Source organism: Streptomyces sp. NPDC001717 (assembly GCF_042892775.1).
GTDB lineage: Bacteria > Actinomycetota > Actinomycetes > Streptomycetales > Streptomycetaceae > Streptomyces.
Genome location: NZ_JBIAUK010000018.1, coordinates 6,933 through 64,603, shown reverse-complemented (window position 1 = coordinate 64,603; position 57,671 = coordinate 6,933). Strand labels below are relative to the sequence as shown.

Here is a 57,671-nt window from a genome sequence, read left to right as displayed (position 1 = left end):
TCGGGTGATGAGGACGGCGCGGGAGTTGTCGCCGAGGCGCATGCCGGTGGCCAGGCCGACGGCCAGCGCGATGACGTTCTTGACGGCGCCGCCGAGCTCGCATCCGATGACGTCAGTGGTGGTGTAGGGCCGGAAGTACGGGGTTTGGGTGAGGGCCTGGAGCCGGCTGGCCACGGATTCACTGGTGCAGGCGATCGCGGACGCGGCGGGCTGCCGTACGGCAATCTCCCGGGCCAGGTTCGGCCCGGACAGGACGGCCACGCGGTCGGACGGGATCCCGGTCACGTCGGTGATCACCTGGCTCATGCGCAATCCGGTGCCGGTCTCGATGCCCTTCATCAGGCTCACGACCACGGTGTCGTCGGTGAACAGCGGCGCCCAGCGGGTCAGGTTCTCGCGCAGGGTCTGCGCCGGGATGGACACCGCGACGACCTCGGCGTCGCGGACGGCCTCGGCCTCGTCGGTCGTCGCGGTGACCGCTTCCGGGAGGCTGATGCCCGGGAGGTAGTAGGGGTTCTCGCGGCGGGAGTTGATCGCGGCGGCGAGGTCGGGACGGCGGGCGTGGAGGATCACCTGGTTCCCGGCGTCCGCGAGGACGGCACCCATGCTGGTGCCCCATGATCCGGCTGAGAGGACCGCGATACGAGTCATCGGCTCTCCAAGGTGGTAGGCGCGTCGGTGCAGCGTAGTGGGCGGCGCAGAGTGAGAGCGGCTGCCCGGCGGCCGTCGAGGGTGGGCCGGCGGCGGGCGGCTTCGGCGAGCATGGCGCAGGCCTGGTCTTGGCCCAGGTGATGTTCGAGGTCTTTGGCCCGGGTCTGCCAGAGGTGGTAGAGGCGGCGCCACATCGCAGGTTCGTCGGGGCGGTCCTGGACGTGCTCGACGTGGAGTCCGGCTGCCTCGGCTTGGTGGTACCACGCGGGCTCGGTGTCATGGCGCACGGCGCGGGTGATGACGGCCCGAGCCCCGGGGGTCAGGATGCGGCGGATCTCGGCCAGCGCGGCGACGGGGTCGTCGGCATGGCCGAGAGCGTCCACGCACACCAGGCCGCCGGCGCTCGAATCCGGCAGGCCGGTCCGCTCGACCGTACCCACCTTGAACGCGGCACGGCCGGGTGGGAGAAAGTCGTGGACCCGGGCGGCGGCGAGTTCGACGGCGCGCGGTGAGATGTCGATGCCGACCACGGGGACGTTCAGGGCGCGGGCGAGCCACAGTCCGATGCCGCCCGTGCCGCATCCGAGGTCGACGAGAGCGCTGCCGGCGGGCATGCGGAGGTTGGCGACCATCGTTGCGATCAGGGGCCAGTCGCATGAGCCGGCGGCGTTGATCTCGGCGGGGTAGGCGTCGCCCATCGCCGCGGCGTACATGTAGGCGGGCAGGGGGCTGGTGGCGCGGGCGGTGTGGAGGGCGTCGTACCCGACCTGGCGCGCCCGTTCCGCCGGGGTGAGGGTGGCGGAGGGGTCGGCGGTGTTCATCGGGGGATGGCCCTTCGGGTGCGTGAGTGTGTGCCGGGGCAGATGACCTTGACGGCGTGGATCTGCTCTTCGGGCTGGGTCAGGTCCACGCACAGCGGCTCGTGCCCGGTGACGGCCTCGATCCGTGTGGCGACGACGCGGGCGTGCTCGGAGAACGTGCCCTGCCAGGGCGGTACGTCGGCCGGCACGTCCCACGGGGTCAGTTCTGCGGGGTCGCGGGGGTGGGGTGCGGGGGCCGGGTGCCGCAGGAGTTCCTCGTCGACGGGCAGGTCGTCGCGGGTTCCGGCGATGCAGGTGAGGCGGCTCTGCGCGGCCTCGGTGATCGCCCGGGCCAGCGCGATGTGCGGGTCGGTGTGGCAGCCGCCTCCGGCGGCCCAGAGCGGGTAGTCCTCCGACCACAGGTAGGCCGTGCATACGGGCACGCCGTACGTGTTGGCGACGTGGACGAGCTCCAAGGCTGCGCCGGCCCTCAGGACGCGGGCGATCAGGTCTGCGCAGTACGGGTCTTTGACCGAGGCGGGGTCGATGAGCGTGCGGTGGCGTCCGTCGGCGAGGTCGTCGGTGTGCAGGGTGTCGCGTTCGATGACCTCGTACATTCCGTGCAGGGCGGCCTCGTCGAGCGTGTTGCCCGCGGCGAGACCGGTGCTGGTGGCACGGAGGATGTCCGGCTGCCAGGGCAGCCGCTCGGCGCGGCGGCGGACGGTGTCGCAGGGTACGAGGGTGCGGACGCCGCGGATCAGGCCAGTAGCGGCCGTCCACTCCAGCCGTACCCGCTCCAGCCCCGCGGCGTCCGTCCTCAGGGGCAGCGCCGAGAACGGGTATCCCGGGACGATCTCGCGGTAGGACCCGAACTCGTCGGCGGGGAGAGGCTGCTCGGTGTGCCACAGCTCGATCGCCTCCATGACGGCGGAGATCCGGGACAGCAGGTCCGTCGCTCCCTTGCCCTGGGTCGCGGTGAGGGTGTGGGAGGCGGGCCGGATCGCGGTGTGGACGGGCAGGCCGAGGGAGTCGAGAGCGGTGAGCCGGGCGACGCGGCTGATTCCGTAGCGGGGGGCGAGGTCCCGGGCGAGGGCCTGCCAGGTCTCCTGTGGGATCCGGGTGCGCACGGTGCCGTCCAGCTGGACGCGGTCACTGATCATCACGCGGTCCTCTCGGGGGTGTCGGCGAGGAACCCGGCCAGGAAGACCTTCATGTGGTCGATGGCATCGGCGGTGTTGCGGAAGCCTCGGGCGGCGGCTGCGTCCTCTGCGACGGGCACATCGGTCCGCCACAGCCGCATGAGGGTCCGCCGGGCCACCCCGTCGTCGATGGCCTCAGGAGAGAAGCCAGGCATCCGGTCGCGCGTGGTGCTGTTGACGGCGGCGTAGCGGGCGACCGCCTCCCGGTCGGCGGCCGTCTCCCGGCCCAGGAGGAGGGCGACGGTTTCCGGGTCGCGCAGGTCCGGGACGGGCCGGAACACAAGATACGGCTCCGGGGCCGGGGCCGGGTCGTCGTCCAGCACGTCTGCCAGGCGCCGGGCAAGAGGCACCCCGTCGGGCTCGTCGGCCAGCCGGGCCAGCCACTGCTGCCACACCTGCGGGAACTGGGGATCGAAGATCTGCTGGTAGGCAAGACGAAGCGCGGTGGACAGGGACCGGCCGTCCACCTCCTGGGCGGCTCGGCGATTGGCCCATGCCCGGGTGTAGCCGGTGGACGTGGGCACGCACGAGTCGATGCGAGGGACTGCCGAATGGAACTCGCGGGCCAGGACCAGTGCGCCGAGCGCGTCGGTGCGCTTCACATCACCCCAGTGCGCATCCAGCAGCCGGCGGCCGACCAGCCACCGGAGGAATTCGGCACCGCCAATGCGCCGCCCGACGGCATGCACGGCCGGTTCGGTGCGCTGCTGGTAGGGGATGTCGGCCAGCGCGTGCAGCAGCACGCTCGCGGCCCGGCCGTTCAGGGCGTGGTCACGCTCGGCTGCCTGCAGGATGTGACGGATGTTCACCAGTGGCCAGGTCTACGCGTTCAGGTCGCCATCAGGAGCCTGGCCCACGGCGACCTCGTCGTCCCCGGTCAGTACGCCGCGCCGGTAGGCACCGTAGATCCGGCCCGACCCGATCATGCCGTGGCCGTGCAATTCCGCGGCCCGCAGGGCGCCGATGCTGGCGGCACCGATGACGCGCACGCCCCGTGCGATCGCGGCAAGAATCTCCTTGTGCCGCAGTGCGGGAGCCTGGTGGTACACCCCGTCGATGAGGACGACCGTGTGACCGGCCTCGATCGCGGCGTCGTCGAAATCTCCATGCCGGGCGGGCGGCAGGGCCCGCAAGTGCCCGGTGCTGAGTGCGGGCTCCGAAGGTGCCAGCGTGGGACCCGTGAACACATGGATCACGGCTGCCTCCAAAGGATGGGTGGGAATTGGACAGGAAAGAGGGGCTCGGGGTGAGCTCTCGCCCCGAGCCCCTCTGGTCACGGCCGCGGGCGGCGGCTGGAACCCGCCCTATCGCGGCTGTTCACAACCGGTGCGGTGCGGTCTACCACTCGTCCTCGACGTCCTCGATCCGCACGACGCCGAACGGGACCAGCTCTTCCGGGGCCTCCGGCAGCTCCAGCTCGCGGGCGGCAACGGTGGACTTCGCTTCCATCTCGTAACTCCTTCATGTGCGGTCTACGTCCGACCGGTCGACCGGGCGCTTCTTGCTGCCGACCGCCGTACGTCGGGTCCGGTGGGCCCGGGGTATGGGTCGGGTTCTGGGGCGGCCGTGGCGGCCGTGGTTGTCAGCCGGGCTTGTGTCGGTCACCGGCCAGGACGGAAGGGGCGGTGGTTGGTTGTGGGGCACCCCATTCGCCGGCGAGGCGGTATCCACCGCGAGGAGTGCCTTCTCGTGTGCTCTCAACGGGTGGGCGGAAGGCCAGGGGACAGCCCGCGGTCGTCGGTGCGCCGAGGCACCTCGGGCGCGACGATCCACTCCCGGCCGCCGCCCTCGGGGCGCAGGAACACGGCGTTCTGCATGAAGCGACGCGTCGCCGGGTCCTCGAAGTCGCCGATGAACTGCACGATCCCTTCCGTTTCCCGGCCAGGGTCGTAGACGCGGGCACCCTCGTGGAGCCAGGACGGGAGACCCTGATGGGACACGGGCCGGGGTGTCGGGTTCATTCGTCCGCCTCCCGCCAGGCGTCGATGTCGGCGCCGCGCATGAACTTCGCCCAGCCGCCAGCGGCGCGGACCCTCAAGGCCCGACTCGGTGAGCCGGGGCCCGGCTCCTGTATCGGGCGGATGCGTCCGCCGGTGCCGGACGTGCGGCGGGAAAGGGGGTTGTCCATGGCTTCGCTCCTGCGGTCGAAGTCGGACACAGCGGGCCGTGGACGGGCGTGGATGGCCCGCGGGGACGGGGCCACGGCCCGCTGCGAGGGGATGCGCATCCCGGCGTGCTCCGGAACGCGATGACCAGTCAACGGCCACGGCGCGCTCACGAACAGGAAGGGTTGCTGTCGAGCCACACCCGCCCAACCGGAAAACTTTGCGTTCGGATTACCCGATGGGTGGATCGGAACGCAGGGGGATGGCTACTTTCTGTTGCATGGGAGCGAACGCCATCCTCAAGGGCCGGATGAGTGAACTCGGCTTCACCCAGGAAGAATTGGCACGTCAGATGAACGCCGCGCTCCAGCAACTCTGTGGGAGACCGGGCGAGGTGTCCGCACGCTCGGTGCGCAACCTCCTCAACGGCACGACCCGGCGGCCGATCGGACGTACATGTGTAGCGCTGGAAGCAGTGTTCGGGTGCCCCATCTCGGCTTTAGGGTTCGACCCACCACGTACCGCCGTACCACCGGAGGACCCCGTGCGCCGCCGAACCTTCCTTGCCGCAGCGACCGGAACCGCCGTCGCCGCCGCCACTCCGGCGCGACGCTCACGGCTGGGACTGGTCGACGCCGACAGGTTCCACCGGGAGTACACCGACCTGCTGAGCGACGACTCCCGGCTCGGTGGAGCGCGGAGGATCGAGAACAGGGCCGCCGAACTCGCGGCACGCATCCAGTCGTCACTCGCCTCGGGTGGCGCCTCGGAGCACATCCGGCGTCGGATGTACCGGCTCGCATCCGACGTCACCTGCCTGGCCGCCTTCGGAGCGATCGACGCGAGCGCCCCGCAGCGCGCACGCCTCCACCTGGACAAGGCCCTCACCCTCGCGGGTCTCGCACGCGACGGCGAAAGCATGTACCGGGTTTGGGACCACCTGATGCTCACCTCCAGCCAGCGGGAGAACCACGCCGAGGCGGCGGCCGGCGCGGAGGTGATGAAGCGCTCGTCGGCGGCACGGCGGGACCCGTTGTACGCATCGCTGGGGCACATGCGGCACGCCAACGCTCTGGCCAGGCTGGAGCAGCCCGCCGAGTCGTTGCGGGCGCTGGCCCTCGCGGAGAAGGCATTCGGAAGGGCCGGGGGCGAGCAGCCGCCATCGTGGATCGCGTTCTACGACCGGGCCGAGTTCGACGCCCTCTCGTCGTACGTCTGGACGGCGCTCGGCGAGCACGAGCGTGCCGAGTTCTGCCTCCACCGCACGCTCGCCGCCATCCCCGGCGACATGGTCCGCAACAAGGCGCTGTATACGGCGCACCTGTCGCTCTGTCAGGCGAGGCAGGGCGAAGTGGAACTGGCCTGTGCGACCGGAAGGCAGGCGTACGGAATGCTGCTGTCGGCGTCGGGGTCGCAGCGTACGACGAACACGCTTGTCAGGACTCGCCAAGTCATCGAGGCCACGGGGACGAATGCGCCCGAGGTCGTGAGCTGGATCGAGGAGTCACGCCGATGGACCTGAAGTGGTACACCCACAGCGACGCGAGCGACGTCCGCTCCTTGCTCCTGGACATCCACGACGACGTGTACGCGAGCGACCTCGACCCGTTCCACTCACGGGAGCGGTTCTCGTACTTCGTCGACCTGTGGTCGGGGCGCGAGGACTGGCTGTGCACCTCCGGGTGGGAGAACGGCGGCCCGGTCGGATACGCGTACGGTTCGAAGTTCAAGCCCGGTGGGTGGTGGAAGGGGACGGAACGCCCCAAGGACGTGCGCGGCCGGATCTTCGCCCTGTCCGAGCTGATGGTGGTGCCCCAGTGGCAGGGCACCGGCCGGGCCCGGCAGATACATGACGCGCTGATCCATTCGGTATCGGACGACGTCGACTTCGCCACGCTCCTCGTCGACTCCGCACATCCCAGGGTCCAGGCCCTGTACGAGAAGTGGGGCTACGAGAAGCGGGCCGAGACCCAGCCCTCCGACGATTCGCCCGTCTACGCGGTGATGGTGCGCAACCTCTAGCAGCCCGACCGTGTCGTCATGGGCCCTGCGCCGTCGGCCCGGTCCCGCCTCCACAGGGTGGCCGAAGGTCACGGGGCCCACGCATCCGCCCTGGCCCCTCCGCACGTGCTATCGCATCGAGGCCGTGGGATTCTTGCCGCTCAGCGTCTGCTGAACCCGCTCCGTCACCATGCGCGTGGCCCCCTCCAGACGACCGGGGACCTCCTGGCCGTCCCACGCGTACTCGACCTTTGTGATCACCGCACCCTGTCGTAGGACGACACCGCGCCCTTCCCAGCCTTGCGACGGGGGAAGCGCATACTCGGCGCGGCCGTCCACGCCGCCGTCGGGCTTCGCCGTCTTCGCCGTTGCGGTGCTCCATGCCCGGAAGTGGCCGGCCGCCGTCGGCTCATCCGCGAACGCGATCATCCGGACCAGAAAGTTCTCCGTGTGCATGTCGCCCGCGCTGCTGACTCCCAGCGCGACCGCATCAGCGCACAAGGCGTCCTCCCAGTACTCGGACTGACAGATCGCCGGGTTGGACAGGTCCCAGGCATGAGCGCTCCTGTCCTCCATCCCCCGCGGAAAATGAATCACCCTGGGAAGCGCTGCCTCCAGTCGCTCCACGGACAGGATCCGGGCGGCCGGACTCGACGACGGCTCGACCATCGCTCCGGGTCCCAACCCACGACCGTCCGGCCCGCTGCCGCCGCCCGACCCACAGCCGACGAGGAGAGCGCACATCGCGGCCACCGCGACCAAGAACCCGACCCGCGCCTCACGACGCCCCCACCGTGCAATCACCACGTGTAACACCCCAACCGCGAAGAGAGAAACTGATTGATCATAAGCAGCTGCGCCCGCAGCAACTGACGCTCCGGGTCGTCACCGCCCGCATCGTCCACAAGAGCGCTGCCGTCCACAGCCCGGTCCGGGCTTCCCGCGCCGGCCGGCACGATCGACATCACCGACGAAGGAGGGAATGCCGATGACGACTTTGACGGCGCTCGACGAGCGGCTCGACTCCGAGGAAACGGCCGTGGTGCTCGCCGCGGTGTGGGATGTGTTCGGCCTGACCGTCGAGCTGTGCGACCGCATCGCCTTCGACGAGGGCGTCGACGAGTTCCAGGCCCTGCTCGCGGGCCAGAAGGCCGATGCAGGCCGTGACCTGCTTCCGCTGCCGGAGCTCGGTGAGCCGGTCACGGCTCCGTCGGCTCCCGGCACAACTGGTCTGGAGCCGTACGTACGCATGCTCACGCATGCGGGGGAGTCCCTGGAGCGGCTCCTCGCCACGGCGGACAGTGTGGGCGAAGGCGCGGAGCGCGTCCTGAGTGAGGCCGTGGAGTTGGCCCGCGGCGCGGCAGTCGCGCTCACTCGGGTGCGGAGCGGTGACGTGAAGTGACCACTTTGGGTGAACTCTTCGACGTCGCGGTCGGCCGTCTCCAGGAGGCCTCCGCGCAGCCCGTCGCGACGACCCCGCAGGCTCGGGCTGCGTTGGCGGGCGGGGTCGTCGACGTTCTGGAGCAGATCAGGAAGGGGCTCGGGCCACGGGCCTACACGCCCGTTCCCACCACGGAGGAGCGGGCCCTGACAACCGGTGAGCGCAATCTGGAGGGCGGCTTAGGGCAGGCGGGTGCGTGGCTGGGCACCGCTCAGAGCTACCTCCGGCCCCTGGGCATGGGTGAGGCCGGTCGTCTCGTCGATGCGCGGATCACAGCCGCCGTCCAAGCGTTGGCGGCGGTCAGGGACACGATCAGCAGCCACCTCGATCCCGACCGCAGGGCGCTGACACCGTACGCGTATCTGCTGCGTCACCAGGCCGCGTTCGACTACCTCACCCACCGGTACTCCGAAGTGGCCTGGGCCGGCGGCCAGGTCGTTCACCAGCTGGCCCAGGGCGCCGAGCATCCCGGTGCGGCCGAGGCCCTCGAGGCGGCCCGGACCTCGCTGGCCGAGGCCTCCGTCCGTGCACGGGCTGCCGCCCGGACGGCCGATCACTCCATCGGCGCCTTTCCCCTGGCGCTGGCCGTCGAGCCCGTCCAGGCCCTGCCCGACGAGCCGCTCAGTATGGTCACGGCCCGCTTGGAGCAGGACAGCGAACGGCTGTCGCGCGCAGCGTACGGCGCCCTGCACGGCCGGGGCGAGCAGCAGCTGAGCGGGTCGGACCTCAAGCAGCTCTCCCGCTGGACGGCGCTGACGCGCATCCTCTCGGGGCAGGTACTGCGCCGCATCGCCGCCGATGCCCCGGAGGACGCCCTACGGGCCCGCCTCAACGAGACTGCGGGTGCGCTGCGTACGTCGTCCCAGGCTTGGAAGGCGGCCGCCGAGGCCTGGAAAAGCATCGTGGACATCACGGACCCCCGCGAGCGCCCCCTGCTCCCGCCGCCGGGCTACGACCTCGTCCGCAAGGGCCAGACCTCACAGATCCCGTCGACGGAGCCGCACCCGGCCGTGGTCATCTCCCACACCGCCTGCGTCCGGGTCGGGCACCTGCTGTTCGGGCCGACCTGGACGCCAGAACAGCCACCCGGAGACCCCCGGCCCGTGGCGGACATCCTCGCCGACGCGGGAGGCGTGGGCCCGCTGACGGCATCGCTCTACCGGCTGCCCGCCGCCGGATGGCAGATGGCCGTGGCCGCCCCATGGACCGTCCGGCGGGCCGGAGCCGGGCTGGTGACCGACTCGCCCCACTACCGTCCCCCGAGCCTGGAGCGGGGGCAACACTTCTACCCGATCCACACTCGCCAGGTTGAAGCTCTGACCAATGCCCACGTGGCGGTGATGGGCGCGGAACAGGCTTCTGCAGGCGCGCTCCTCGATGCCGCGCGGCAGGCCGGGACCACCGTCCCCCGTGCGCTGCTGGACGCCTCCGCGCACCGGGCGATCGCCGAGGAGCAGAAGTGGGTCGCCGCGAAACCGGTGCAGGCTCCGGCCGCCCGGGCCCTGCCCCGGGCGCATGTCCCGACCGACCTCGTGCTCGGGCGCCGCGCAGGACTGCGCCGACGGGACGGCGCCCTATGAATCCGCGAAATCCGCTGCACAGGTCACGGTCCCGGTCCGGAGGGACCGACTCACACCCCTTGCGCGGCCCGAAGCCGCTCGATCTGCCGGAGAACGGGAGCCTCTGCGAGGGGCGGGTGCGGCTCGGGGCCCATGCTCACCACATCGACGATGCACACGCCGACCCGGGCCACGATGCGGTCGAAAACGTCGGCGGGCTGGTCGGATCCTTCTTCGGCGAAGGTCATCCGGATGCGGATCGTGCCCTCGGGGAATCCGCCTCTGTCGAGGTCCTCGTACCGCACGGTCCCCTTGCGGCCGTCGGAGTCGTCCGAGGGGCAGGCGGCGACGGCCGAGCGCAGCTCGGCGAAGGTCGTCGCAGCCCCGGTGCCCGCGTAGGACGCGAGGAAGGTCACCTGGGGGTTCTCGGTTGCGCCGGACTGGAATGTCTGCGTGATGGCGGCTTGGGCGCCGGTCTGCTGCCTGAGTATGGCCCACATGGTGGCGCACGGGGACGATCCCGTTCGGGGCAGCGGCTTCAGCTCGGACGGGTGCACGTCCCGAATTCCCATCTGGGGGTTCGGAACCCCAGCGGCCTCGCCCGGCTGTAGCACGAGCTCCCGCAACCGTGCGGTGTCCGGTACTTCGCCGACCGCGCCGCGCGTCGGCAGGGGAATGTGCGAGGACGGCGTCGAGGAAGGCTGTGGCGTCGAGGAGGTCTGTTCCGTCCCCGCCGGCGCGTGGTCGGCAGTCACGGATGCCTGACCGCCGGAACAGGCAGAGAGAACAAGGCAGCCGGCGGCCACCAGCACAACAGGGACATGGCGCGTGAACATGAGAGAAGCCCCCCCCGGCAACAAGTCGATCAAGATGATCCGCCCCGAAGAGTAGCCGTGCCCCACGCCGTGTCTCCGAGCCCCGTCCGGTTCTGGACCCCTGACCGGCCGGACATCCCTCATCTCCGCTCAAGCGTGACGCCAAGCAGCGTGACGCCGCACTCTTGGACCTGATCGTCTAGGCCGATGCCCGTGGAGTGCGGGCGGTCGGCGGGGCGGGCGCGGCGACCCGGGGTGCGGGCGGAACCGCCCTCCGGGGTGGCGTGGATGTGCCGGGTGGCAGGGTTACCGACAGGCGGGCGGCGTGGGTGTCGGCTGCCGTGGCCAGGGCCTGGAGGGTCTGGAGGTCGGCCGGGGCGAAGCGGGCTGCTTTGGTGGCGGCGGTGAGGAGGGCCTTGGCGGTCTCGGTCACGTCACCGTACGGGCCCGCGGCTCGGCCGGGCGCGGTGTCGTGGGGCGGGAGTTGCTGCCAGGCGTCGCGGAACGCGTTGACCCTGCGGTGGCCGGAGCCGACGAGGTCCTGGCCCATGGGGGTGGCGGTCCAGGCCTGGAAGCGTGTCGTCACTTCCCGCGCGGCCCGTACGGCGTCGTCGCGGGTGGCGTACGGGAGGGGTGGGCTTGCCGCGGCGGATGGGGGCGACGGTGTGGGTTCGGCTGCTGTGACGGTGCTGTACGTGAGGGCGGCGTCCGAGAGTTTCAGGAGGGCGGCCGCCGTGGGGAGGTCGCCTTGGAGGCGGTGCGCCAGTGTCGCCGCGTATGCGGAGATCGCCTCGCAGGCCCGGATGGACGCCGTCTTCCAGAGGCCCTGGAAACGGAAGTCGGCGCGCAGGGCCTCCCAGTGGGAGTTGGCTTGCTCCTTCGTCAGGTCCCAGAGGTGTCTCAGTGCGCCGCGGATGGTCTGGATGTGCTGCCATTCCGGGTGGTCGGCGAGCTTGCTCGTGTGGGTGTCCGCCTCGGCCGCGGCGATGTCGAGCGCTGTCGCCGCCGCCTCCGGCGCGATTGGTGAGGAAGCCGGCGTTGGCGCGTCCGGGGGTTCGGGGGCGGCGGCCACCGCTGCGCGGACTTCGTCGGCGCCGATACCGAGGCTCATTTGTTCGAAGAATGCCCAGGGGTCTTCGTCGTACGGGGGTACGGCGGGGGCGGGTGGGGTGGCTGGGGGCTTCTGTTGGGGCTGCGGAGTCGGTGCGGGCGGGTCGTCCGGTGGTGTGGCCATCGTGGGTGCCTTCTTGGGGCCGGGGGCGGTGGTTTCCAGTACGGCTTCGAGGACCGAGGGGTCCACGGGCTCGTGGATGCCCGGGGTCGGTGTGGCGGGTTCGGCGGGCTGCATCGGTGGCTTCGGGAAGGGCGCCGGCTAGAGCGGCGCGTTCAGTTCGGCTTCGCGGCGGGCGAGCTCTGCGGCCGCCGGGTGGGCGGGCGGTGCCGTCATCGCGTCGGAGAGTTTCAGGTAGCGGTCGAAGGCCTTGTCGGCGCCCTGCGGCGGGGGGATGCGGGGCGGCGGTTCCTGGTGGGTGCCGGTCGCGCAGGCGGGCAGTTGGAGGCGGGGGACGAGGGCGTGGAGGGTGTTGATCCAGTCGGCTTCGGCGAGTTCGCGGCCGGGGGCTTCGTCGCCGGCGTACGTACGCGTCCAGCCCGCGTAGAGGGCGGTGAGGTGCTCGACGACCGCCGAGTGCCGGTACCAGCAGTGGGTGACGGTGTTGTGGAGCTCGAAGGTGGTGCGGAGCCAGTCGACCCAAGTGGCGAGTTCACGCATCCGGATGCGGCGCTCGGCCGGGTCCATGGCCGCCCACACCCAGCGATGGGGTTCCGGTTGGCGCGCGGTGGTGGGCGGGGCGGGCCACAGGTCGGCAGGGTTGAGGGGGATGGTCATCGTCCGGTGCCCTTCTTGCCGGCGAGGAGGTTCTTGAGGTCCTTGTCGCGGAAGGTGAGGCGCATCCGCACCTTGATGGGCGGCAGGTTCGTGTACTGGGCGATCGCCGTGAAGTCCGGGAGCTGCTGGAGGGAGTGGACGGGGGCGAGGTCGGTCTCCGTGGCCTGCGTGTTGGTGGAGTGCTCGCCGCGGGAGCGGCCGTGGCTGGTCTTCATGACCTCGGTACGGCCGTAGAGGCCGGAGAAGTAGCGCAGGGTCTCCAGGTCTCCGCAGCCGGGGAGCAGCATGCGCAGGCCGGAGGCGGAGAGGACGGTGTTGGCCTTCTGCACGCCCAGGGATTCGCGGAGCTGGGACAGATCGTGCCAGACGGTGAGGAGGGTGATGCCCATGCCGCGGCCGGTGGTGAGGATGTTGGGCAGGCGGGGGTAGCGCAGCATGTTGCTGGCCTCGTCTACGAGGATGCCGACGGCCGGGTCGATGGGTTTGCCGTACGTGTTGTAGCGGGTCTCGGCGGCGTGGACCGCTCCGGCGATCAGGGAGCTGATGAGCGGGGCGAAGCGGTCCGCGTCGGCCTCGGAGGCGATGACACAGATGGTGCCGCGCTTGTCGAGCCACTCCTCGAAGGTGAAGTCGGAGCGGGAGCAGGTCTCCCGTACTTCCTCGTCGGCGAAGACCCTGGCCAGGACGTTGAGGGTGAACTGGATCGAGCCGATGCCGTCCTCGTGCAGGCGCAGCCACGGGGAGGCGTAGTCGTCGGCGACGTCGGTGAAGCCGTGGGCGAGGAGTACGGCGCGGACGTGGTCGACGGCGTCCTTGCCGAGGGAGATCCAGCGCCGCATGTCGGTGATGCCACCGCCGGAGAGGTGGGCGGCGAGCAGGATCCCTTTGAGGACGCTCTTGGCCTGGTCGACCCAGGGGGCCGCCCGCTTGCTGTCGCCGGACGGGGAGGCCTCGGCGAGCCAGGCCGCCATGCGGTCGGCGGCCTTGGCGTCGGTGCAGTAGGCGATGGGGGACCAGTGGTCGGCGGCGCGGCCGGGGATGCCGGCCGGGGCGATGACCCAGACGGGGCCGAACCAGCGGCGGCGGGCGTAGATGACGTCGAGGTCGGCGGCCTTGGTGGTGGTGACCACCAGCGGGCCTTCCCATTCGGCGGCGTTGGGCAGGACCAGGCCGGTCGTCTTCGACGACCCGGGTACGCCGAAGACGGTCGCGGAGATGTTGGGCTGCGCGGCCACGACCTTCTTCGTCCGCAGGCCACGGCCGGCGGTGATGCGGTTGACGCGTTTGCGCGGATCGTCGGCGGCGGACATCTTCCGCTCGGTCCTCGGCCCGCCCCACTGGGCGCCGCCTGTCTTCCCGCCGAAGGAGAGCGCGCTCGCGGCCTTGACGATGGCCGCGCCGAAGGTGAGTACGAGGGCGGCGGTGAGCCCGTAGAACAGCCAGGGCGGCGGGGCCGGCCGGTAGACCGAGCCGGGGCCCTTGGCGAGCGCCGAGAGGACGGTGACCGGGACGCTGTCGTGGCTGGCGACCCAGCCGTTGCCGGAGAGCAGTCCGGCGAGCGGGCCCGCGAGGAGCACGGCGGCGCCGATCGTGACGACGAGGCCCGCTCCGTAGGCGGCGAGGAGGGTGTTGTCGTCGAGGCCGGCGGTGGACGGGGCGGAGGTGCGGTCGGCCATGTCAGGCCGCCGCCGACTTGGGATCGCCAAGCCCTGCTTCTTCAGCCGTCAGGCGGAGGCGGGCAGGAGTTGGACCAGGCCCACCAAGGTGTCCTCGTTCACCCTGGCGTCGGCCGCGCGGACTGTCCAGCGACCGGGCGGTATCGGCACGGGAGCCTGCTCCGGCATCCTGCCGGTGAGCGGATAGGGGACGTTCAGGTCGGCTCCTTCGGTGGTGGAGTCCATCAGCACCGCGTGCCCGTCCGTCTCCCAGAGCCCGCACTCCTCCCAGTCGGTGGCGGGGTCCGTGAGGGCGGTTCCAGCCGCATCGATCAGTTCGGCTTCGGAGGACGCCCCGAGCCAGCGAACGAAGACACGCTGTTCCGGCAGATAGCAGGTTCTGGCAGGCATGTCCGCCAGCACGAGCCCCCGCGCAGCCTGCCCGTCGACGGCCACCACTCCGGCCAGGCCCTCGACCTCGCAGGCCCGGTCGTAGTCGTCCGGGGCGTCCCCGTCGCCCACCATGATCCCCGACATCGTGCAGCCGCCCCATCCCTCCACCACGGAAACGGGGATGGCTATCAGCGGGCCGCCCAACGACTCCACCCAAGTGGGAGCGGTCCGGGCCGAACCGGATGAGGCGTACGACGAAGTCTCCATGGCGCCAGTGTCTCCCCGCCCACTGACAACGGACGCTCACCCCATCGGCTCCACTCACAGGGCGCTCCGGACACGGACATGACGACGTCACGGCTCAGATCACCATCCTCTCGTCCGTCTCGAAGAGCCGTTCCTCCGTGCGCGAGAGCATCAGCTGGACGGCATGCGAACCGCCCCCACGGCCCACCTTCCACAGCGCCCGGCCACGCTGCCCCGCACCCCAGGAGCCGATGAGAGCGCATTCGGAGTCGGTGAGTCCGATGGCCTCACGGGTGATCTGGAGCGGCCGGGTGTCCTGGGCGAGCTGGATGCGGGTCTCGCAGGACGCGATGAGGTCACGGGCGATCGCGACGGCCTCGGAGCCGGCCGCGCCCACCGACTCGAAGTCCGAGAGCCGGTGCGTGGCCAGCACCTGGATGGTGCCGGTCGCGCGCGACAACCGCAGGTCTGCGTCGATCTTCTTGACCATCGTCGCGCCGCCCGAGCGCATCTGCCGCCACAGCTCGTCCCGTACGACGATCCAAGGCCGCTGGCCGGGCTGGTCGATGGCCGACTGCGCCCAGCTCGAAACGCACGACAGCACCATGGCGATGGTCTCGTCCCCGTACTCCGCCAGCGAGGAGATGTCGACCGACTGGATCGGCGCCTCCCAGTCCAGGTCGATGGAGGTCGCCTCGTCGAAGAGCCCGCCGAGGTGGCCTGTCACCATGCCGCCCAGCGCGGAGCGGATGGAGGCCATCTGCTCGCGGGCCCGCTGCACTTCGCCGTCGCGGATGCGCAGCTCGCGGGCCATCGCGTCGGTCGGGTCGCGCAGCCGGTCGTAGACGAGGGGGAGGGTGGGCACCGCGAAGCGGGTCGTGCCGTGGAGCTCGCCGGTGACCTCGCGTACGGCGACGTCGAGGGCTTCCTCCTCCTGCGGCTGGAGGGTGCGGCGCAACTGGAGTTCGAGGAGGGCCTTGAGGAGGGTGAGACGGCGGCGGTGGATCTCGGTAAGGCGGGACTTCAGCTCGGCCGGGTCCTTGATGAGGTCGAGGCAGGCGCCGAGCGGTCCCGCGTCCAGGGGGTTGAGGCGGCCGGGCAGACCGGGGCCGAGACGTACGGGTTCCACGCCGAGGTGGCGGCACAGGGCCTGGTACTCGCCTTTCACGTCCCCGGCGATCAGGGTGCGGTGCCCGAAGGCCATCAGGCGCAGGGACAGGGCCTTGACGTGCGCGGACTTACCCGAGCCCGGGATCCCGGTGATCATGAGGTTGGGGTTGGTGCAGAGCCCTTCCCTGACCCAGACCGCGGGGTGGGCGCTGAAGGCCTCCGTGGTCAGGACGTTGCGGCCGATGTACGCGCCGATGGGCGGCAGGCTCGCGGCGTGGAGGTACGGGTACATCCCGGCGGCGTTCGCGGTGTCCGCGCGTACGACCTCCGTACGGGGCGCAGCCGCGGCCCGGCCCGCGAACGGCTGCGACCAGCCCTTCCTCGGGGCGACCCGCATGGAGGTCGCCGGGTCCTCGAGGAGGCGGGCGCGGCGCAGTTCGCGGGCGGTGGGCTGCGGCGGGACGGGTACGGGCGGCCGGTCGGCGACGCCCGCGGCCTCGTCGAGGCTGATGGCGTGCAGCAGGGTGTCGCCGGCGGGGCGGCGTGAGAAGAGATCCGTCAACAGGCCCACGTCAGAACCCCATCCGCCGGTCGGGCAGCCCCTGGCCGAGCGGGAGCGCGCCGGCCGCGAAGCCGGTGTCCTGGGCGCCCCACATGCGGCGTACCTCCAGCCCGGAGGCGGCGGCGTCCGCCTGGAGTTCGGCGCAGGCGGTCTCCAGCTCGTCGAGGTCCGTGACGGTCACCGTCAGGACGGCGGTCATCCGCAGGACGCCCTGCCCGGACGCGCGGGCGGCGTCCTGCCGGCGGGCGATGGCCTCCTCGCGGCGCTCGTCCTCGCTCTCGTCCCGGCCGGACTTGGCGCGCAGGTGGCGGGCGGAGCTGCGCTTGGCCTTGTCGCGGGCCAGTTCCTGGCGGGCGCGGCGCGGGCCGATGGGCTCGTAGAGGAGGGTCATGGCGCGGCGGGCGTTCTGCCGGGGCCACAGCAGGGGCTGGAGGATCGTCGCGTACACGGCGGCCTGGGGCCAGGTGCGGACCTGGTACGAGACGGACCAGGCGCCGTCGTGCCGGTAGACGCCCCAGGCGGTCTCGGCCGCGGCCGGACCGGCGAGGTCGGGGTCAACGCCGGGCGGGGTGCCGGCCCATCCGGGCGCCTGGGCGGCCGCATTGCGGGCGGCGAGGGACTGCTGGGCCTCGGGGTCGTAGGCGGTGCGTACGGTCTGGGCCACCTTGCGGGGCGGGAGCCACTCGACGACCTGGAGGCTCGCCGTCGACAGCCCCTGCCCCATCGCGTGCAGCTCGCGTACGAGGACCGCCGCGGCCCCGATCTGCCCGCCGCCCGCACCCTTGATGGCGAGGCGGGCACGGGCGGCGGACAGCGTCACGGTCAGGTACGTCTCACGGGCGGCGGCCGCCGGACCTGCGCCGTCCATCAGCTCGGTCAGCGCGGTGACGGCGGCGGCCGGGGCGTCGGCGGTGATGTGGCGGGCGGTCCAGGAGGCGAGGGCCGCGCCGTCGTCGGGCAGGCACCGCTGGTGCACGGCGAGGCGGGTGACGGGGGAGTCCTCGGTGCAGTACCCGCGCAGGAACTGGGCCCAGGCGGCCACGCGTGCGGCCTGCTTGTCGGTGTCGACGAGGGCGAGGCCGGGGAAGGTGATGCGGGCGATCGCGCCGTACGTACCGGCGACGGGGTCGTGGACGACGCCGAGCTGCCCGCCGAGCCCGTCGGGGGCGTCGAGGATCCGTACGCGGGCCAGGACACCGGGCAGGTCCATGGGCTGGCGGCCGGTGGCGGCGGAGCGCGGGGCGAAGGCGCCGGAGAAGAAGAGGTTGCGTCGGGTGGCCACGGAGATCTGGTGCCTTACTGCGAGGGAGATCCATTCATCGGCGCTGAGCCCCGTGACCCGCCCGAAGGCCAGGGCCAGGAGGAGCAGGGCGAGCGGCACGCACACGAAGCTCGCCTGCCAGCCGACGTTGAACGGGAGGAGCGCGAGGAGGGAGGCGGCGGCGACCATCGCGAAGCCGGGGCCGGACAGACGGCCCATGAAGCCGGTCGTCTCGGACTGCCAGCCGCCGTAGGAAACGGGCTGCGAGGACACGTCATACCCCCTTCGGGGAGGCGGGGGCGGAGTTGGGGGCGGAGTTGGAACCGGCGGCGGCTTCAGGGTCCAGGTAGTGCGGCACCTCGGCCGGCGCCCCGACCGGCACGGGCGCCGAGGGCTGTCGGCGCGGCGGGATCAGGACGTGCCGTCCGCCCGCGACGCCCTGGTCGAGCCCGGCGTGGGCGGCCGTACTGGAGAGGCCGGACTCCAAGGTGTCCTTCCCGACGGCCACGACCTGGAGGCCGAACGCCGCCATTCCCAGGGCCTTGCCGCCGAACCGGGCCGCGGACTGCGCCGCTCCGGCGACCCCGCCGCCCCCGCCCGCGGAAGCGACTCCCGGGCCGCCGGCGTTCTCGGACTCCAGCGCCTTCGTATAGGCCGGGCCGCCACCGACCGATCCGGCGCCGCCGGGGTCGGGCCGGTAGCCGCCGGTCATCGAGGAGGCGGAGGAGCCGATCGAGCTGATCCAGCCGGAGGCCATGGAGGTGCCCGCGCCATTCGTCGTGAACACCATGAACTTGGCCAGGACCGGCCAGCACAGGCTCGCCGCGAGGAACATGACGAATCCGACGAGCATGTTCTGTACGCCCTTGCCCTCTGCCATGGCGAAGTGGCCGATCGAGAAGCAGACGACGATCGCGGGCTTCATCAGGATCAGTGAGATGAGCGCGTTGCGGGCCTTGGGCCACCACTCGGAGGTGGTGTCGGAGAGCTGCCCGGCGAGGGTGATGGGCATCGTCGCGATGATCACCATGATGCCGACCTGCCGCATCAGGACCTCCACCCACAGGGCGGCGATGGCCAGGATGCAGACGATCCCCATGACGATGACGACCCCGACGGCGGAGGCGGCCACGCCCTCACCGGCGATGAGGGCGCCGCCGATGGTGGCGGTGCCTCCGCCTCCGGTGACCAGTCCGCCGAAGAGGGTGCCGAGCTGCTGCTGCATGGCCTTCGTGGCCGCGGCCTCGCCGCTGCCACCGCCGTGGAAGGTCTTGTTGACGATCCAGATCGACACCTCGTCGGACCACCGCAGGGCGGTCTGTGCCACGACCCAGTAGACGGAGGAGATGACCGCCCACTTGGCCAGGCCGATCAGGGCGGTCGCGGCCGGGGCTCCGTTGTGGCTGACGGCGACCTTTCCGAACTGGATGAGCAGGAGGAAGGCGGCGAGGACGGCGGCGAGCGAGGTCATCATCAGGTTGACCTTCGCGATGCCCGTCTCGTGCAGGTTGACGGAGGAGGTCTCGTTGAACAGCGACGCGAACTGCGACAGCAGCCAGACGACCGATTCCCCGATGTAGGAGGCGGCTTCCTTCAGCGCGTTGGAGGCGAACTCGGAGAACTTGGCCTCGGCCCACTCCATCGGCCCCTTGGCGGGGACGCCGTACTCGTCCTCGCCTTCCTTCTTGCAGACGGTGAACGGCCGCCGGTCCTTCGCCACGCAGTCGGTGATGAGCCGGTTGAGCGGCTCGTAGTTCTTCCACTTCTTGTCGGGATAGTCCCTGCGCCACTGTTCGACGCGGCGGAGTTCGGCCTCTGTCTGGTCCTCGGGAGCGCAGTTCCTGGCGCCGTTGCCGTCCGCGCCTTCGCAGATGGGGATCCTGCCGGGGATGTTCGGGTCACCCGGTCCCGGAGTGTGGCACCTTTTGACGTTCTTGACCTCATCGACCAGGCAGTACTTCCCCTGCGAGTCGAGGCCGATGGGCTCCGCTTGCCACTGCTCGGGAATGGGGTCGGGCGGACCGACCTTGGAGTAGTGGCTCGAATCGTCAGCTGCGACGGCGAGGGACAGGCTGGCGCCTGCGCTCAAAAAGGCAAACAAGGTCCAGAGCAGTACGAGAACGCGGGAGGCACGCTGGAGGTACTCAGGAGGCATGCCGCACCTGGACCCATTGGTCCTTCCAGGCGTACGGGCTGTCGGGTTCGTAGGCGACGGGGAACGAGCGCAGGGATTCGAACTCGTCGGTGAACTTCCACGCCCCGTCCTGCCACTTCACGACGAAGTCGACCATGTCGCCGCGCAGGGGGTTCTCGTCACGGCCGCCCTTCGGGCCGGTGGCGTAGCGGTCGTACGACACCCAGACCTGCATGACCTCGCCGACAGGCAAGCCAGGGGCATGGACGGTGGTGGCCCGCGCTGCATTCACCGTGGTGGTGAAGTTGATGTCGGCCGAGATTCCCCCTGAGGGCGGCAGGCCAAGCACCTCACGCATCCGACGGATCTCCGAGACCCGCTTGTCCACGTAGCCGGGTGAGTCCTTGGACGCGACTGCGGTGAGCTGCTGAGCGGCCTTCTCGTCATCGAGCCAGGCGTACTCCTCCCAGAAGTAGACGACGGCAGAGATCCCGCCTCCAGGGGAGGCCGGGAAACCGACGGCCACACCGTCCTTGTGGCCCGTGGGTTTGTCCAGCTTCCACTTCTTCCCCTTCTCCGGGGTCATGAGACCGCCGGAAGACGCCTGCGTGCTCTGTGGCGCGGGCACGCCGGCGGAGGCGCCAGGACCGGCATCCACCCGGCTCTTGCTGTCGTCCCGCATCAGCGTGGCCGCGGCGAACCCACCCGCAACGAGCAGCGCCGCCACCGCAACCACGACCGCCGCGAGGACAAAACGAGCCCTGCGGGCCTTCAGCCCAGCGGAGGAGTCCATGGCTCAGCCGCTCGTCATGGTGAAGACGGCCAGCACCAGCGAAGACGTCAGCCCGATGCCACCCGCCCCGATCAGGCTCCACAACACACTCTGCTTGCCCCGGGCGGCCAACGCCGCCCGCTCGGTGTTGTGGCCCACCGCGACCAGCGCCCAGCCGGCGAGACCGCCGAGAATCGCGAGGGTGAGGCCGCCACCGGCGGTCCAGCTGAGCATCGTCTTGACGGGCTTGTTCACCTCCTTCGGCAGCGCCGGATCGAAGTCGGGTACGGGTCCGACGCTGTCTGCCAGGGCAACCACTCCGGGGTCGCTCGCAAGGGTGTGCAGTGTGGTCAGAAGCTGGCTCATATGGAGTGATTCCTCGTCAGACAACAGGTACGACAACGGCAGGCGCGACAAAGGCAGGCACGGCAACTGCAGGCGCGGCAAGAGCGGGGAACGGCGAGGGCTGCGGAGCGTCCGGCAACGGGTCGCCGAAGGCATGACCGGCCGCACAGAGCACGGCGGTCGCCAGCTCCCGGGCTGCCTGGCGGGTACGCGACCGGACCCGGGCCGGCTGGGCCTGTAGCCCGTGGGCACGGATGTCGGCGTCGTGGGGGAGGTGGACAACGGCAGCCGCGCGGCCGGACAACATGGTGGCCGCGGCACGAGCAACGGCCGGGAGACGCCCGTCGGACCCGGCCACCAGCACCACGACCGTGCGCTGAAGCGGAAGACCCTCGGCATGCAGGACCATCACCGCCTGCTGGAGGGCCTGTACGCCGTCCGCGCCGGCCCGCGCGCACAGCACCGGAACGGTGAAGGGCAGCTCGCACCAGGCCCGGGTCAGGCTGGGCGCGCCCGAACAGCGAGCGGCGAGCAGATCGTGGGCGACGGGGTGGGCGGTGTCGGCCACCAGGACCTGCCACCCGCCCGCGGCCGCCAGCTGGTACCAGGCAGCCGCCTGCGCCGGCAGACGCAACGGAGCCGCATTCCATTCGCGCCCGTCGGTCAGCACCGCCCATTCGCCCTGCGGAGCGCGTCGTACGGCAGCGGCCGCCCGAATCCGGCTTCGGGAGAGCGGTACGTCATACGACAGAGCGGCGAGGCCGGCAGCCTGCGCTGCCCCGGTCCAGGCGGGCCAGGGTGAGGTGAGGCGGGGAGCCAGGTCGGCCACGACGGTGTCGGCGGCCGCGGCCAACTCCTCGGCGAGCAGGTGCGCGACGGTCGACCGGCCGCTGCCGCCCGCCGCGGCCATCACGGGTACGGCAAGGCGCGAGGCCGCGCCGAACCCCGGAATCGCCTGATGACCCTTCTTGCCCACCCATCCCCCCGCGCACACATTCGAAGTCATCACTAGTGTGAATTTCACACGCCCGACACCCCTCGGCCGACCCACACCGACGCCCCCACACCAGCCATCCCGACAGTCCTGTCAGGCATTCAGTACCCAGCCGCAGCGAGAGGGAATGGCATAGTGTCACGATCCGTGACGCGATTCCACGCGGGAGTCACAACCGGTCACGATGGCTGAATTCGCTCTTACTGAACGCAAATTCGAAGGATGACCAAGGGGGCTCGGGGTGGGGGCGAAGCGATGGATGGGGCTCGCCCTGGCCGGGGTGGTGGCGACGCCGCTCGCCCTCGGGATCGGCGTCGTGATGCTCGTCGCCGCGGTCGCCGAGGACGAGGGCAAGGGCCGCGACCTCGGTACGTGGCCGACGGCGGGCTCCTTGCGCATCGGCGGCCACGACGGGGTTCCTGCCCAGTACGCCCCGCTGATCCTGGCCGCGGCCGCCGACTGCGGGGAGGGGCTGCCACCGGCGATCCTGGCCGCACAGCTCTGGGCGGAGTCGAAGTTCGACCCCACGGCCATTTCCCGTGACGGCGCGGGCAACCCGATCGCGTACGGGATCGCGCAGTTCGTACCGGGGACCTGGGCGAGCCAGGGGATGGACGGCGACGGTGACGGCGACCGGGACGTGATGGATCCCGAGGACGCGATCCCGAGCCAGGGCCGCATGATGTGCGGCCTGCTGCGGAAGGCGAAAGCACACCCCGAATACGACGGGTCGGCGATCGAGAAGGCACTGGCCGGCTACAACGCGGGCTGGGGGAGGGTCGAGCAGTTCGGCGGCGTCCCGCCGGTCACGTTCGCCGAGGGACAGACGTACAACTACGTGAAGTCGATCCTCGCCCAGTCCGTGAAGTACACCGCCCCGGGCGGCACCGGCAGCGACGGCGGGCCGGTGGAACTCCCCGCCGGCTTCGAACTCCCGCCGAACGCCCCGCCCCAGGTACGCACGGCGGTGGCCTGGGCCCTGGGCCGCAAGGGTGGCTGGTACCAGCTCGGCGGCGACTGCACGGACGCCCATGGCCAGAACCCGCGGCGCTGGTGCGACTGCTCGTCGCTGATGCAGCAGGCGTACAGGGCGGCCGGCGTCACGATCCCCCGGGTCACGTACGACCAGATCAACCTGCCCCTGAAGGTGGACCTGGACAGCCCGAAGCCCGGCGACCTCGTCTTCAACGCGGGCTCGGACGGCTCGGCGGCGAGCCCCGGGCACGTGGGGATGTACATCGGCTCGGGCCTGCTGATCGAGGCACCTCGAACCGGCGTCCGTACGCGGATCGTCCCGTACGGCAGCTGGCGCAACTCCACGAACTACATGACCCGCGCGACGGGCATCCGCCGGGTGGTGAGCTGGTGACCACCGACTCGAACACGAGGCCCCGCATGCACGACGAGCCGCTCTTCCGCCCTTGGGGCATCGTCGACCCGGCCTTCTGGGCCGGCCCGCCGGCGCCTCCGCCCCCGGCCGATCCCCCCGCCCCGGCAACCGAGCCCGCACCGCCCGTCAGCAGCACGGTTGCCGATGAGCTGGCCGCCATCCAGGCAGCCGCGGCCTCCGACCTCGCCCGGGCGAACACCCTCGCGGAAGAACTCGACGCGACGACCACCGCTGCGAGGGGCGAGCGCCACATCGACACGCTCCGGGTACGCGAGGTGCGCGCCTACCTGGTCCACCTGACGGGCCACCACGACACGGCGGTGGCCTGGTACCTACACGTGGTCCACCTGCACGCGGACCTCCACGGCCCGTCCCACGAGGAGACGACCCTGGCCGTCCGCAGGGCGTACAGCATGTGGAAGTCACTGCCGGCCTCGGATGCGCAGCGGCTGGCCGGTGACCTGATAAAGGCGTTCGCCGAGGTACCGGGGGCGGGGGCACAGGCGATCCAGCGGATACGGGGACACCTGGGATCCCTTCGGAGGCCCGTCACCGGAGGGACCCCAGCGGCACCTGCCAGTTGATCCTTGGCCGGCAGCACGCCGAGGACGAACTTCACTGCAGGAGCCAGCGTGCGCGGGAAGCAGGCTTACTGACCTGGCAGTTTATGTGCGCGCATGGGCGCGTGAAGTGACTTTCACCGAAACCGACATGCATGACATCTCCTTCCTTATCATCGCCGACTGTTTCTCCAGCCCGAGACGGGTACGCCGGTCACAGCCCCGCCGCCCGGCCCCGGGCCCAAAGGGTTCGGCCCACACATACGACTCCTGCAGCACGTACAGCGATGCACTGTTGCGGCCAGCTATCGGCGCTGCGGTCTCGCAGGCCGCAGGTCCGGGGGTGGTGAAGCGCGACGTACCCGGGGTGCCCGCACCCGCGCGCCTCAGCCCCAGAATGTGCGCCCAGCCGATAGCCGCACGCGGTACCCGGTGCACAGGGGCTACTCCGCACCACAGACGGCATCAGCCACCCTGTCGATGCGACCGACAGCAACCATGCTCAGCCCGCCGCCTTCCCACCGGGCTCACGCGACGAGCGAGCACCGGAGCGAAGCGCAGGGCGCAGCAGAACCGTGGGGCCCGCGCCCGAAGCTCCGCACACCAACCCACTACTACGGCGGCCCCGGCTTCGTTCGAAGCCGGGGCCGGCAATACCGCACCCCATTCAACGCCCGCCAGGCCGTCTCTTCCGGATCTTGCCTGACCCGCGATGCCGGCACGGCACCTCGTCGTGTCGCGCGCGTGCGACCAGTACGAGCTGCGACGCTCCGCCTTGCGGTGCATCGCACCAGACGCCGCGAGAGTAACCGGCAGGGTCCGGAAGAGACTGCCTCGGGCACCGAGAGGTCCGCAGCAGGCTGGACGGGCGTTCATCGAGGCGAGTGCGAGCGCGAGCACGAGCGGGCCGGTGGGCTTGCGACTACTGAAGTCGAAAGCCTGATGCCGGTCGGAACGTCCCGCTCCACGGGCGCGCAGAGGTCAATCCAGATAGGGAAATAGGCGTACTCGTCCTCTCGCCCGTTACCGCTGCTACCTTTTCGCGATACGGGAGTTGGGGGAGGCGATGGGCATGGGTCCGGAGGACTCGGCGGCGCCGGCCGCGGCAGCCGGAACCGGGGTGGTGCAAACGGCGGATACCAGCGCTGGGGATGCGTTCCGGGAGGCGATCGCCGGCCGGTTCGGCCGTGGGGACCGTGTGCGCCGCCGTGCGGAGCTCGAACGCCTGGCCCGGACCGAGGCCGCCCTCGAAAGGGCCGGTGAGACCAGTACGGAGGCGGAGGAGCGGGCCGGTCGGGCCGCTGCCTGGGAGGCCGATTTCAGGCTTCCGCCGGCGAGTACGGGCGACCGCGAACGGACGGCAGCCGCCGATCGGTTGCGGAAGCTCCTCGACGGCGGAACCACAGCCCCGGGAAGCGGCGTGATCCACGACCGCGCCGCAGCATGAACACCGCAGGCATGCCGGGCCGGGAAGGCGGCGATGGCGTCCACCAGACGGTGATCGTCGAGAGCGGGTACGGGTACGGCGTGATCGGGGCCGACCTGCATGTCTTCCAGGACCGCGGCCCGGTCTACCTGCTGGCCGAGTTCCGGTCGGCTCCCGGCGGCGCCCAACCGGTCCCGAAGCAGCCCAGTCGGCTGCTCCACACCCGGCACGAGGTCGTCGCCTTCACCGGCCGGGAGCAGGAGCAGGCCGAGCTCACCGCCTGGCGCGACCGGGCGGGAGGCCCGCGGCTGGCCGTCACCTGGCTGCACGCGCCCGGCGGGCAGGGCAAGACACGCCTGGCGGCTCAGTTCGCCCGGCAGAGCGCGGCCGAGGGATGGAAGGTGGTGACCGCCGTCCACGGAGCGGGCACGGTCCCCCCGGCAGACGGCAGTAAGGAGGACTTGCGGCTGCGCCACAACCGCGGGGTGCTGCTGATCGTCGACTACGCGGACCGCTGGCCCGCGTCGCACCTGAACTGGCTGTTCCAGAACGCGCTCCTGCGGCATCAGGTCCCCACCCGGGTACTGCTGCTCGCCCGTTCGGTCCAACCGTGGAGGGCGCTCTGCGCCTATCTGGAGGACCAGTCGGCCGACACCGACATCCAGTTCCTGCGGCCCCTGCCGGCCGGCACGGACGCCGGTCCCGGTGATCGGGTGCGCATGTTCACGGCGGCAAGGGACGCCTTCGCCGCCTGCTACGGCCTCGGGCCGGAGGAGACCGGCCTGATCCGGTTGCCGATCGCGCTGGACACCCCCGATTTCGGTCTTGCCCTGACCCTGCACATGGCCGCGCTGGTGGCCGTCGACGCCTGTGCGGAGGAACGGCAACAGGCCGACGACGCCAGCCGGACACCCGGGCCCGGACGCATGCCCGGGCCTCCGCCCGACCTGCCGACGGACCCGGCAGGACTGTCGGCGTACCTGTTGAACCGGGAGCTCGGGTACTGGACGCGGATGTACGAAATGGCCGCGGAGAAAGTGGATTTCGGGACGCCGCCGAGGGTGATGGCCCGCATGGTGTTCATCGCCGTGCTCACCGGGGCCATGGAGTACTCCCAGGGGCGTGCGCTTCTCGACGGCCTCGGTCTCGAACTGCCCGCCGACCGGCTGCTGGCCGACCACGCGACCTGCTACCCGCCTTCCGACGGGAGTACGGTCCTCGAACCGCTCTACCCCGATCGTCTTGCCGAGGACTTCCTCGCACTGGCCCTGCCGGGCCACGGGATCGCCGCCCATGCGGCCGCGACCTGGGCACCTGCCACGGTGGGGGCGCTCGCCGCCCTCACGCCGGAGGGCGACCGGCCCGCCCACATCGCCCGGACGGTCACCTTCCTCGCAGCGGCGGCGGGGCCGGGGCGCTGGCCCCATGTGGTGGACCACCTGTGCGGGCTGCTGCGGGCGGACCCGGTGCTGGCGGTCAGCGCCGGCAGCGCGGCGCTGACCGCGTTGGCCCAGGTACCGGACCTGGACCCGGTGGTGCTGGAAGCCGTGGACGCCCAGGTCCGTTCCGGTCCGTACTCCGACCTCGCTCCGGGGGCGGCCGCTGTGGCGGCCGGCCTCATTTCGTACCGGCTCGGCGCCACGGGGGACCCCGCCGAGCACGCCCGCTGGTACCACGAACTGGCTGTCCGGCAGACGTACGCCGGGCTCCACGGCGAGGCGCTGGACGCCGTCGAGCGGGCGGTGGCCATCCGGCGGCAGTTGGCCGAGGCGGACCCCGGCGCCCATGAGCCGGACCTGGCGCGCGCTGTTGACCCTGCGGGTCTGTCGGACCAGGCTCGGGCGGCTGGCGGAGGCCGTGGCTGCCGTCCGGGAGGCCGTGGCGATCTGGAGCCCCCTGGCCGCAGCGGATCCGGCCGCCTTCGACTCCGATCTCGCCGACGCGCTCGGGAGCCTCGCCACCGCCCTGTCCACGCTGGGGTGGCACGAGGAGGCTTTGGAGGTCGCCGAGCGGGCGGCCGACATCCAGGCACGCCTCACGGTGGTTCCGGGTCACCCCGGCGTCTACGCCTACGGCATCGACCTGGCCCATGCGCTTCACGGCCTGGCCGTCACGCTCATCCGGGCGGGGCGGTACGAGTCGGCGCTGGACGCCGCCCGGCAGGCGGAGGAGGCGTACCGAGGGCTGGCGGGGGCGAACCCCCGGTACGAGCCCGATCTCGCGACTGCCCTGGGCACCCTCGGTGTCGCCCTGGCGAAGCTCGGACGGCACGCGGACGCCTTGGAGGCCACCGAGCGGCAAGCCATGGTGTTCCGGGGACTGGCCGAGGCGAATCCGGCGGCCCACGAAGCCGATCTCGCAGGGGTGTTGAACAACCTCAGCCTCATGCTGGCTCGCGTGGGGCGACTCGCCGAGGCGTTGGCGGCGGGACGCGAAGCGGTGGAGAGGCTCCGACGATCGGTGCCGACGAACTCCACGGCCCGCCTGCCCCAGCTGGCCGCTGCCCTCGTCAACCTCGGCAGCCAGCTCGCCAAGGCCGGACGTGCGGCCGAAGCGTTGAGCGCCGTACAGGAGGGAGTGGCGGTCTACCTGGAGTTGAGCGGTGTGACGGCCACGACGTTCGAGTCCGAGCTCGCCGACGCCTACTGGCTCCTCGCCATCCAGCTCTCCGCGGCAGGGCGGAGCGGGGATGCGCTGGAAGCCTCCGCGTCCGCGTTGGGCCTGCGGCAGAAGCTCGCACAGGCGGATCCGGAGACGCATGAACCGGGCCTCGCCACGGCGCTGTCGGACCACGGTGTGCATCTGGAGGCGGCGGGACGGCGGGAGGAGGCGGTCACGGCGGCCGAACGGGCGGTGGCGCTCCTTCTCCGCCTGGTCCGGATTGACCCGGGGCGGCACGAGCGCGGCCTGGCCGGTGCGGCCGTCAACCTGCATCTCTTTCGGTACGGCCCGTTCCGGAGGCGCCGGCCCTCGGATCCCGCGGAACATACGGACCGTACGAACCGCATGAACCGTACGAACGCCACGGACCAGGGCAGGGACGTGGGGAACGGCGTCCGGGTCCCACTCGGGGCCGAGCTCGCCGAGCTGCTGGACAGTCTCGGTGCCCTTCTGACGGAGGACGGACGGAAGGAGCTGGGCCTGGCCTGCGCCGAACAGGCGGTCGCGATGTGGCGCCGGTTGACCGAGGAGGATCCCTCGGAGCACGCACCGGGTCTCGCGGAGTCGTTAGCCGGCCTCGGTGCCTGCCAGGCGATGTCGGGGAGGTGGGAGGCGGCGGCCGTCACCACCGAAGAAGCCGTGGAACTCTGGCAAGACCTCGTACGCGTCAAGCCGGGTGTCCATGAAGTCGGCCTGGCCGAAGGCCTCTCCAATCTGGGCACCTTCGCGGCAGTGGCAGGCCGCTGGACGTTCGCCGCGGACGCCGCCGAGAAGGCGGCTGCCCTGTGGCGCGCGCTCGTGGCGGAGGTGTCACCGGCCTACGAACCCCAGCTCGCGGGTGCCCTGTGGTCATGCGCCTGGATACGTCTGGAGGGTGGCTTGGCACTGCCTCCGGCTTGGACGGCGGTCACGGAGTCGGTGGCGATCTACCAGCGGCTGGTACGGAGGGCACCGGCGGTGTTCGAGGACAAGCTGCGCAAAGCGCTGGCCACGCAGGCGGCCGTGGGGGAGAAGCTGACCGGCCGCCGGAACCCGCACTGATCGCTACTGTCGGCGCAGGACCGCCTTGCCGGCCGCCCGCGCCTCGGCCGCGAGGCGGTGCCCGAGGCGTACGGGTCACCATCTCACGCTCAGGCTGCGGCCCGCGTTTTCAGAACGCGGCGTGCTGCTCTCGGTCACGTCGGACGGCCCAGGTGGGCAGGTGCCCGAAGGGCGCCACGGCATCCGGCTGCCAGCGGTCTCGCCCTGCGCCGTCCTGGGCCGCCCCACAGTGGGCGCGGCGGGCTCCTTCAGCGGTGAGCGCGCGGTTGATGCTGTGGGACATCCTCGCGTACGCGGGGAGCAGCCGGACAGCCTGAACCCGGGCGATGAGGTCATGGGGTCATCCCCGCGTAACGCGGGAAGCAGACTTACTGACCTGCCATTTTAGGCCGCCAAATGTACGTGTGGAGTGACCTTCACCGAAACCGACCTACCGAGCGTGTGGTTCGCATGCGTCCGCCGGCCCACCCGCACCGAGGTCGGGTCCGCACCCAGCAGAACAGGCTGACAAGCAACGCGCAGCAGCAGCACACTGAGCGCATGCGGTATGAGGAGAGAGCCAAGCTCGCGGGCGTAAGGGCTTTGGTCCCGCTGGGCATCCTCGTCGCCTCACCGGTACTGCTCGTCGCAGGAGCGCCGATCCGCCGTTACTACTTCCGTCACGTTTACCGCGACGGCGGCCCGCACATCCTGGACAAGGAGCGGGGTTGGGTCAGCGCCCACTACTTCGTGGTCACCAACCCTCTGCTCTGGTGGCTGTGTTGGCCCACGGAAACACTGGGCCGCCTTCTGTCACGCCGAGGTCCGGCACGGTCCGACCCGCCTCGTTGACCTCAGTCGTTCGGCGGGGCCGCGACGACAGGAGCGATGTGGGCAGTCCAGGAGCCGGGCTCCCGAGGCGGATTCCATGTCACCTCGACATCGGCATCGTGGAATTCCCGCGCGAGTCCCACCAGCATGGCGGTGGCGGCGGCTCGCGCCTCGGCGGGGGCGGCGTCGATGGGCACGTCGGAGAGGCGCCCGCAGACCATTGCGCCTTCCACGGTGAGGGTGCTGTGGCGCCAGCCTTCCGGTGTCGCCAGCAGGACGATGTCCTTCGGCAGGCCGAAGGGGATACGTTTCTTCATCTTCCGCTGCCCCTCCATCCGCCAGCACCTCCGACAGCCTCGCCCCTCTCGCCCCGCTCTCTCCCGGAAGCGTTGCCCGCAGCCGTCCACCAGGAGATCACTCGGGCGGCCATCGCCTCCGGCTCCGACGACCGGGGCGTGAGACCGAAGTGGTCCTCCAGGTCGTGCAGCAGGAAGCTCGCGATCGCGGTCTGGTCGGCGCCACCACGCAGCATGCGGAGCAGGGGCGCGAGCATGCAGTCGTACTCGTCCCGTACGTCCGCGTCCTCGGCGACGCCGATCGGGTCCCACTCGTTGAGCAGCTGCCGCAGACCGTCCTCGGCGGCATCGGGTCCGGGTCGCATCGCATCCGGGTGCGTTCCGGCGGACGCCGTCGTCATCAGTCGCCTCCGCCGTGATCCGAACATCCCGCTAGCTCGGGTTGAGGGGGTAGATGCCGGTGCCCTCGTACGCCTCGGGGGTCAGGGAGAGCACGGTGACCGGCTCTCCCGTCTTCGCGGCCTGCCAGGCGATGGCCGCGGGGTGGGTGACCGGCCAGTCGGTGGCGGGCCAGGACGCCGCGTCCAGGGCGTGCTCCGCAGTGAAGGGCACGGTCTCGGCGAAGCGCAGGCGCGCGGCGTGGGTGCCGGCGCCCGGTACCGCTCGCTCGGCGGCCAGGATGGACAGCGCCGGGATGAGGACGCGGCCGGTGCCCCGGGAGGATTCGATGTACAGGCCGGTGAAGAACGGGTCGGCCTGGTGGAGTGCGACGAGCGCGGTGTGGTCGAAGACTGCGGTCAGGCTCACGCGGCGGCGCCGCCCTGGTGGGCTCGGATCTTGTCCCAGGCGGACTGGCCGGTCTGCTGGAGCTGGTCGGTGTACTCCAGCCCGAGCTCGGCCGCCGCCTCGAGCGCTCGCTGCTCCTGCTCGGCCCGGGTCGGCTGGCTCTGGGCGAGCTCCTCCAGCAGCTCGGTGATCGTCGTACCGCGTTCCTGCGCGAGGAGGCGAAGCCGGTCGCGGGTCGCCTCGGTCGCCTTGATGCTCGTGGGCTTGCTGCTCATGGAGCGATTCTACCGCTGGTAGAACCTTGCCGTCATCGGGTGTCGTCGAGCTTCGGGAAATCAGCCCGCAGCACGGGCACAGGACCCGGTTTTTGCAGGTCAGGGCACAGACAATCAGGTGAAGGACTCACTCGCAGAGCCACTCCGTACGACCACAGGAGGACCCGTCCCCGAGTCACTTTCCAGGGCCACGCATGGGCACGCACGAGTGTGCCGCCCAAGGGCGACGGGTACCCAGCCGGTTGACGGGACACGGCCGGGCCGCGCGTACCGCAACGCAGCGCACCGGCCCGCAGAAGAGGGGGCAGGAAACACACATGGATCCGATCACACTCGCGACGACGGCCGGGGCCGCGCTCGTCGCCGCCATGGCGACCGATGCCTGGCACCAGGCCCGGGAAGCCACCGTGGATCTCTGGCGACGGTTCCGTCCGGACCGGGCAGAGCTCGTGGCGGAAGACCTCGACGAACTGCGCGGCGACGCGCTCGCGGCCCAGGAGGCGCAGGACACGGCCACGATCGAGCAGCTGGCCGCCGACTGGCAGCAGCGCCTCGCCGAGCTGCTTCGCCGCCGTCCCGACCTGGCCGAGGACCTCCAGGCCGTGCTCGACGGCGTGCTCGACGGGTCCCTCACCGACGAGGACCGTGTCCGGGTCCAGCGCCAGATCAACATCGCCCGCGACAACGGCCGCGTCTTCGGCGTCATGGGCGGCAACCTGATCTATCACGAGGGTGCGAAGCCCGCCGACGGGGCTTCTCGGACCACGCCTTGACCGACCCGCACCCCGACCCCGACCCCGACCCCCACCAACCGGTTCAGAACGTAAGCGTCGAGGGAGGCTTCGGCTACGGCGTCATCGGCGCCTCCCTCCACGTCTTCGGCGACGGCGTACCGGTGTACCTGCTCCTCAACCGCACCCTCCGCCCCGAAGCCGACCCGCAATGGCTGCGCGACATACCCAGCCGGATCCTCGACGCCCGCCACGCGGCCGTGCCCTTCCACGGCCGCGAGACCGAACTCGACGAACTCCGCGCCTGGCGCGACGCCGATCCGCGGCTGGCGGCCCGGTGGCTCCACGGCCCGGGCGGCAGCGGCAAGACCCGACTGGCCCACCGCTTCGCCGACGACTGCGCCTCCGAGGGCTGGAAGGTGGTGGAGGCCGTGCAGGGAGCGGGCACCGTCCTGCCACCACCCGGAAGCCAGGACCTGCGCACCGACGGCTGCGCCGGACTGCTCCTACTCGTCGACTACGCCGACCGCTGGCCGTTCGGGCACCTCGCCTGGCTGCTGTCCAACGAGGTCCTGCACCGCGCCACCACCCCGACCCGCGTGCTGTTCCTGGCCCGCTCCACCGACTCCTGGCCGGCGGTGCAGGCCCTGCTCAACGACTCCTTCGCCCACGTCTCGGCGGGCGCCCTCGCAGCGCTGCCCAGCAGGAGCGGGGCCAGGCTCTCCATGTTCGCCGCCGCCCGCGACCGGTTCGCCCGGCTCTACCGCTTACCCGACCCCGAGGCGATAGCCCCGCCCCTCCTGCTCGACGACCTCGACGATCCCGACGATCCCGAACTCGGCCTGACGCTCTCCCTGCACATGGCCGCCCTGGTGGCCGTCGACGCGCACGCCAACGGTCGTCGACCCCCCGCCACCATGGCCGACCTCACGGTCTACCTGCTCAACAGGGAACAGGCCCACTGGCGGCGCGCCGTCGGCGACGGCAGTTCCTCTGCGGCGGCCCCCGCACCGGTCGCCACCCCACCCGAGCTCATGAACCGTACGGTCTTCACCGCAGCCCTCACCGGAGCCCAACTCCCCGACCGCGGTGCCCGCGCGCTCGACGTGCAACGGATCGGCGCCGACACCGCGCAGCTGCTCCACGACCACGCGCTGCTCTATCCGCCCGAGGACCCGCTCAGCCCCGCCGTCCTGCACCCCCTCCAACCCGACCGCCTGGCCGAGGACTTCCTGGCCCTCACCTTGAACGGCCACGGCACCGACTACCCGGCGCAGGCCTGGGCCGGCAAGGCGCTGACCGCCCTCGCACCGGCCGGTCGGGACGCCGACCCCGTCAATCTGCCCCGCACCGTGACCATGCTGGCAGCAGCCGCCGCACGCTGGCCGCACGTGGGCTCCGACCACCTCTTCCCCTTGCTGCGCGCGCATCCACGGCTCGCCGTCGCCGCCGGCGGCCCGGCGCTCGCCGCCGTCGCGGCCCTCCCGGACATCGACATCGACCTCTTGAAGCGGCTGGAACGCATGTTCACCACGCGCGATGCCGAACTCGACGTGGCCATGGCGGTCGTCGCCGTGCGGCTCCACGAGCATCGTGAGCGCACGCGCCCGGGCTTGCCCTATTCGGCGGTGCGGCACAGCGCCCTCGCCGTCCGCCTCGCCCAGGCCGGACGTTGGGAAGAGGCCCTCGACGCGGCGCGGACGTCGGTGGCCGCCTGGAGGCAGGTCACCCAGACCAACGTGGTCATGGAGATCCACCTGGCCGAGTCGTTGATTCAACTGTCCAGCCTGCACGCGGAGCTCGGCCACTCCGAAGAGGCACTGGCGGCTTCCACCGAGGCCGTCTCCATCACCCGCAGGAGGCCCTCTCGGAACCGCGTATTGGGCACTGCGCTCTGGCTGCTGGCCGGCGGCCGTTCCCTCACGCCCTCCGACCTTGCCGTGGCACTGACAGCGCACTCCGCGGCACTGGCCCTCTCGAATCGGCTCACCGAGGCGCTGGCGGCGGCGGAAGAGGCCGTGACCATCCTGCGGGGGCAGCGCCATACCGAGCGTGGGATAGCGGGCCACCTCGCCGCCGGCGGCAGGCGCCACCGTCAGGAGTACCTCGTCAAGGCGCTCCACAACTGCGGGATCTGGTATTCCGCGGCCCAACGGCACGAGGAGGCGGTGGCCTTCCTTCAGGAGGCGGCCGACATCATGACGGAACTGGCCGACGCGAACCCGGGCGAGTTCCTGCCCGACCTGCTGCTGACGGAGTCGGCGCTGGCCGACGCGCTCGCCGCCGCAGGACGTACCGAGGAGGCGAAAGGTCTCGCGCGCCGCACCGTCGAGACCGTCCGACCGCTCGTCCGGCACAACCCGGCGCACGTTCCCCTGCTCTTGGGAGCCCTCTCCGGGGAGCACCCGTTCAAGTTGGGGGACGTGCCGTCCGAGACGACCGAGGCCTCGGCGCAGGAGGCCCTCGAACTCGCGCGGACCATGTATGCGCAACGGGGCGTCCGGAACGACCACGTCAGTCTCGTGGGAGCCTTGATCACCCTGGCGGACATACGGCTCAGCGAGGAACGCGCCGACGAGGCGGTGGCCCTCGGCGAGGAGGCCGTAGGCGTTGCCCGGAGCCTTCCGCGGGCGGCCGAGGAGATACCGGGAACCCTCGCCGTCGCTCTGGTCCGTCTGGGCGGGACAAGGCTCGTGGCCGACCTCACGGCGGGCCCCGACGCGCTGCCGCTCTTCGCGGAGGCGGTGGAACTCGTCCGCACCCGTATGCCCGAACACCACGCCATGGTCCTGGAGTCGGTCCTGGGTTTCGTGTCGATGACGGGTGACCACGAAGCCGCCCTCCCGTACGCCGAAGCGCTGGTGAGCGTACGCCGTCTCCCCGGAGAGAGCGCCGAGAACCTCGCGCGGGCACTTGTGACCTGTGCGTCTGAGCTGACGGCGCTCGGCGAGTACGAGCAGGCACTGGCAGCGGTCGAGGAGGCCGAGGGCCACTTCAGGGCTGCTCCCGCGGACGATTCCGACATGGCCCGCTCGGAGCGCACGGGGGTCGAGGCGATCCGCTCGACGGTCTACTGCATCACCGAGCGGTACGAGGATGCCCTCGCAGAGGCGGAGTCGGGGATCAGCCGCATGCGCGCCGCCCCGGAGCTGACCGGCGGATACCTGGCGTGCGTGCTGAACAACAGCGCCAGTGCCCTCGTGGAGCTCGGACGACAGTACGAGACGGCGTCGGAACGAGCCGAGGAGTCGGCCGGCATGTACGAGGCGGGCGTCCTCGTCGACGAGGACTTCGAGATGCTGAACGGCCTGGCGGCCTCCCTCTCCACCCGCGGCAGGGCCGAGTCCGGTCTCGGCCGCCACACGGACGCGCTCGCCACGACCCGTCTGGCGGTCGAGCTGGCCCGTGACACCCTGCCGACACCCCCGCGGGACCTTCTGGCCGACGTCCTCACGGACTTCGCGCGGGTACGCCTCGTGGCCGGCAGCGAGATCTCCCAGGCCCGCGCCGCCGCCGAGGAGGCCGTACACCTCTGCACGTCGGACACCGCCTCCCGCCCCCACCTCACGGGCACCTGGCACCACCGCGCCGCCCTCACCGTCCGCGCTGCCCTGGCGGCGTTGCCACCGGCCCAGGAGTGAACCGCCGAGGGGCGTCGGCCGCCGCCTGCATTGCACGAGCGCCCATGGTGTTCTGGTGTTCTCCTCATCGTGGTCGGTGGGCATCCTGACTGCAGCACCTGAACCAGACTCCCCGACAACGGGCGGGCGGTGGCCCATCGAGACAGCGACACCATGGGCCATGCCAGGCCCGGATCCGCTCCGCTCTGACGTCACCTCGCTCCAGACTCCGTTGTCCACCCGGGTCGGAGCCTGCCTCCAAGCGGTCCGCCTCTGACGAAGCGGGAGCCGGCCAGGGTCCACACCGGCGCCTGAGCGGCCCATCACCTGTTATCCGGCTCTGTGAAGCCACCCCGCAGGATCGGCGAGCCTCAGCCCGGCGGTGGAGGGGCAAGGGCTCTCCCTCCACCGCCGTCGCTCTGGCTTTCCGGATCAGACGGGGTTGACCAGAGTGCGCTCGTCGCCGAACGTCGCACCCGTGTGCAGGTACATGGTGGTCTCGCCGTCGGACCAGCGGATGACGAGGTCGTCGGGCCAGCCGTTGGGGTCGTAGCTGCCTGCGGTCATCACCGTGTCATGGGTCCAGACGCTCTGCGGCGGGGCCATCTGGGTCTCGCTGCCGAGGGCGCTGGGGCTGGTGTCCCGGTACTGGACCACGCGGCCGTCGGACCAGCGGATCAGGGTGTCCCAGTTGGCGTTGCCGGTGAAGTCGCCCGCCGTGACCAGGGTGGCGTTGCGCCAGGCGTCGTCGGGCTTGCGCAACTGGTGCTCGATGCCCAGGCCGTCACCGCCGACCATGGTGTGGTTGGTGACCTCGCCGTCGCTCCAGCGCACGAGGAGGTCGGTCACGTGGTTGGGGGTGCCGAAGTTGCCGCCGACGATCTGGTCGGCGTACTTCCAGACGGAACCGGCTCCGGCCAGCTGGACGCCGCCACCCACGCCGTTGGATCCGACGTCGGGGAAGACCTTGACCTCGCCGCTGTTCCAGACCATCAGCAGGTCCGAGCCGTTTCCTCCGGCGAAGTCGCCGCCCGTGAGGGACTTGACCTCCTTCCACAGCCCGTCCGCCGCGGCGAGGCGGCGCTCACCGGCGAAGCCTCCGGTGCCGTCGCCGGTGTAGAGGGTGATCTCGCCATCGGTCCACAGCACGATCAGGTCGCCCTTGCCGTCGCCCGTGTATTCACCCGATGCCATCAGGCGTGCGTGCTTCCACAGTTCGCCGTCGCCCATCGAGTAGGGCAGCGGCGGCTGCTGGTAGGGCCCGTAGTCGACGTGCCGGCCGGCCTTGGCGTCGGCGTACAGGCGGAAGAAGTGGTCGCCGTGCAGGGGACTGTAGGTGATCTGGTTGTAGCGGGGGTCGGAATCGGGGACGTCCATGCCGCCGCCGTAGTAGCCACCGACGTTGCCGATGATCTCGCCGGTCCCGGTGTCCCAGTTGATCTTCGAGAACCAGGGGCCGCCGGAGACTCCGCCCCACATGCCCGCGCACTCGGCCCGCATCTGGTAGAAGCCCGGCAGCGCTTCGGTCTTGACGGGGCAGCGCACGGGGTGGCGCTCTGGGTTGTGGGCGGCCTTGGGGTATCCGACCATCGTGACGTCGTTGTTGTAGCCCGGGGTGCGCGCAAGGGTGTTGGCGCCCACCACGTCCTGCACGTTCCTGCCGGCGGAGGACTGGGCGACCTTGGCGAAGGCGTAGTCGACGTCCGAAATGGCGGCCTTGCTGTTGTGCACGTAGTTCTTGTCGACGTACCAGTCGGCGGCGTTGATCCGGTAGAAGCCGTACGTCTGGTTCTCCAGCGTGTACTCGGACCGGTACCAGGGCACGAAGACGGCCTTGCCGCCACTGCAGTGCCCGGCGGTGAGGATCAGGTTGTGCCCGGGGCTGTCGACGACGCTGGCCGAGCAGCCGTAGGCACGGGCCTGACCGGTGCCGGGGTCCTGGGTGTCGTACGTGAAGATCGTGCCGACCGACTTGGCGCCGAGGAAGTGCTCGGCGGTCGGCATGCCGGAGGCGCTCAGTGACGGCGGCTTGAGCAGGCTGCTTCCCACGCTGGGCACGGCGGCCGCGGAGGGCCTGCCCGGGTCGACGGCCGACTTCATGCGCTCCGGCGTCCAGAACTTGATCGCGTCCTCGTCGGTCCAGTCACCAGCGCCGCCGGTCGGGGCGACGGGCGACGGACTGGCGGGCGGAGGCGTGGGGGACGGAGCCTTCGCGCTCGCAGGGGGATTGGACGCGGTGGTTCCGGTGCCCGGGGTCGCGGGGCGCGAAGGCGTTGCGCCGGTGGACGGGGTGGCGCCGGGCGAAGCCGTTGTGCTGGTGGAGGGGGTGGCGACCGGCGCGGTCACGGTGCCGGAGGGCTGCGGGGTGGGAGCGGCGTGGGCGACGACGCCGCCGGCCGTGAGGAACAGCACGCCGCTGACCACTGCGGCGATACGCGTGCGTATCCCGGTTGGTCCGGGGCGCGAGAAGGATAATCTGGGCAGCAAGGAACGACTCTCTGGTAAGTGGCGCTACGGTCAGAAATCGGCCGGTAGCGGACCGGGACGGCATACGTGTGGATCATGCCAACAAACCCGCGGTAAGAGGGAATGAAATAAGCGAGGGGAAACTCGACGGGCGCCGGACTGTGCGCCGCCGCCCGCCGGTTACGCGCCGGTGACCGGCGGGCGGCGGCGCATGAGTGCACCAGCACCGGCCAGTGCGACGAGTACGGCCGCGGCGATTCCGCCCCAGACCGCCCAGGACGGGCCGGTGGCAACGGGCTTGCCCGCGAGGACTATCTGCGTGGTGTGGGTCTCGCGGCCGTGGTGGCTGACCACGGTGAGCGGGTAGGTCCCCGGGGGCAGGTCGTCACGCAGTGTCGTGTGCCCGGTGTAGAGCGTGGAGCCGTCGTCGCACTTGCACCCGGGGTCGTCGGGTCCGTTCGTCCGGATGCGTACGTCCTTGGTGAAGGCGGGGGACTTGGCGACGAGAGAATCCTCGCCCGGCATGGGGTGGTCGTCGCCGAGGAGGACGGTGACGGTGCTCCCCGGGCGGACCGGGTCGCCGAGTAGCACGTCGGGGCGCAGGATGCCGAAGCGCCTGATCATGGCGGGACCGAACGCCACCGTGAGCTGTGCGGTGGCCACGGTCCGGCCGTGGCTGGTGGCGGTCAGCGCGTACGTACCCGGTGCCACGCCCAGCGGGACGGAGGCCCGAGCCTCGTACGCGTTCCGGTCGGAGTCCGTGGCGCCCTGGGCGCTGGGCACCAGCGGCACAGGCTGCGCGAGCGCGGGGGAGGTGACGGACACGGTGTCCCAACCGGAGGGCATGCCAAGGATGCCGATCTGGAACTCGCCGCCCGGCTCGACGGGCTGCTGCCCCTCGTCCTGGAACACCAGCCGCGCGTCGCCGGACGGCTCGTCCACGGCCGTGCCAACGATGCCGTGCCCCCTGACGCCGACTCCGAGACCGGTGGCGGCCTCCGCAGCCGGCACGCAGCCGAGCACGGAAAGCATCGTCAGCCCGGCAACGCCCACGGTTCGAACAGCCCGATGGAGCATGTGACTCCTTCCCCAAACCCCCTGTTTTGATGAAGAGGGCCGTGCGGCGCGTTGCGTTCCCTGTCGCGGCGATCTCTTTGGGACCACACCACAGGCTGACCACCTACAGATATCTGTAGGCGGTCAGCCGACACGGTGGACGCAGAACCACACTTTGACATTCAGGCCTGCTTCGCTTCGCCGCTCCCGGACCAGAGCTACGTGCTGAGCCGCTCCAGGGCGTCAGCAGCCGAGGCGCAGTCGTGCTCGCGAAGGAGGGCGATGAGCTCGGAAGTGTGCTGTTGCAGCACGCCCCTTGCGAGGTCGACGGCCGAATCGGGGTGGTTGCCGGCTTCGGAGTAGAGCTCGGAAAGCCGGCTGAGCGCGGTCGTTGCGGCAGGACGGGGACAGGGGATGCCCTGCTGGTCCAAGCGGGCGAAGGCGGCGCGGAAGGTGGCGGCGACGGCCCTGTCCATGCGGTAGCCGCCGGTCTTCTGCCAGCTGGAGTGGCCGTCGTAGGTCGAGGTCAGCGGGTTGGTGGTGCCTTCTGGCAGAATGCCCGCCTTGACCGCGCGTTTGATGGCCTTGGTGAAGGCGGCGGTCGGCCCGTGCAGGGCGGTCTCCCCGTGGGTGGCCCGGTACTGGGCGCCGTCGACCCAGCCGTCGCCGTCGGCAACGGCGCGGACCAGGGCGGTCGCTCGGCCGTTGAGCTTCCGAAGGACTTCCTCGGCCTGCTCACAGGTCCAACTCCCGGTTACCAGAGACTCGGCGGGGTTGGGTCGATCGCCTCGCACGGTGCTAACGGAGCCGAGTTCCGCGGCGAGGGCGAGCAGCTTGGCCTCGACCCGGGCCTCGAACTCCTCGCCGCCGCCCTGGATCTGAAAAGTGACGTTCACCGGAGAATCCCTCTGACAGAAATGACAACGGATTGACCATGCACTCACATGGTGGTCAAGGTCAGGCATGCGAGTCAATCCTCAATCCGTGCTCAGTCGATGACAGTTGAGCACCCCTCACCTGGATACAGGAAAATTACGGTTTTCCTGTAGTCTCGAGCAGAGAGATTGTCTGAGTCACCGTCAAGTAGTACAGGGTGCCGGCGCGCTGATCTGATCAACTGTCCATCGACCGACGCGCCTCACGGAAGGAAGCCGATGCCGATGGACCTCGTGCCCGCCGTCTCGAGCCCGCCCTCATCACGGTCGGCACGTACGTCCCTGGCTCACGTGGTCAAGGATCCCCGTGACGCGTGGCCGCCCCATGCCCGGCGCCTGTTCGAGTACCTCGCCGCGATCTACGGTGAACACGACGTGCTGTGCACCTTGGCCGCAGCCTGGATCGGCCACCACCACCAGAGGTCGCCGGGCACGGCGAAGACGTACTCCCAGAACTTCAAGCTGCTCGAGGCGTACGCGCGCCGGCACGGTGCCCACCCCCTGACCGTGCGCTTCCTCCTCGCCGATGCCTTCGCCGCCAACCTGGAAACCCTACCCACCCAGGTCTGGAGGGACGGCCGCCGCGTGCCCGAGGGCCCGCCGCGCAGCGACGCCACGCGCCACAACGTGCTCTCCGCGTGCTCCAGCTTCTACGTGTTCGTCCTCAAGACCAAGCTCCTGCCCGCGGAGCAACTCGACTCCAACCCGTTCGAGGCAGTGCTGTACCCGTCGATCGACCCGCTCTACAGCCGCACCGAGGCGTTCACCGGACCCGAGTTCGCCACGCTCCTGCGCACCGCTCGCGACGGGCTGGACCACCGGGGCAACCGCTGGCCGACGGGCCACCGGCTCTACACCGAACTCCTCATGCTCCACGACTGCTGCCTGCGCATCGATTCGGCGCTCGGCGCCCGTATCGAGAACCTCGGGCACGACAGCGGGCACCACGTCCTGGACGTCGAGGTGAAGGGCGGCTACTGGGTACGGAAGGCCGTACCGCCGTTGCTCTGGGCCGCGATCCAGGAGGAGATCGGCGAGCGCACGGAAGGGTACATCCTCACCACGCGCACCGGCCGCAGGCTCGACGAGCCGTCGCAGTGGAGAGCGATCAACGCCCTGGCCAAGCGCGCCGGACTGCCCCAGCGGAAGGCCGGCCCTCACGTCATCAAGCACACCACCATCACTCGGGCACTCGCCCGACCGGGCGCCCGCCGCGACAAGATCCAGCACTGGGCGGACCACAGGGACCCGCGCACCACCGACCGGTACAACCGGCGCCGGGGAGCTCTCGACGGCAGCCCGGGTTACGAGGCCAGCGCAGCCGTGGCCGAAGACCTCGCCGACATGGACTAGGCCGCCGCGCGTCGGACCACGCTAGAACGGGCGATAGGTCTGGTACTTGCCTTCCAGCGACGTCGCCGCCGCATCGGCCACGTCTGTCCGCGGACCTGCCACACACTCCTCCAAGAACGCTCGGACCCGCTCACCCGGCCATCCGGCTGCTGCCGCGGCCGCCCAGAAGCGCAGTCCATCGTGCGAGTGCAGCGGTGCCAGAAAGTCGAGGACGTAGTCGACGGTCTCCGGATCCGGCACCGCGCGCAGCATGGCGACAGCGCGGAGGGCTCCGTCGGCAAGCATGGGCGTTCCGCTGTCCAGGCACCATCGCACAGGGTCTGAGACTCCCTCGTCCGCACCGCGCAGCCGCACGATCGAGTCGCCAAGAGCGGCATACACACCCGTGGCTTCCAGGGGCCGCTGCGCCAGCTCACTCAGGAACGGGACCGCCGGCCGGTGATCGCACGCTCCGAGGGCCATGACCATCTGGTACTGGGTTTCCCACGTCCGCACGTCGAGAACCTCGCGCTGAAGAGCCCGCAACAGCGACGGTCCGGTGGCCGCGACAGCGAGTTTGCGCAGTCGTTTCGCAGCAGCGCGGCGCTTCGCCGAGTACCTGTCGTCGAGCTGGACAACCGCCTCGTCGAACGTCAACACCGCGTACGCCTCCCCAAGAGATCCACTCGAGCGCAACGCTACGTGCTTCGACTGACACTGACCGGCTCGGGGCAGCAATCATGTTCGGATCACCCGGTCAGCGGCCTCACCCGAAGTCGGCCGCACCCGCCGTGCTGCCCTTCACGGGCAGCACGGATGATGCCTCCGTGGCGACAAACCTTGAGCTCTTCGCGGACTACTTCCAGATCCTCGTCCTGGACGACGACTCCGAGGCAACCGAGACCGGCATCGGTGACGTGTGGACCGAACAGGCCGTCCTGGACGGGCTCGGCGTCGCCGAACACGCCCTGGCCATCGGCACGGCTGTCAACGTAACTGTCGACGTCACCATCGACCTCCTCACGGGTCAGCCGGACGATGACAGCGACGATTTCGACCACGTCGTCGAGGCCAGTCTCCACCTGGCCTCGGGACGAATGGTCGTGCTGGGCTGCACCGACTATGGCCCCGACGCAGCACGCTTCGACATGCTGGCCGGATGGATCCGCGTCCGGACGTCTCGGCGGAACCTCGAAGCCGCGGCCTTCCCAGACCCCGACTGCGAGGACGAGCCTGAAGACATGGAGGAGATTCGGATCCAGGCATGGCCTGCACCGCACTCTCTGCCCGACATCATCAAGCGATGGACACCGCCCGACGCATAGTCCGCGAGTGGGTGTTCGTGTTCACCTTGTCGTCGCACACCAAGCGCTTCTTACACGCCCTGGCCCTGCCCGACGCATGTCCATCATGAGCGTCGCCAAGCCACTGGTTCCTCCTCATGCTGAGAGTCGTCCAACACCAGGTAGCCGTGCCGGTCCCACTCGGGGTGGGAGACGAAGTACTCGGTGCCCGGGTCGTCCGGGAAGTTGCGGCCCACGATGACCACGCTGTGACCGTCGGCGAAGGGGATGCGGAAGACCGGCCGCCGCTCCTCGTCGGTCAGGGATTCGTACGCCACATCGGTGTCCGCCCCGTCTGTGCCACCCGGCGCTGACGGGCTCAGCACCACCCGCGCCTTCCTGCCTTCCCGACCGCCCACCGTGCACGAGCTCGTCAGCACCCGTCGCCGAGGTTGATCCCCGCGGCCGCGGCGGAGTACACGGCGTACAGCTGGATGAGTTCCATCGGGATCGCCAGGACGTTGAACCAGACGGTGGTACCGGCGACGAGGCCCGGCCAGGTCTCCCCGAGCCGGCGGCCGTACCGTCCGCGGAGCCGCCGCGCGAGCATCACGCACACCGCCACCGCCGCCAGGCCGAGGCACAGTCCGGCCCACCCCGCGACGTACTCCGTCATCGGGAAGGGCAGGTGGCGGCAGGCTTCGCGCTGTCGGTCGGCCCACGCGTGCTCGATCTCCTGCGTGTGCAGGGAGGTGGCCACGCCGGCCACGGTCAGGAGCGGCACCAGAAGCGCCGCCGTCACGGTGCCCGGCGTGACGGCACGCGGGCGCGCCGTGCCGTCGCTCGCGGAGGAAGAGGCGGAGGAGGGCGAGGTGGTGGCCATCAGTACCAATCCGGTTCTGGGCGGACGATGCGGATGCGCTGCTCGCCCCCGCTCCTGTTCGCGATGTGTTCCCGGCTGTCCAGACTCACGTTCTGGAACGAGCTCGTGTGCTGGGTCAGCTTGATGTCCCCGTCGGGGGTGACCGAGGTGACGACGGCGGCATGGTGGGTCTCACCGGGCGCGGTTTCCGTGCCGGGAGCCACCTGCTCGTAGAAGACGATGTCCCCGGGCTGCGCCTCCGTCCTCGGTACCTCCCTGCTGCCGTGGCGCAGCAGGAAGTTCTGGAGTCCCTCGGCTCGCGCCCATGACTCGGAGTGGTACGCGTGCTGGTCGAGCCAGTCCCACCCGGTTCCGCTCTGGCGGCCCCAGGCGTCGTCGCCCATCAGCCCGGACCAGGGGTCGATCTTCTTCTTCATGCCGCCGGCTTCCAGACTCGACGATACGAAGTTGGTGCAGTTGCCGAGCGCCCCGTAGTCGAGGTCGTCCTTCTTGTCCCAGTGGTCGAGTGCGTACCGCACCATCTCGACCCGGTCGATCTTGCCGTCAGGTCCGCGGAGCTCGCGCCCGACCTCGGGCGGCAGGCCCTTGAGATCGGCCAGGGTCACGGGGTCGGCCCGCATGAGGTCCTTCTGCTGCTGCGGCGTCAGGCCGTCCCACCAGGTGCGGACGAGGTGCGGATCCTTGCCGGTGGGGATGTCCGCCCTGAGGATGTCGAATTCGACGTGTGAAGCCTCTACGAGGATCTCGTTGTGCGCCTGCGAGGTGTCGGAGACGTTGATGGTCTGCGCGAGCTTGTCCAGTTCGGCTGCGGCTTTCGCGTCCGCCTGGGAGGCCTCGCGCAGGGCTTCGGCTATCAGCCCGTCGACCTCGGATATGTGGCCCAGTTCCTTGGTGTAGGCGTCGCGTACGTTCTGCGGGACGTTCGGGCCGACGGGTGCGGCGCCCGTGTACGCGCCCACGGCGCGACCGTCCTCGATGCTCAGCCCGTGCTCGCGCGCCAGCTCGGCCGCGTGGAAGAGGGTGCGCTGGGCGAGGCCCATGGAGTGGGCCAGGGCGTCGACCACCATGGCCACACCCTTCATGATGTCGCCGCCGGACTCCAGACGGTCGGCGAGGTCTTCCAGGCGCCGGCCGGCCTGCTTGCCGGTGGCGTCCGCCCAGTGGTCGTCCAGAGGCTTCTTGCCCTGCGCGCGGATGTCCTCGCAGGCGGAAGAGGAACGCCGGGCGAGGTCGACCCAGTCGTCCGCCGCCTTCTGCCACTGGTCCACGCGGCAGTCGTACAGGTCGTGATAGGCGACCACGGGTCAGTTCCTCCCGAAGTCGGCGAGGCCGCTCTGGAGCCTGGCGAAGGCGTCCCTCGCCTGTGCGTCCGTGGTGTCGTAGGCCCTGGCCGTGGTGTGCAGGTTGTCGGCCATGGTGTTCATCTGGTTCCCCAGATCGACCATGTGGTCCTCCCAGGCGGTCGCACACCGCTTCAACGCCGCGGCCGAGGCCCAGCCGTGGTGGCCGCCGGCTGCCGTGTCACTCGAATCGAGGGACTTGCGGAGGTTCTCCAACGCCTTCTCGGCGGCCGAGCTCGCACCTCCCGCGCTTTGTCGCACGTAGTACGTCTTGATGTCTATGTCCACGGATTCCCCCCATGATCAGTTCGTCCACATCCTAAGACAACGCTTCTTCGATCCGATCACCCATCCATTGAACCGTCCATGACAGATGCGACGGGAAGAGTGAAGTCCCGTCTCGGCACTCATCGATCACAATGAGGCTGACGGGCGCCACCCTCACTGCGCGGCGCGGAACGGAACGGAGGCATCCCCGCGTGCGCGGGGAGCAGCTGTCCCGCCAGCTTGGGGCATCGACGTCCATGGAGTCATCCACGCGTGCGCGGGGAGCAGGCTCACTGTCCAGCCACTTTCGGCGGCCAGATGCATGCGCGGAATGACTTTCACCGAAACCGGCATACAGAATCTTTCAGCTTCGCGGTGCAGCCAACACCCTGCGCACAACAGACTCTGCCTGACACCCACCTGGGCTCAGGGTTCAGCCCAGGTACGGAGTCGGGCGGTGTTCCAGGAAGTGCTGGATGCGCAAGCGCTGGGTGTGGTGCATGGGCAGGGCGTCGGGATCTGCGGGGTCGGATACGTCGGCGAGGCCGCCGAGGTCGGCCGGCTCCACGAAGCGGAGTTCCGTGCTCTCGTCCGAGACCGTGAGCGTGCCCCCGATGATGCGAGCGGTGAAGCAGACGTTGAACTGGCGGCGCACCTCGCCGTCGCTGTACTCGATGATGTGCTTCGGGTCCGTGTACGTGCCGACCAGCCCCGTGATCTCCACGTCGAGCCCGGTCTCCTCCTTGACCTCGCGTACGGCCGTGCCGGGGAGGGAGTCCGTGAGGTCCATGCCGCCACCCGGCAGCGCCCACAGGCCGTTGTCGCGGCGCCGTTGCAGCAGGATGCGGCCCCGGTCGTCCGTGACCACGGCGGACGCCGCCACGACCATGCTGTTCGGTGCGGGCGCGTGGGGATCGTCGTAGTACTCGGTACGGGCCATCAGGTCGGTCGCTCCTCCACAGGTCGGGCCGTCTCCCACACCGCCTCGAAGCTTTCCGCGTAGGTGTCGAACATGGCCCCGGCCTCGTGGCGGCGCAGGTGCCACACAGGCGCACCGTACGCGTTCACACCCCAGACGTGGGCATTGACCAGGACTTCGCCGTCCGCCCGGTACAGGCTGTTGTAGAGGGTCGTGCCGTGCGTCCGGAGCTCGATGCGGGGGACGCCGGCCAAGGGCTGGTAGTGCATGAGGGCGAGACGGCAACGGGAGTCGATGCCGTGCCCGAACTTCTCCTCCTGCCCTCGCTGCCGGACGTTCTCGCTGTCCGCGTCCCCGACGGCGATGCGGATCCTGCACCCGGAGGCCGCACGTTCCCGCAGGAGATCGTTCAGACGGGGGTACGCCTCGTGCAGGAACACAGCCGCATAGACCAGGACGTCGATCCGCTCGCGGGCTGCCGTAAGGAGATCCACGAAGACGGAAACGGGAAGGTCCGCGCGCTGGTCGTACAGCGCCACCAGTTCGGGGCTGACGGCCCGCGCGGCACGGGCCTGCCTGAGCGCCGGCCAGAGGGCGTGGACGTCCTCGCCCAGCGTCTCGGCGGCCAGCAACGCCGTTGCCCGCCGTGGGGTGCGACCGAGGTTGACCCACCGTTCGACGCTCTTCGGGTCGACGCCGGTGGCGCTCGCCAGCGATGCATGGGTCCAGCCGGCGGATGCCATCAGGGCCCGTAACCGCTCGTTCTGCATAGGGACGTTCTACAGGCCGTGGGACGTCCCGAAGTGGGAAACGTACGAGGTTCCCCCGTCCTGACCACCACGGCGACGATCTCGGCACCAGCAAGCGGCGGAGGGAAGCGCAATGGCGCGGGGATTGTGGCAGCAGGTCGAACAGCGTGATCCGTTCCCGGTACCCGACCCCGATCCCACGGATCCGGAATGCGCCGTGTGCGCTGCTCTGGTCGGGCAACGCGCGGAGTACCACCGGCTGCGGGACCGGTCCGGGGTCGTGGACTGCAACGTTGAGATCCGTAGCCACCCACACACGGGGCCGAGCCGATGACCCGCGCCACCCGCGCCGTGCTGCGTTACGTCCCCCACACGATCCGGCACGCCCCGGAGGGCGGGGTGACCTACGAGGCGTTTTGCGTCGCCGAAGGGTGTGGAGCTGAGTCCGGCGCACATGACGAGCAGGAAGGGCCGCAGGACTGGGCGCTCCGGCACGCCGGGCGGACCGGGCACGACCTGTTCCGGCGGGTGTTCACGGATCACGCGCGTGTCACCCGCCAGAGGTAGACGACGCGCTCCGACAGCCGGTCTCCGGGACGGAGCGCACGTCCCGTGCACGAGAAGGCGATGCCCGAAACGGCGCTAGCCGAGGAACGGAGCGAGCGCCTCGGCCGTGGCGGAGCACTTGAGGTACGAGACTGCCTTGTGGAAGCTGAAGGCGCCGATGCCCGACGACAGGTTCGAGTCGACGTCGTCGAAGTGCTTGGTGAGGGGCTGGGGGATGGCGACCAGATCTCCGGGGTCGGCGATGTTGATCCAGTGGCCCACCGTGTTCGGCCGTACTCCCTTGCCGGACCTGGGCTTGTGCTGGAGGTGCGGGAAGACGATGTCCGGCATGGCCAGCGGCGACCCGATGGTGAGCAGCACGTCGACCTTGTGGGCGTGCTGCCAGAGCGTGTCGTAGGCGACGACCGAGCCCAGCGAGTGGGCGATCAGAACCGTGGGTGACTCCTTGGAGATGGCGTCAGCCAGCCGTCGTTGCACCGTCTGGCGCGCAGGGGAGTGCAGGTAGGCGACGAGTTCGGGGAAGAAGGAGGCCACGAACCTGCGGACGAGTTTGCTGTCCAGCCCCTTGCGCTGGGCGACGGCGTCCGCGACCCAGCGGACGGGCGTCAGGACCCGGCCCTGCGCCTTGTTCAGGTCGAGGCCGTGCGCTTCACCCCATCGGCGCGCGGCGTCAGCGGCCTCGGGCGACAGGTGGTCGAGGTCGTCGGTGGCGCCCTGTGCGGCGGGACCGGTGGGGCGCAGCAGGTCGGCGTAGTACACCAGGCGCATGTCCACGGCATCCACGGGAGCGGGCAGTTCCCGGTTGAGGGCCTGGTGCCAGACCGCGCCGAGGCGGGCGGCAGCCGCATCGGGTGTGCGGGCCGGGTCGTACTGGTTGACGCCGTGGATGGCGAGAATGCGGGTCATCGGCTTCCTTCTGCTCGGTGTTCCGGCTGGGTCGGCCGGCTTGACGGGGCGAACACGGAGACCTCCCGCCCGTAGCCGATGGCCAGGAGGCCGTCGGCATGGGCGACGGTCTGGACGTAGTCCGGGAGGTCGATGCGGTCGAGCTGGGTTCCGGTCGAGGTCTCCCAGATGCGGACGGTTCCGTCGGTGCTGCCCGAGACCAGGGCGTCCACGTGACCGACCCGGGAGAAGGCGAGTGAGCGCACGTGGCCTGCGTGGCCCAGCAGGGTGCGCAATACCCTGCCGTCCGCCAGGCGGTTCAGGGTGATCCGGCCGCTCTCGTCGCCTGCCGCGGTGACCGGCTCGCCGGCGACCGATCCGATCGCCACCGCCTTGACAGGTGTCCCGTAGCGCTGACTGTGCAACAGGCGGCTGTTGTGCAGGAGCATCGTCCGGCACGTGCCGTCGTACGATCCGCTGACGACCACCGGTACGCCTTCAGGTTCGGCGACGGCCAGTGCGGACACTCCGGCGTCCCTGCCACGCCCGGGCGGGGCGAGCAACCGTGGTTCCTCACCCATGCCCGGGGACCAGACGATCAACGCTCCGTCGTTCCTTCCTGCGACCACCTGGAACCCGACCATGTCCGGGGGGAGGATCCCCAGCGCGGTGACTGCGCTGGGGCCGGGGGCCGTGCTTTCCCACGGCTCCGCCGTGCCGTACTCCCACACGTGCAACCGGCCCTGCTCGCCGCCCGCGGCGATCCAGGTCAACCCGCCGTCCGTGAGGACGTCGGCGGCCTGGAGGGGCTGCCCGTCCGGATCCGTGAACTCCCGTACGTTCTCGCCGGTGCCCGCGTCGAGCACCCGGATGGCTGCGTCGCGGCAGGAGGTGACGGCGTACAGCCGTCCGTCGATGCGGTGGAGGCCGAGGGTGCGGACCCAGTTCGGATGTTCGCCGGGAAGCCGGCCCGTCCGGCGGTTGCGCAGGTCCCAGGTGCGCACGGTCCGGTCCTTCGACACGGTCACCGCCATCGGGCGGGTGCCTGACAGTCCGGACAGGGCCGGCTCGACGCGGGTGACCCCACTGGTGTGGCCGGCGAGGACGTCCCGCAGCGCGCCCGTCTCGGCGTCCCAGGACCGGACGGTGTCGTCCTCCGAGGCGGTCAGCAGCACGAGGCGGCCGTCCACGGTCGTGGTCACGAGATCGGTGACGGAGCCGGCGTGCGCGCGTTCCTCGTGCAGCAGTCCGCCGGAGTCGAGGTCCCAGGTCCGCAGCATGCCGTCCCGGTGCCCCGCGACGGCCCGCCAGCCATGCGCCGACGGGTGGATTTCGATCGAGTCGACCTCGTTGCGCACCCCTCGGCCCGGCCGGCCCTCGGTGACGGCCGGGTGGAGCAGGGAATGGACCAGCAGGCCGCTGTGTGCGTGGAAGGCCGTACAGGCTCCGCTCGCATGGCCGACGACCGCCACGCACTGGCCGGCGACGTCACGGGTGGCGAGGGCGGTGATCCGGTCCGCCGCGCCGCCGTTGCGGCGCAGCACGTCCCGGTACCGGATCTCGCCGCCGGGTAGGGCGAATGCGCTGACGTGGCTGCCCTCGGTGACGGCGAGCGCGAAGCGGCTGTTCCCTTCGCGGCAGACGGCCACGAACCGTACCCGCTGTCCTGCGGCCCGCACCGGCCGAGGAGGTTCCGCTCCCGCACGCAGGTCGGCCACGTAGGGGAAGGTCTCGGTGGCCATGGCGATCAAACCGGAGGCATCGATGGCGAGCTGCCTGACGGGCGACCCCACGAACATCGAGTCCATCGGACGGCCGGTCAACAGATCCCACCGGGTGACCCGGTCGCCGCCGGTCAGCAGGACCGGCAGGCCGTCAAAAAGGGTGACGGCGAGGCTGGTGACCGGCGAGCCGTGGAGCAGCACGCACAGCGTCCGGCCGGTGGCGAGGTCCCAGATCCGAACCGTACGGTCCTTGCTGCCCGTTGCCGCCAGCGGACGGCCGTCGACCTCGGTCACAGTCAGGGCTGTGATGGCCTCGGCGTGGCCGGTCATGGTGGCGCCGGCCGATGGGGAGACGTTGGTGGCACTCGACCACACGCAGTGCCACGGAAGCACGCGGCCGCCCGGCAGGCGTTCCATGCTCGCCGCCAGGTCCCGGTGGCCGAGGCGCAGGGCGTCAAGGGCGAGGATCTGACGTCGCGCTCCTGGATCCACCCGCTGGTGCCAGCTGACGGAGGCGCAGTACACATCCAGCAGCTGCTGGATGAAGCCCCCGTACACGTCTCGGAAAGGGGAGAGCGCCGAGGTGACGGACCTCGGGTCCGCGTTCACCAGGTACTCGCCGTCGGAGAGGAGTTCGCCGAGCAGGTCGCCGCCCACCCGGGCCGCGTGCTCGGCGGCGTGCCGCCGCAGGTAGGGGTCGGCGAGGTCCCAGCGCCGGCCGGTGCCATAGCGCGGCAGGCTGGACAGCAACCGCCGGAAGACGGCCTCTTCGTCCTCGGTCATGACGCGGTCACCGGGCCCGCACCCCATCCTTCTTCCGGTCGGTCGGCGAGCGACCCAGCCGACGGGCGGCCGGATCCGCCGCGCGGGTGGCGCCGCAAATGGTCCACCAGCTCCTGGTGGAAGAGCCGGTAGAGCGTCGTCCCGTACGTCGGGTCCACGTCGTGCCGGAGGTAGAACGCCACGTGGTCCAGCGCCGAACGGACGTCGGCACGGGTCGGTTGTGCCTTCCGGGGGTGGAACTCGGGCGCGACATCGGCGACTCTGTCGGCGGGCATCCCGCTGCCCGCGCTGAAGGCTAGGGCCGCGAGGACCGGGCGTGCCCACGGATGGGCACGCTCCTCACCCAGCTGTGTCTCCAGCAGAGCGGCGAAGGTCAGGGGCAGTCCGCTGAGCGCGCGCTCGACCTCCTCTTCGGTGACCGGGGCCGCGGCCTCGAGGTACCGGACGGCCAGCTGGGCCTTGAGGAACTCTCCCCCTTCGGCGTGGCGCTCGATGCGTTCGGCCGCGCCCTCGGCGACCTTGCTCAGCTCGTTCCCGCGGGTGAGGTAGGTGTCCGTATCACTGAGCATCTCGTCGATGTAATCGGTAAGGGCCTGCCTGAGCCCGGCCCGGTCGACGACGTCCAGGTTGACCAGCAACTGGCGTGCGTCATCAGCGGCCTCCGCCAACTGGGGAAGCTTGTCCCAATAGGGGCGCACGCCCACCAGGAGCTGGCATGCCCGCCGTCGGCCGCCGCCCCGGTCCTCCCGGTTCGCCAGCGGCAGCAGCAGCTCCACACTGATCTGAACGCATTCGACGGCTTCGTCCAGGGCATCCACCACGATCAGAGGTTCCTCCGCCAGCCCAGCGACCGCGTCGACCAGTTTCTGAGCGGTCCAGCCTTCCGGCGGCAGCGGAAGATCGAGCTGGGCGGCGACCGTGTCGACAACCTGGCTCAGGACCATGCCCCGCGCGTGCACCGCGGCCACTCCGGAGCGGGGATGGGGACGGAGCTTCGTCGGGATGCTCTGCATGACCGGCCTGAGTCTCTTGACCAGTTGCGGGTGGGCGCAGCAGACCACGACGCCGAGCAGCGCGGACTTGCCGGCCCCGGGACTCCCGGTGACGACGCAGAGCGTCGCACCTTCCTCCGCGCCGCTCTCAAGCCAGGCCCGGATCCGTTCCAGCTCCGCTTCACGACCCTTGAAGTGGCAGGTCGACTGAGTTTGCTGCGCGGTGTCGCGCCCGGACGCCCGTGACAGGTAGTGGTGCACATCGAGCGACTCGTGCACGTTGCCGACGATGAACTCCTGCAGGTCCCAGTAGTTCTTCAGATTCAGGACCTCTGAGGGGTCCTCGCTGAACCACGGGTTGGGCAGGAACTCGGTCACGATCCCGTACAGGTCGCTGGAGACGACCTCCTGCACGGGTTGGCCCGCGTCCGTGGACAGCTGTCGCACCCGTTCGTGCACCGCGTCCTTGAACCACGTGAGACGGACGAAGCGCTCGCTCGGGTGGATCTCACTGTGGCCCTGAGCCAGGCCTTTGAGGACGTCGCTGACCGCCTGGGAGAAATGTCCGCCCCATGCCTGGTCCTTGGTCGGGCAGGCCGCGATGACGAACGCACGGCGGTCGGCGAACGGGATCGCCTTGGTCGGATCGATGCCGGCCCCGCTGTGGCAGACGTCGAGCAGCAGCAATATGTGCCCGGAGCACCTGCGCGCCTGGGTGAGGAACCGTGTGATCCCGAAAACCGTCTCGAAGACGTCCCTGTGGTCCGAGGGCAGGGAGTCCGCGGCGACGACGCACAGCTCGTTCGAGCCGGGTTCGATCAAGCCGTGACTGAGAACATGGACGATCGCATCCCCACCGTCCCTGATGTCGCTCAGCAACTGCTTCAGACGATCGGCGACGGTCGAATATTTCGGGTTGTGCAGGTGATCCGGAGGACCGGTCAGCACTCCCGACAAGCGCTCGGCAACGAGCTCACCGAGGTGCTCGGCGAAGTCGAGCTCATCCCAGCCCGATCGTTCCGGTGGGTCTTCCTCGTCGTCTTCCTCGCTGTCGGCGCCGGCGTGCGTAAGCTGGAACTCGGACACCGAAAGGACCACGGCAAGGTCGTCGGCCTTCCCCGGTAAATCGTCCCCAGCCACGCTTCACACCTTTGCCGCCTCGCCCGTGGTCGCCGCAGAACAGGCTAGGAGACGGAGTGATGACCGGGAGGGGAATTCGGAGATCTCCTCCTCGATCGGGTCCGGTTGGCAGCGGCCTGCGGATGACTTCCCCGAGGCGGCCCGGGCGGCTTCGCTCCGGTCCCCTCCGCTCACCGGGTAGCGGCGGGCTTCGTCTGATCCACCTGCTCGGCATGGTTGTCGGCGAGGCATCCCCGCGTGTGCGGGGAGTAGATGGTCTGCCCGTGGACGAGCGGGCCGTGAAGGGGTCCATCCCCGCGCACGGGGAGTATGTGTCCTCGTGAACCCGTGCCGCGTACGGGGTCGGTTCATCCCCGCGTGCACGGGGAGCAGCTTCCCTCTTGAGGTTCTTGAGACTGACGACGAGGGGTCATCCCCGCGTGCGCGGGGAGCAGGCTTACTGACCTGGCAGTTTATGCGGACCGGTGAGCGTGTGGACTGACTTTCACCGAAACGGACATGCCGAACATCTCCTCCATCACCGCTGGCAACTGCCCAATAGAACTGACGCGGCACACCTCCGTCTCAAGCCGGCTGCGCAGTCACTCCCTCATTGGGCAGCAAGGCCAGCCGAGTGCGGGCCGGAGGTGACCTGCACCGGTGGCGGGCTCATGCTCGTGGTGGACGACTTGCCGGATGCGTAGGGGCAGCGGTCGGCCAGGCCGCGGGCTCGTTCTGCGGGGCGACGAACGGGGTCTGTTCCGGTCCGGCCTGAGCTGCCCGTCCGGCCGCAGCAGCCGCGCGTTCGTCGGACTCGCGGGCGTGCAGGACGGGGGCGTTGGCGCGGGTCTGTTCGCGGAGGGCGGCTTCCTCCTGGAGCGCGGCCGCGCCCGCGCGGTGTCGTGCGGCGGTCGTGCGTTGAGTGACCGCGCCGCCCCGCAGCTGCCGGATGTCCTCGGCGATGGTCGCGTCGAGGCGGGTGGCCAGTACCGGGACGCGCTGGCGCATCGTCTCCAGGAGGGTCTCCATCGCCCGGGGGTCCCGGGGAGCGGTGAGCGTGCCGGTCTGACCCGCCAGGAGGGGGAGGTACGGGGAGCCGGCGAGGGTCTGCCATGCCTCGGCCAGGGCCTGGGTGCAGGCGTGGGTGGCGCGTTGGGCTTCGTTCTGCGCAGCCGTGCGCTGTTGTTCGTACCGGGTGGCGAGGGCGAGGGTCTCCCTGCGGCTGGTGCCGGCCAGGCGGAGGGCCAGGCGGCCCTTCTGCGCGGACTGCTGGATACGGTCCAGGACGGTACGCATCGACTCCGCGTGCCGCTCCGCCGCCGCCTGCCGCTGGGCTTCTTCGCGAGCAAGGGCCGTCGAGGTGCCGGCGCGTGCGAGGAGCTCGTATGTCTCGGTGGCCAGGCGACCGCCGGGGGTGATCGGGGCGTCGAGCACGTGCTGCTGCGCCTGCGCCCGGCGCTCGTGGTCGGCAGCCAGGTATTCGGCGCGTTCGGCGGCCGCCGTCTCCTCGGCGGCCCGGGCGGGCAGTTGGTGCGTGGGCAGATGTCCGTACGGGCGCTGCTGCCACGGCGTGCAGGCGGGTTCCTCCCGTACCAGGCGCCGGGCTGTGGCGGCCGGGATGCCAGCGAGCTCGTCCGTGACCATCGTGTCGGCGCGGTCCGCGTCCAGGACGCGGCCGTACGCGGCGATCGCCCGGTCAAGGCGGTCGGCGTCGGTGCGGACCGGGCCGAGGGACGCACGCACGGGGTGGTCCTCCAGCTCCTCCAGGGGCAGGTAGAGGTGGCTCTCCTGGCGGGCGCGGGACAGGGCCGGGTAGAGGGTGTGCGAGTCGGCGTGCAGCCCGTACGCGAGGGCGACTTCGGCGGTCAGGCCCTGGGCGGAGCCGATCGTCATGGCGTAGGCGTGGGTGAGGCGGCCCTCGGCGATGTCGCGCGCGGACATCCAGGCCTCGTGCGTCGCGAAACCGCTCGCCGGCCCGGGGCGGCGCCACTGCACCAGGACGCCCCGCTTCGCGTCGGTGGTCAGGACGACGCCGCGGAAGCCGTTGAGGACGTCGACGGCGGATTCGTCGCGGCGGCTGCGGTAGTCGTTGCGACGGATGTGGACCAGGTCCCCGGCGGCGAAGGCGATCCGGCCACCGCCGCCGCCCGCGACCGCGTACGTACGTCCCTGCTCCAGCTCGCCGGAGGCGACGAGTACGGCGCGCGCGCCGGCGTTGAGGGCGGCGACGTCGGCGCGGCGGGCGGCGAGGAGCAGGAGGTCGCGGACCTGGCCGTGCGGGTCGCCGGCCCAGCGACCGCGGGCCTGGTTCCAGGCGGCGAGCATGGAGGTGAGGGCGTCGGTGGCGGTGTCCTCGGCGTGGACCCGGCCGTGTGCGGCGAAGGCGGCGAGGGCGCTGGTACGGGCGCCGGCCCGCCAGTCCTGGAGGGCGGCGCGCTCGACGAGGTCGCGCTGGCGGCGGTTCTCGGTGAGTTCGAGGCCGTCGACGAGGCGGTGGACACGGGCGAAGCCGCCGCCGATGCCGACCGCGCGCAGCTGGAGCGGGTCGCCGACCGCGACGACCTTCGTACCGGTGTCGGCCGCGTGCTGCAGGAGTGCGGCCAGCGCCCGGTCGTCGACCATCGCCGCCTCGTCGACGACCAGGACGCCGATCCCGTGCAGCCCGCGGCCGGCGCTGATCTCGCGGGTCCAGGCGGCGACGGTCCGGGACTCGATGCCGGCCTCGGCGGCCAGGTTGGCGGCGGCGACGGCCGCGGTGGAGGCGCCGGCCACGCGCAGCCCGGCGGCCTCCCAGCCGGTACGGGCGGCCCGCATCAGGGTGGTCTTGCCGGCCCCCGCGACACCGATGACGGCGTCGACCGCGTGCCCCGCCGTCAGCAGCCGTGTCACGACGGCGCGCTGCTCCGCGTTGAACCGGAACGGCCGGTCGCCGGTGGAGTTCCCGACTTCGGCGGAGGCGAGCGTCATCTCGGCGGCCTCGGTGGTCAGCTGCGCGAACCCCTGCCCGAGGCCCGCCGTCGCGCACTCGATGACGGCCTGCTCGGCGGCCACGACCGTGGTGTGCGTGTAGCGCTGCCGGTGGGTGTGGTGGCCGCGGTTGGAGTCGGCGAGGCGCACCGCGTGGCCGCGGACCGCGAGGACCTCGTCGGTCAGCGCCGTCAGCTGCTCCACCGACCGCAGGTACGGCAGCGTCTTCGCGACGGCCGCCAGCACGTGCGTGTGGGCGACCGTCTTGCGGGACGCGGTCAGTCCGTACTCGGCGTCCCAGACCTGTACGGCGATCTCGGCCGGCCCCGGCACCCGCGGGCCGCCACCCTCGGAGGGCGAGGGCGCCGCACCGTCGGCTCCCGGCAGAGCGGCCGCGACCATCGCGTCGACCGCACCCTCCCCGCCGAGTACGGCGGCGGCCCTCGTACGCCAGGCCTCCCGCGGTGCGCCCGGCCTCGCATCTTCCTTGGCCTCGGCGCTCCTGCGAGCGGCCGCCTTCTGCTGCTCGCGCGTGGCGCCCTCGCCGACGAGGTCGACGACCTGCCGGTGGCGGCGGGAGAACGCCTCGCGCAGTCCTGCGTCGACTCCGGCGAGTTCCCACGCCCCGGTGGTGGCCGAGCGCTCGAAGCGGGCACCGTACGACTCGGTGAGGCGGGCTCGCAGCCGTCCCTCGGCGATCTCGTTGACGAGGTGGGCGTAGCGGTGCAGGTCCTCGCCGCCACCCGCGATCGTGCGCCACTTGCCGTCCGCGCACCTGGCCATGTGGGCGATGTTGACGTGGACGTGCAGGTGCGGGTCGCCGGGCGAACCGTCCACGGGGCGCGCGGACCGGTGCAGGGTGGTCCAGCCGATCAGCCCGGAGGTCTCCACCCGCTCGGCCTGCCGGCCGTCCCCGTGGTGCCCGGCCATCCCGTACGCGGCCCACTGCTCCAGCGCCTGAACGGCCTCGGTTACGGAGGCCAGCCAGTCCTCCTCGATCCGCGCGGCGAGCGCGGCGCCGGCCAGCCCGCAGACGGCCGAGATGCTCTTGGGGAGGTCGAGGGTGATGTCCACCCCGCGCAGCCCGACGTCGATGTGACGCCCCGTCCACTGCCGGGCCTCGGCGACGGTGTCCGCACCGTAGAGCGCATCGAGGCCGAGCCCGGCGGCCGAGGCCAGCCGCTCGGCGTCGGCCAGCGGCAGCAGGTGGGTCTCCCCGTCGCGCAGGATCCCGCGCTCGGCACGGGCGTACCGCTGGGCGAGCGCGGGGCGGCCGAGGTACTCGGCGACGGTCGTCCCGGCGGCGGCCGCCGTCTCGGCGACCGCGTCCACGAGCAAGCGGGCGGTGACCTTCCCGCGCGGGTCGAGGACCTTCTTCCGTACGACGAGCTGCTCGCCGGTACGCCAGTCCCGGCCGTCCATGAGCGCTCGGGCGGCCTCGGGGTCGACCCGCTCGCCGGCGACGAGACCCAGCTCGGCCAGACCGCCGCCGATCCAGCGAAGGGTGCTCTCGCCGGTGAGGCGGTACTCGACCTGGGCATCCTCGGCGCGGTCGCAGCCGCAGTCGTCGCTGAGGCGGTAGTCGACCTGCTCGGGGGCGTAGATGGGTGTCGCGTATCCCAACTCGCCCACCCCCTCGGCCGGTACCAAGTCCGCCAGCATTCATGATCGTGTATCAACGATACCTGGAGTGCTAACCGTTTGGTAACCGTTTGGACAGAACAGCGGAGGCGGTGTCTTGCCCACATGCGCCTCAAGCTCTTGGGAGTTGTGGATGGGGGCCCGCGTTTTTGCGCGGGCAAAAAGACGGCCCCCACCCCCCGCGGGGGGGCGGGGTTCGCCGAGGGTGGGTCCGGGGCGCGGGATGGGCGGGGGCC

Annotated in this window: 50 protein-coding genes (1 of these 50 only partly in view); 13 read left to right on the top strand and 37 right to left on the bottom strand. The window is 70.8% G+C overall.

Features of this window, described 5'->3' with window-relative positions; all coding sequences use genetic code 11:
• The 7 genes from ACFYZL_RS25635 to ACFYZL_RS25605 form a co-directional block, all read right to left on the bottom strand.
• Positions 1-651, bottom strand: partial view of an NAD(P)H-dependent glycerol-3-phosphate dehydrogenase gene (locus ACFYZL_RS25635; RefSeq protein WP_388682022.1) — the 5' portion only. 357 nt of this gene lie to the left of the window's left edge; the window shows 651 of its 1,008 coding nt (coding positions 1-651); its start codon is at positions 649-651; its stop codon lies beyond the left edge, outside the window.
• Positions 648-1,472 carry a class I SAM-dependent methyltransferase gene (locus ACFYZL_RS25630; protein WP_388682019.1) on the bottom strand — a complete coding sequence of 275 codons (825 nt, stop codon included), beginning with the start codon at positions 1,470-1,472 and terminating at the stop codon, positions 648-650. Before ACFYZL_RS25630 ends, ACFYZL_RS25635 begins: the two co-directional genes overlap by 4 nt.
• Positions 1,469-2,611, bottom strand: coding sequence for a YcaO-like family protein (locus ACFYZL_RS25625; protein WP_388682016.1), 1,143 nt, complete (start codon positions 2,609-2,611; stop codon positions 1,469-1,471). The genes ACFYZL_RS25630 and ACFYZL_RS25625 overlap by 4 nt, the downstream gene beginning before the upstream one ends.
• A complete protein-coding gene (locus ACFYZL_RS25620) occupies positions 2,611-3,459 on the bottom strand; it encodes a hypothetical protein (RefSeq protein ID WP_388682013.1) in 849 nt (282 codons plus the stop codon). The genes ACFYZL_RS25625 and ACFYZL_RS25620 overlap by 1 nt, the downstream gene beginning before the upstream one ends.
• 12 nt (positions 3,460-3,471) lie before the next feature.
• Positions 3,472-3,846 (bottom strand): TfuA-like protein, encoded by a 375-nt coding sequence (locus tag ACFYZL_RS25615; RefSeq protein ID WP_388682011.1) that lies wholly within the window; start codon positions 3,844-3,846, stop codon positions 3,472-3,474.
• Positions 3,847-4,347: 501 nt separating this feature from the next.
• Positions 4,348-4,590 (bottom strand): hypothetical protein, encoded by a 243-nt coding sequence (locus ACFYZL_RS25610; protein WP_388682008.1) that lies wholly within the window; start codon positions 4,588-4,590, stop codon positions 4,348-4,350.
• Positions 4,591-4,607: 17 nt separating this feature from the next.
• Positions 4,608-4,778, bottom strand: coding sequence for a hypothetical protein (locus ACFYZL_RS25605; RefSeq protein WP_388682005.1), 171 nt, complete (start codon positions 4,776-4,778; stop codon positions 4,608-4,610).
• A gap of 521 nt (positions 4,779-5,299) precedes the next feature.
• Between ACFYZL_RS25605 and ACFYZL_RS25600 the strand changes: the two genes are divergently transcribed.
• Both ACFYZL_RS25600 and ACFYZL_RS25595 read left to right on the top strand, forming a co-directional pair.
• Positions 5,300-6,277 (top strand): XRE family transcriptional regulator, encoded by a 978-nt coding sequence (locus ACFYZL_RS25600; RefSeq protein ID WP_388682003.1) that lies wholly within the window; start codon positions 5,300-5,302, stop codon positions 6,275-6,277.
• Positions 6,268-6,777 (top strand): GNAT family N-acetyltransferase, encoded by a 510-nt coding sequence (locus ACFYZL_RS25595; RefSeq protein WP_388682000.1) that lies wholly within the window; start codon positions 6,268-6,270, stop codon positions 6,775-6,777. Before ACFYZL_RS25600 ends, ACFYZL_RS25595 begins: the two co-directional genes overlap by 10 nt.
• A 108-nt stretch (positions 6,778-6,885) precedes the next feature.
• On the opposite strand, the gene ACFYZL_RS25590 is transcribed toward ACFYZL_RS25595, so the two are convergent.
• A complete protein-coding gene (locus ACFYZL_RS25590) occupies positions 6,886-7,425 on the bottom strand; it encodes a hypothetical protein (protein ID WP_388681997.1) in 540 nt (179 codons plus the stop codon).
• Positions 7,426-7,744: 319 nt separating this feature from the next.
• Between ACFYZL_RS25590 and ACFYZL_RS25585 the strand changes: the two genes are divergently transcribed.
• Together ACFYZL_RS25585 and ACFYZL_RS25580 are read left to right on the top strand one after the other, a co-directional pair.
• Positions 7,745-8,158 (top strand): hypothetical protein, encoded by a 414-nt coding sequence (locus ACFYZL_RS25585; protein ID WP_388681995.1) that lies wholly within the window; start codon positions 7,745-7,747, stop codon positions 8,156-8,158.
• Positions 8,155-9,777, top strand: a complete 1,623-nt coding sequence (locus ACFYZL_RS25580; protein ID WP_388681992.1) for a hypothetical protein — start codon at positions 8,155-8,157, stop codon at positions 9,775-9,777. The genes ACFYZL_RS25585 and ACFYZL_RS25580 overlap by 4 nt, the downstream gene beginning before the upstream one ends.
• Positions 9,778-9,827: 50 nt before the next feature.
• On the opposite strand, the gene ACFYZL_RS25575 is transcribed toward ACFYZL_RS25580, so the two are convergent.
• The 11 genes from ACFYZL_RS25575 to ACFYZL_RS25525 all read right to left on the bottom strand — a co-directional run bounded on the left by ACFYZL_RS25575 (position 9,828) and on the right by ACFYZL_RS25525 (position 21,913).
• Complete coding sequence (locus ACFYZL_RS25575) at positions 9,828-10,592, bottom strand: hypothetical protein (protein WP_388681989.1); 765 nt, start codon at positions 10,590-10,592, stop codon at positions 9,828-9,830.
• A gap of 178 nt (positions 10,593-10,770) precedes the next feature.
• Positions 10,771-11,919, bottom strand: coding sequence for a hypothetical protein (locus tag ACFYZL_RS25570; protein WP_388681987.1), 1,149 nt, complete (start codon positions 11,917-11,919; stop codon positions 10,771-10,773).
• Positions 11,920-11,943: 24 nt separating this feature from the next.
• A complete protein-coding gene (locus ACFYZL_RS25565; RefSeq protein ID WP_388681984.1) occupies positions 11,944-12,459 on the bottom strand; it encodes a hypothetical protein in 516 nt (171 codons plus the stop codon).
• Positions 12,456-14,135, bottom strand: a complete 1,680-nt coding sequence (locus ACFYZL_RS25560) for a type IV secretory system conjugative DNA transfer family protein (RefSeq protein WP_388681981.1) — start codon at positions 14,133-14,135, stop codon at positions 12,456-12,458. Before ACFYZL_RS25560 ends, ACFYZL_RS25565 begins: the two co-directional genes overlap by 4 nt.
• 48 nt (positions 14,136-14,183) lie before the next feature.
• Positions 14,184-14,774 carry an Imm21 family immunity protein gene (locus ACFYZL_RS25555; protein ID WP_388681978.1) on the bottom strand — a complete coding sequence of 197 codons (591 nt, stop codon included), beginning with the start codon at positions 14,772-14,774 and terminating at the stop codon, positions 14,184-14,186.
• Between the two features lie 94 nt (positions 14,775-14,868).
• The gene (locus tag ACFYZL_RS25550; RefSeq protein ID WP_388682191.1) at positions 14,869-16,155 is read right to left on the bottom strand and encodes a type VI secretion protein; all 1,287 of its coding nucleotides are present in this window, start codon (positions 16,153-16,155) and stop codon (positions 14,869-14,871) included.
• Positions 16,156-16,435: 280 nt separating this feature from the next.
• Entirely contained in the window at positions 16,436-17,959 is a 1,524-nt protein-coding gene (locus ACFYZL_RS25545) for an SCO6880 family protein (protein WP_388681975.1), read from the bottom strand.
• A gap of 1 nt (position 17,960) precedes the next feature.
• Positions 17,961-19,775 carry a hypothetical protein gene (locus ACFYZL_RS25540; RefSeq protein ID WP_388681972.1) on the bottom strand — a complete coding sequence of 605 codons (1,815 nt, stop codon included), beginning with the start codon at positions 19,773-19,775 and terminating at the stop codon, positions 17,961-17,963.
• Positions 19,776-19,830: 55 nt separating this feature from the next.
• Positions 19,831-20,613, bottom strand: coding sequence for a hypothetical protein (locus ACFYZL_RS25535; RefSeq protein ID WP_388681969.1), 783 nt, complete (start codon positions 20,611-20,613; stop codon positions 19,831-19,833).
• 3 nt (positions 20,614-20,616) lie between these two features.
• The gene (locus tag ACFYZL_RS25530) at positions 20,617-20,958 is read right to left on the bottom strand and encodes a hypothetical protein (protein ID WP_388681967.1); all 342 of its coding nucleotides are present in this window, start codon (positions 20,956-20,958) and stop codon (positions 20,617-20,619) included.
• 16 nt (positions 20,959-20,974) lie between these two features.
• Positions 20,975-21,913, bottom strand: a complete 939-nt coding sequence (locus ACFYZL_RS25525) for a hypothetical protein (RefSeq protein ID WP_388681965.1) — start codon at positions 21,911-21,913, stop codon at positions 20,975-20,977.
• 259 nt (positions 21,914-22,172) lie between these two features.
• Here ACFYZL_RS25525 and ACFYZL_RS25520 point away from each other — a divergent pair, with 259 nt between their 5' ends.
• From ACFYZL_RS25520 to ACFYZL_RS25500, 5 genes are all read left to right on the top strand, one after another.
• A complete protein-coding gene (locus ACFYZL_RS25520) occupies positions 22,173-23,300 on the top strand; it encodes an NlpC/P60 family protein (protein WP_388681962.1) in 1,128 nt (375 codons plus the stop codon).
• Entirely contained in the window at positions 23,297-23,905 is a 609-nt protein-coding gene (locus tag ACFYZL_RS25515; RefSeq protein WP_388681959.1) for a hypothetical protein, read from the top strand. The genes ACFYZL_RS25520 and ACFYZL_RS25515 overlap by 4 nt, the downstream gene beginning before the upstream one ends.
• Positions 23,906-25,079: 1,174 nt before the next feature.
• The gene (locus tag ACFYZL_RS25510) at positions 25,080-25,328 is read left to right on the top strand and encodes a hypothetical protein (RefSeq protein WP_388681956.1); all 249 of its coding nucleotides are present in this window, start codon (positions 25,080-25,082) and stop codon (positions 25,326-25,328) included.
• A 1,764-nt stretch (positions 25,329-27,092) separates the two neighbouring features.
• Complete coding sequence (locus ACFYZL_RS25505) at positions 27,093-29,009, top strand: tetratricopeptide repeat protein (RefSeq protein WP_388681953.1); 1,917 nt, start codon at positions 27,093-27,095, stop codon at positions 29,007-29,009.
• A 540-nt stretch (positions 29,010-29,549) separates the two neighbouring features.
• Positions 29,550-29,840 (top strand): hypothetical protein, encoded by a 291-nt coding sequence (locus ACFYZL_RS25500; protein ID WP_388681950.1) that lies wholly within the window; start codon positions 29,550-29,552, stop codon positions 29,838-29,840.
• Between the two features lie 2 nt (positions 29,841-29,842).
• On the opposite strand, the gene ACFYZL_RS25495 is transcribed toward ACFYZL_RS25500, so the two are convergent.
• Genes ACFYZL_RS25495 through ACFYZL_RS25480 form a run of 4 tightly spaced genes read right to left on the bottom strand, consistent with a single transcriptional unit; the run spans position 29,843 to position 31,176 of the window.
• Complete coding sequence (locus ACFYZL_RS25495) at positions 29,843-30,136, bottom strand: hypothetical protein (protein WP_384743493.1); 294 nt, start codon at positions 30,134-30,136, stop codon at positions 29,843-29,845.
• Complete coding sequence (locus tag ACFYZL_RS25490; protein ID WP_388681947.1) at positions 30,133-30,516, bottom strand: hypothetical protein; 384 nt, start codon at positions 30,514-30,516, stop codon at positions 30,133-30,135. The genes ACFYZL_RS25495 and ACFYZL_RS25490 overlap by 4 nt, the downstream gene beginning before the upstream one ends.
• A 31-nt stretch (positions 30,517-30,547) precedes the next feature.
• On the bottom strand, positions 30,548-30,922 hold the full coding sequence (locus tag ACFYZL_RS25485) for a PIN domain-containing protein (protein ID WP_388681945.1): 375 nt from the start codon (positions 30,920-30,922) through the stop codon (positions 30,548-30,550).
• Positions 30,919-31,176 (bottom strand): hypothetical protein, encoded by a 258-nt coding sequence (locus ACFYZL_RS25480; RefSeq protein ID WP_384743500.1) that lies wholly within the window; start codon positions 31,174-31,176, stop codon positions 30,919-30,921. Before ACFYZL_RS25480 ends, ACFYZL_RS25485 begins: the two co-directional genes overlap by 4 nt.
• 317 nt (positions 31,177-31,493) lie before the next feature.
• Here ACFYZL_RS25480 and ACFYZL_RS25475 point away from each other — a divergent pair, with 317 nt between their 5' ends.
• Together ACFYZL_RS25475 and ACFYZL_RS25470 are read left to right on the top strand one after the other, a co-directional pair.
• Entirely contained in the window at positions 31,494-31,949 is a 456-nt protein-coding gene (locus ACFYZL_RS25475; protein WP_388681942.1) for a hypothetical protein, read from the top strand.
• The gene (locus tag ACFYZL_RS25470; protein ID WP_388681939.1) at positions 31,946-35,548 is read left to right on the top strand and encodes a hypothetical protein; all 3,603 of its coding nucleotides are present in this window, start codon (positions 31,946-31,948) and stop codon (positions 35,546-35,548) included. Before ACFYZL_RS25475 ends, ACFYZL_RS25470 begins: the two co-directional genes overlap by 4 nt.
• Before the next feature lie 411 nt (positions 35,549-35,959).
• On the opposite strand, the gene ACFYZL_RS25465 is transcribed toward ACFYZL_RS25470, so the two are convergent.
• From ACFYZL_RS25465 to ACFYZL_RS25455, 3 genes are all read right to left on the bottom strand, one after another.
• Positions 35,960-37,939, bottom strand: coding sequence for a trypsin-like serine protease (locus tag ACFYZL_RS25465; RefSeq protein ID WP_388681936.1), 1,980 nt, complete (start codon positions 37,937-37,939; stop codon positions 35,960-35,962).
• A 234-nt stretch (positions 37,940-38,173) separates the two neighbouring features.
• Positions 38,174-39,016 (bottom strand): hypothetical protein, encoded by an 843-nt coding sequence (locus tag ACFYZL_RS25460; protein WP_388681933.1) that lies wholly within the window; start codon positions 39,014-39,016, stop codon positions 38,174-38,176.
• Between the two features lie 251 nt (positions 39,017-39,267).
• Positions 39,268-39,945: a hypothetical protein gene (locus tag ACFYZL_RS25455; RefSeq protein WP_388681930.1), complete on the bottom strand. Its 678-nt coding sequence runs from the start codon at positions 39,943-39,945 to the stop codon at positions 39,268-39,270.
• Positions 39,946-40,275: 330 nt separating this feature from the next.
• Between ACFYZL_RS25455 and ACFYZL_RS25450 the strand changes: the two genes are divergently transcribed.
• Positions 40,276-41,337 carry a tyrosine-type recombinase/integrase gene (locus ACFYZL_RS25450; RefSeq protein WP_388681927.1) on the top strand — a complete coding sequence of 354 codons (1,062 nt, stop codon included), beginning with the start codon at positions 40,276-40,278 and terminating at the stop codon, positions 41,335-41,337.
• A 21-nt stretch (positions 41,338-41,358) separates the two neighbouring features.
• On the opposite strand, the gene ACFYZL_RS25445 is transcribed toward ACFYZL_RS25450, so the two are convergent.
• Complete coding sequence (locus ACFYZL_RS25445; protein WP_388681923.1) at positions 41,359-41,973, bottom strand: HEAT repeat domain-containing protein; 615 nt, start codon at positions 41,971-41,973, stop codon at positions 41,359-41,361.
• A gap of 170 nt (positions 41,974-42,143) precedes the next feature.
• Here ACFYZL_RS25445 and ACFYZL_RS25440 point away from each other — a divergent pair, with 170 nt between their 5' ends.
• Positions 42,144-42,641 carry a hypothetical protein gene (locus ACFYZL_RS25440; protein ID WP_388681920.1) on the top strand — a complete coding sequence of 166 codons (498 nt, stop codon included), beginning with the start codon at positions 42,144-42,146 and terminating at the stop codon, positions 42,639-42,641.
• Between the two features lie 83 nt (positions 42,642-42,724).
• Here ACFYZL_RS25440 and ACFYZL_RS25435 read toward each other — a convergent pair whose 3' ends face one another.
• The 10 genes from ACFYZL_RS25435 to mobF form a co-directional block, all read right to left on the bottom strand.
• Positions 42,725-42,937, bottom strand: a complete 213-nt coding sequence (locus ACFYZL_RS25435; protein ID WP_388681918.1) for a hypothetical protein — start codon at positions 42,935-42,937, stop codon at positions 42,725-42,727.
• 95 nt (positions 42,938-43,032) lie between these two features.
• Complete coding sequence (locus tag ACFYZL_RS25430) at positions 43,033-43,482, bottom strand: hypothetical protein (protein WP_388681915.1); 450 nt, start codon at positions 43,480-43,482, stop codon at positions 43,033-43,035.
• Complete coding sequence (locus ACFYZL_RS25425; RefSeq protein ID WP_388681912.1) at positions 43,482-44,783, bottom strand: amidase domain-containing protein; 1,302 nt, start codon at positions 44,781-44,783, stop codon at positions 43,482-43,484. Before ACFYZL_RS25425 ends, ACFYZL_RS25430 begins: the two co-directional genes overlap by 1 nt.
• Before the next feature lie 3 nt (positions 44,784-44,786).
• Complete coding sequence (locus tag ACFYZL_RS25420) at positions 44,787-45,110, bottom strand: type VII secretion target (RefSeq protein WP_388681909.1); 324 nt, start codon at positions 45,108-45,110, stop codon at positions 44,787-44,789.
• Positions 45,111-45,522: 412 nt separating this feature from the next.
• Entirely contained in the window at positions 45,523-46,029 is a 507-nt protein-coding gene (locus ACFYZL_RS25415; protein WP_388681906.1) for an NUDIX domain-containing protein, read from the bottom strand.
• The gene (locus ACFYZL_RS25410; RefSeq protein WP_388681903.1) at positions 46,029-46,778 is read right to left on the bottom strand and encodes an XRE family transcriptional regulator; all 750 of its coding nucleotides are present in this window, start codon (positions 46,776-46,778) and stop codon (positions 46,029-46,031) included. Before ACFYZL_RS25410 ends, ACFYZL_RS25415 begins: the two co-directional genes overlap by 1 nt.
• Before the next feature lie 621 nt (positions 46,779-47,399).
• Positions 47,400-48,230, bottom strand: a complete 831-nt coding sequence (locus ACFYZL_RS25405) for a hypothetical protein (RefSeq protein WP_388681900.1) — start codon at positions 48,228-48,230, stop codon at positions 47,400-47,402.
• A complete protein-coding gene (locus tag ACFYZL_RS25400) occupies positions 48,227-50,716 on the bottom strand; it encodes a WD40 repeat domain-containing protein (protein WP_388681897.1) in 2,490 nt (829 codons plus the stop codon). The genes ACFYZL_RS25405 and ACFYZL_RS25400 overlap by 4 nt, the downstream gene beginning before the upstream one ends.
• A complete protein-coding gene (locus tag ACFYZL_RS25395) occupies positions 50,713-52,848 on the bottom strand; it encodes a hypothetical protein (RefSeq protein WP_388681894.1) in 2,136 nt (711 codons plus the stop codon). The genes ACFYZL_RS25400 and ACFYZL_RS25395 overlap by 4 nt, the downstream gene beginning before the upstream one ends.
• A gap of 648 nt (positions 52,849-53,496) precedes the next feature.
• The gene (gene mobF / locus ACFYZL_RS25390) at positions 53,497-57,456 is read right to left on the bottom strand and encodes a MobF family relaxase (RefSeq protein ID WP_388681891.1); all 3,960 of its coding nucleotides are present in this window, start codon (positions 57,454-57,456) and stop codon (positions 53,497-53,499) included.
• Between the last annotated feature and the right edge of the window lie 215 nt (positions 57,457-57,671).

Bases quoted from the DNA above. Each gene is read 5' to 3' on its own strand.
- ACFYZL_RS25630 (WP_388682019.1), bottom strand. From the start codon at position 1,472: ATGAACACCGCCGACCCCTCCGCCACCCTCACCCCGGCGGAACGGGCG.
- ACFYZL_RS25625 (WP_388682016.1), bottom strand. From the start codon at position 2,611: ATGATCAGTGACCGCGTCCAGCTGGACGGCACCGTGCGCACCCGGATC.
- ACFYZL_RS25605 (WP_388682005.1), bottom strand. From the start codon at position 4,778: ATGGACAACCCCCTTTCCCGCCGCACGTCCGGCACCGGCGGACGCATC.
- ACFYZL_RS25595 (WP_388682000.1), top strand. From the start codon at position 6,268: ATGGACCTGAAGTGGTACACCCACAGCGACGCGAGCGACGTCCGCTCC.
- ACFYZL_RS25590 (WP_388681997.1), bottom strand. From the start codon at position 7,425: ATGGTCGAGCCGTCGTCGAGTCCGGCCGCCCGGATCCTGTCCGTGGAG.
- ACFYZL_RS25585 (WP_388681995.1), top strand. From the start codon at position 7,745: ATGACGACTTTGACGGCGCTCGACGAGCGGCTCGACTCCGAGGAAACG.
- ACFYZL_RS25575 (WP_388681989.1), bottom strand. From the start codon at position 10,592: ATGTTCACGCGCCATGTCCCTGTTGTGCTGGTGGCCGCCGGCTGCCTT.
- ACFYZL_RS25570 (WP_388681987.1), bottom strand. From the start codon at position 11,919: ATGCAGCCCGCCGAACCCGCCACACCGACCCCGGGCATCCACGAGCCC.
- ACFYZL_RS25565 (WP_388681984.1), bottom strand. From the start codon at position 12,459: ATGACCATCCCCCTCAACCCTGCCGACCTGTGGCCCGCCCCGCCCACC.
- ACFYZL_RS25560 (WP_388681981.1), bottom strand. From the start codon at position 14,135: ATGGCCGACCGCACCTCCGCCCCGTCCACCGCCGGCCTCGACGACAAC.
- ACFYZL_RS25555 (WP_388681978.1), bottom strand. From the start codon at position 14,774: ATGGAGACTTCGTCGTACGCCTCATCCGGTTCGGCCCGGACCGCTCCC.
- ACFYZL_RS25550 (WP_388682191.1), bottom strand. From the start codon at position 16,155: ATGTACCCGTACCTCCACGCCGCGAGCCTGCCGCCCATCGGCGCGTAC.
- ACFYZL_RS25535 (WP_388681969.1), bottom strand. From the start codon at position 20,613: ATGGACTCCTCCGCTGGGCTGAAGGCCCGCAGGGCTCGTTTTGTCCTC.
- ACFYZL_RS25530 (WP_388681967.1), bottom strand. From the start codon at position 20,958: ATGAGCCAGCTTCTGACCACACTGCACACCCTTGCGAGCGACCCCGGA.
- ACFYZL_RS25505 (WP_388681953.1), top strand. From the start codon at position 27,093: ATGAGCCGGACCTGGCGCGCGCTGTTGACCCTGCGGGTCTGTCGGACC.
- ACFYZL_RS25500 (WP_388681950.1), top strand. From the start codon at position 29,550: ATGCGGTATGAGGAGAGAGCCAAGCTCGCGGGCGTAAGGGCTTTGGTC.
- ACFYZL_RS25495 (WP_384743493.1), bottom strand. From the start codon at position 30,136: ATGAAGAAACGTATCCCCTTCGGCCTGCCGAAGGACATCGTCCTGCTG.
- ACFYZL_RS25490 (WP_388681947.1), bottom strand. From the start codon at position 30,516: ATGACGACGGCGTCCGCCGGAACGCACCCGGATGCGATGCGACCCGGA.
- ACFYZL_RS25480 (WP_384743500.1), bottom strand. From the start codon at position 31,176: ATGAGCAGCAAGCCCACGAGCATCAAGGCGACCGAGGCGACCCGCGAC.
- ACFYZL_RS25475 (WP_388681942.1), top strand. From the start codon at position 31,494: ATGGATCCGATCACACTCGCGACGACGGCCGGGGCCGCGCTCGTCGCC.
- ACFYZL_RS25430 (WP_388681915.1), bottom strand. From the start codon at position 43,482: ATGGCCACCACCTCGCCCTCCTCCGCCTCTTCCTCCGCGAGCGACGGC.
- ACFYZL_RS25415 (WP_388681906.1), bottom strand. From the start codon at position 46,029: ATGGCCCGTACCGAGTACTACGACGATCCCCACGCGCCCGCACCGAAC.
- ACFYZL_RS25410 (WP_388681903.1), bottom strand. From the start codon at position 46,778: ATGCAGAACGAGCGGTTACGGGCCCTGATGGCATCCGCCGGCTGGACC.
- ACFYZL_RS25405 (WP_388681900.1), bottom strand. From the start codon at position 48,230: ATGACCCGCATTCTCGCCATCCACGGCGTCAACCAGTACGACCCGGCC.
- ACFYZL_RS25400 (WP_388681897.1), bottom strand. From the start codon at position 50,716: ATGACCGAGGACGAAGAGGCCGTCTTCCGGCGGTTGCTGTCCAGCCTG.
- mobF (WP_388681891.1), bottom strand. From the start codon at position 57,456: ATGCTGGCGGACTTGGTACCGGCCGAGGGGGTGGGCGAGTTGGGATAC.